Raw genomic sequence first — 41,720 nt, forward strand, 5'->3', positions numbered from 1 at the left:
GTTCCTCGCGACGCGGACGACGTCCTCACGGAACTCTTGGGGATAGGGAGCGGGCATGGCGCACATCCTTCCCTGCAACGCCGCACGGCGCCACAGATCATGTGACACCTGATCGTGCATCAGTCCCACTCGTCATGAGCTGCTGCTGAGGCGCGCCATGTCACGACGACGGAAGACACTTCCCGTGGACTTCGGCGAACAGCTGACCTCGGCCTCGCTGGACGAGCTCAAGGCCGTGTTCGATGGCTGTGCGCTCGATGCGCGGGGTGGTGATGAGAAATCCACGGCGATCGGGTTCGCGGACTGCCCCGATGAGCTCATCGTCTGGCTGGTCGAGCAAGGGCTTGATGTGGATGCGAGCGATGACCGTGGCAGGACTCCGCTCTGGAGGCGCGCGTTCCTCGGCCAGCCCCAACCGGTTGCTCAGATCCCGCTGCTGGTCGGCCTCGGTGCGGATATCGAGGCCCGGAGCGATGCGGGCAAAACACCCCTGCAGGCAGCGGTCGAACGGCAGCGGGTCGAGTCGACGCGCGTACTGCTGGAACAGGGAGCCTCGGCCGATGTGTTCGACGCTAAGGGAGCGCCGCTCCTGCTGCTCGGCCTCAGCACCACGAGGAACACCGGCATCGCGGACATGGCCGCCACTGCGAAGCTCCTGCTGGATCGTGGTGCGACCGGGACGCCCGCCATGTGCGAGCAGGTGGAGCGGATCGGCCGCGACTTCGAGTTCCACAGGGCGAAGTTCAACCCCACGCTGCTCGCTGCGGCGGAGGCCGGGCTCGCACACCTGTATCGGCTTTTCAACGTCACTCCCGAGGACCGCACCGAACCTCACGATGGCCATTCCGCTATCGCACTGCCCACTGGCGCGTGGCAGGAGCAGCACGCAGCGCTGTGGCGCTCACTCGTGCCATCGTCTGGTCCCGCCGAAACGGTGCAGGGCGAGGTCCTCCGCATCACCGGACGGATCGCCGACGAGAGCGTCCGCAACGGCGGGATGAATGGGGATGATGACTACCGAGCCATGGTCGACGCGTTGCCGGGATACCGTGCCCTCGGTAATCCCTTAGACGCAGATGACCTGCACCAAGCGCGCGAGCTTGCCGGAGCCGTGATCGGCGAAGAAGGGCCCGCCGCCCAGGTTGACCGCCTCAGTGAATTGGCCATCCGGTGGGTGGGAGGAAATCCTGTCCCGATTCCTTTGGGGTCTGTGCCGTATTCGCGCTGAATGGGGAATGCGCACCCCTCGTGGCAGGGTGGGGGAACGAAACCGCGATCGCCGCCCGCGGACCCCGCCTCACCGCGAGGCAAAGCTGGGTGCACGCAGCCACACCCCAAGGAGACGCACCACATGTCCCTGACCTTCGATGCAATCCTGCGCAGTGCCGGGATCGATCCCGCGCAGGCGCTTGTCATCCGTCATGCCTACGTGCGCGAGCACGAGGATTCCGGCATGGCGGGCATCCATGCCGACTCCACCGACGAGCAGGTGCTCGCCTACACGGGGCAGCATTCGTCGAAATCGGGCACTTTCCCCGTCTCCCCGCCCAAGATCTGGGTGGTCTTCCTCCGAGAAGGCGGTGATCGGGCGCGTCTCTGGTCGGTTGTGGAGAACCGGGGAGAGGTGTCCGACGATGGGGTGGTGCGCACGTTCGACATCACCCAGACAGGCCATCTGGCCGACCTGCGCAACCGCCTTGTCATCGGCTGGCGGGCTCCCCGCGCGTGGCGCCTCAACGGACCGACTGCCGCGCGCTATCCCGTTCTCGAAATCGCCGATGCGCCGCCGGTGCCATTCCCTGGATTCGACCAGGTGGTGCTCGATCGGCCGCAGCTCGAGGCGGCCATGCGCGAACACCGGTACGGCGCCTGGCGCACGGCGCTCGCCTCCGTCGCGGGCATCTACCTCATCACCGACACTCGCGACGGTCGTCAGTACGTCGGCAAGGCGGACGGCGCCGAGCGCATCAGCCAGCGCTGGGCCGCCTACGCGGCCAATGGCCACGGCGGCAATGTCGAACTCCGGGGCATGGACCCCGCGACCTTCCGCTACTCGATCCTCCGGGTCTTCGACCCGGCAACGCCTGCGCATGTCATCGACGCGGCGGAAGGCCACTTCAAGCAGGCACTCGATACGCGCCGCCACGGGCTCAACCGGAATTGAGCCGGAAAAGCTCGACCGCTCCTTGCAGTTCCCACGACAGCTAAGGTCACCATCATGTTCACCGGCATCGACCTGGCCGCCGACCCGCGTCGCACCGGCGTTGCGACCCTTCGGGACGACGACGCCGCCATTGTCGTCAGCGACGTCCACGTCGGGGCCAACGACGACGACGTCATCGCGCACGTCGCTGCCTCCACCAAGACCGGCGTCGATGTGCCGTTCGGGTGGCCGCGGGGCTTCACACACCTCGTCGGCGCCCACCGCGACGGCACGCTCGAACCGCCCGCGGACACCGGTCCAGACTGGCGGCGCGAGGTACTCTTCCGCGCCACCGACCGCGAGGTGCGCCGGCGCGTGGGCAAGGTCCCGCTCAGCGTCGCCTCGGACAAGATCGCCTACCCCGCCATCCGCTGGGCCGGCATCGCAGCCCGCCTGCGCGCGGACGGCACTCCGACTCCGCTCGATGGGTCCGGCCATGCCTGCGAGGTCTATCCCGGGGGAGCGCTCGCCATCTGGGGCCTGCCGCACGCCAAATACAAGGGCACACAGGCCGCCGAGGTGCGCCGCACACTCGTAGAACGCCTGGCCGAGCGCTTGCCCTCCCTCGACTGGGGAGAGCACCGCGACGCGTGCATCGCAGACGACAACGCGCTCGACGCCGTCATCGCCGCGCTCATCGCACGAGCGGTGGCGCGCGGCGAGGCCGTGCCGCCGTCACCGAAACTCAGCGAGGAGGCCGTCGCGGAGGGGTGGATCTGGCTCCCGGCCTCATAAAACGACCTGCAACTCCAGGGGTGAGGCTGGAACCGGGACGGAAGCCGAAGCCCCTCTGAAGCCGACAACCTGCAGCCATCAGGCGACACAGCACTCGCCTCAGTCCCGTCCCAGCTCCCGCCAGCTCGACTCCGAGACGTGGACGCCGAAGCGCTGCGCGGCGTCGAGGATGCGCCGCCACGCCTCGTCGCGCTCGGCATCGCTGACGCCCTCGACCTGGTCGAAGCGGGTCAGTGCATCGCGCACGTGCCGCGCGTCGATGAGCGGCTCCTTGCGCTCCCGGGGGAACGCGAAGGCGGAATCGGGCAGCTCATCGCGCTCGCGGGCACTCAACCTTGTCATGACCTCACTCCTCTCCGGATCATCGTGGCACGCGCGGCGCCACTTCTCCATAGCGGCGGCGCGGCCAGCCCCAGCCGCGCCAGCATCGACACAGCGCACCCCGCCGCCCCACTGGCCCACGGCGCACGCCACTCACTCCGCGAAGTCGATGACCACCTCGTACATGCCCTTGATCAGGCGCATCCCCGTGAACCCCAGGCGCAGGAGCCGGGGCATCCGCGACCTATCGGCCAGGTAGGAGGAGAAGTCGAACTCGACGCGGACGTTCGCGATCCGATCGCTCCAGCCGCGGACCTCGTAGGGGTCCTTGAGGCGGAACGGCATGCGGGCGTTCGGGGTGCCCGAGCGGCTGATCTGGCGCTCGCTGCCCGCCGTGACCAGCGGTGACTCCGCGTCGTAGCAGAACCGCCCGCCGGGGAAGCGCTCGCCCATGGCCCGCACGAGGTCACGGGCATCGGCGACCTCGACGTAGTACATGACCCCAGGTGCGACCGCGATGACGCCCCGGCTGGCGTCCACCCGGTCCAGCCACGCGTGGTCGGTGAGCGAGTACGGCAGGTCGACCTCCCGCTCGCTCGGCTCGACCCACTGCCGACGCATCTCCAGCACGTCGGGGAAGTCCAGGTTGTACACGGGCGAGGACTCGTCAGACACCTCGGGCGCCAGCCGATCGAGCCCGCAGCCGATGTTCACCACCGCCGCCCCGGGGTGCTCCGCGACGTACCGGTTGACCTCTGTGACGGTGAGGAGGTGGCGCAGCCCGTAGACCATCGCCGGCCCGCGGCCCAGCTACTCGGCGGAGCTGCCGGCCGCGCTGCGGATCCGCGCGGCCTGCTCGGCCCACGGGTCGGCAAACGGCTCCGGCCACCGCCGCGCGGAGTCCGCGCGGCCCATGAGCGGGAAGAACAGGGTCTCCTGGACGGGAGTAAGTGGCACGTGCTCTCCTTCTGCTGGTGGTTGTGCGGTCTGCTCGCGGTAGCGCTCTCAGGTAGCGATCGGACACTCAGGAGTCGTGCTTGTCGTGTTCGATCGCGCTGCTGCTCTCTCCCGCATCGACGCCCGCCCCCGCATCGCCGCTCGCTCCCGCATCACCGACCGCCTCCGCATTGCCGGTGGCGATGAGCCGCTCGACGTCCGCGCGCTCCACGCCGAAGCCCGTGAAGCCGGGCAGCCGGCCGATGGGGATGGACCCGAGCATCGCGAGCGCGGTCTGACTGCCCTCCTCACCGGCGCCGAGGCGCCCGGCCAGACCCGCGAGCAGCGGGCCCGCGACGGGGTGCTCGCGCACCTCGGCGACGGTGGACTCCATGCTCAGCGGCGGGCGCACCGCCTCGCCGGCAACCGCCACGTCCACGCTGCCGCGGATGTCCCGGCTCGAGGCGCCCACGTCCAGCCGGTACGTGCCCGGCTCCACGACGAAGCGCCCCACCCGCTCGTCCCAGTACGCGAGGTCCGCAGCCCGCACCATGAACCCCACCTCGCTGGCCTGCCCGGCAGGAATCTCCACGGAGGCGAACGCCCGCAGCTCGCGCGGAGGCCGCGCCACGATGGAGTCGCCGAGGTGTGCGTATACCTGGACGACCTCGCGCCCGTCGCGCTCGCCCCGGTTCTCCACGGTCACCGTGACCGCGATGTCGCCGGACTCGCACACCCGGGCGGTCGGCTGGCCGTAGGCGAACGCGGTGTAGGACAGCCCGTGGCCGAACGGATAGGCGACCTCCCACTCCCGCTTGTCGTACCAGCGATAGCCCACGAACACGCCCTCGCCGTAGCGCACGCGGCCCAGCTCCCCGGGGAAGTTCCCGAACGCCGGGGTGTCCTCGAGGCGCAGGGGAATCGTCTCGGCCAACCGCCCCGAGGGGTTCACGGCGCCCAGCAGCACATCCGCGGTGGCCGAACCGCCCGCCTGGCCCAGCAGCCACGCCTCGACGATCGCGGGCGCCCGGTGAGCGAACGGCAGCGCGACGACCGAGCCGTTGGACAGCACGACCACCGTGCGCGGGTTGGCATCGAGCACCGCGTCGAGGACCGCGAGCTGGTGGGCCGGCAGGTGGATGTGGCCGCGGTCGTAGCCCTCGGACTCCTCGTTGTCGGTCAGGCCCAGGAAGACCACCGCGGTGTCGCACGCGGCGGCCAGTGCCGCGGCCTCCTCCCGCAGCGCGACCCCGGCTTCACCGCCTCCGCCGTGACCATTGCCGTCACCCCCGCCGTTGAACGCGAACCCCGGCGCGAAGGCGACGCGCTCACCCAGAGCCTCGCGCAGCGCGTCGAGTGCCGAGTCCACCCGGGTGGGGTTGATGTGCGAGGAGCCCCCGCCCTGGAAGCGCGGGGTGCGGGCGAACTCGCCGATGACCGCCACCGAGCGCTGCGGGTCGAGCGGCAGCAGGGGAGCGGCGGGCCCGGCCAGCGCCTCGGCCTCCGTGGGCGCGCCGGCCCAGGGCGCGGGCTCGTTGCGCAGCAGCACGATGCCCCGGCCCGCGGCCTCCCGCGCGATCGCGTGGTGGGCCGCGACGTCCAGGGTGCGGGGCGCACTCGCTGCGGTCTCTGCCAGTCCGACCCCTGCCGGCTCGGTTCCCGCCGTCCCGGCCCCTCCCTGCTGAGCCTCCGCCCGCCCGGTCTCGGCCCGGCGGACCAGCTCGACGATGCGCTCGGCCGCCGCATCGAGGACGGCGGGGGAGAGGTCGCCGGACTCGACGGCCGCCTCGACCTGCGCATTCGGCTCACCGGAGCCCCCGGGCATCTGCAGGTCGAGTCCCGCCGCGAGCGCCGCCACTCGGTCGCGCACCGCACCCCAGTCGGAGACGACGAGGCCGTCGAAACCCCATTCCTCGCGCAGCACCTGGGTGAGCAGCCAGGGGTTCTCCGAGGCGAGCACGCCGTTGATGCGGTTGTACGAGCACATGACGGTCCACGGCCGCGCCTGCTGGACCACGCGTTCGAAGCCGCGCAGGTAGATCTCGCGCAGCGGGCGCTCGTCGACCTCGGCGGAGATGCGCAGACGGTCGGATTCCTGGTTGTTCACGGCGAAGTGCTTGAGCGAGGCGCCCACCCCGCACGACTGGATGCCCTCGACCATGCCGGCGGCCACGGCCCCGGTGAGCAGGGGGTCCTCGGAGAAGTACTCGAAGTTGCGGCCGCACAGGGGTGAGCGCTTGATGTTGATGCCCGGTCCCAGGACCACCGCGACGTCGGCGAGGAGCGCCTCGGTGCCGAGCGCGGCCCCCACTCGCCGGGCCAGCTCCGGGTCGAACGAGGAGCCCAGTGCCACCGCCGGCGGGAAGCACGTGGCCGGGATGCTCGCAGCGAGACCCAAGTGGTCCGCGTCGTCGCCCTGCTTGCGCAGGCCGTGCGGGCCGTCGGAGAACGCGATGGAGCCGATGCCGGCGGTCGGGATCGCGCGCGTCGTCCAGAAGTCGGCGCCGCTGGTGAGCGAGGCCTTCTCCTGGGTGGTCAGGCCGGCCAGGGCCTGGGCGATCGGTCCGGTGGGCGCCGAAGGTGCAGGGGAGGTCATGGGCGTCTCGCTTCGCGTGGAACGGTGAACGGTGTGGTGCCGAAAGGGGTGCAGCCGGATGCCTTGGCAGGGCGTCCTAGCGCTCATGCTGGCACGTTCGAGCGGCGGGCAAAACCCCTGATAAGCAGCGGTCGTCCCGCCCCGCCAAGCACCCTTGCCGGGTTCCCCTGCCGCGCGCCACCTGCCCCCCCATGACCTCCCATGACGCGCCACCGCTCCCACCGGAGCGGCCCCGCTAGGCTGACCGCACCCCGCGCCCGGCCACCGGGCGCGACCGCCCCAGGGAGGTTCCATGTCCGCACCCGCCCAGGACATCGCCGGGCCCGCGCCAGTGGGCGAGGCGACCGCCCCCACCGGCCTGCGCCGGACCATGGAGTCGCGCCACCTCGTCATGATCGCCCTCGGCGGGGTCATCGGCTCCGGGCTCTTCGTCTCTTCGGGGTACACGATCGCCCAGGCGGGCCCGCTGGGCGCCGTCATCTCCTACGGCCTGGGGGCGCTTGTGGCCTACATGGTCATGAGCTGCCTGGGTGAGCTCACCGTCGTCCACCCGGTCTCCGGCGGCTTCCACGACCACGCCACCCGCTACCTGGGCCCCGCGTGGGGCTTCGCCGTCGCGTGGCTGTACTGGATGTGCTGGGCGGTGGCGCTCGGCAGCGAGTTCACCGCGGCGGGTCTGCTCATGCAGCGCTGGTTCCCCGCGGTGCCCGTCTGGGTGTTCTGCCTGCTGTTCGCGGCCCTGCTGTTCGGCATCAACGCCACGTCCTCGCGCGTGTTCGCGGAGACGGAGTTCTGGTTCTCGCTCGTCAAGGTCGTCGCCGTCGTCGCCATGATCGTTGTGGGCGCCGGCGTCATCACCGGCATCAGCCCCGCGGGCGAGGCTCCGGCGGGCCTGGGCGGATTCGCCACCTCCGGCGGGCTGTTCCCCACCGGCGCGGGCGGCGTGCTCGTGACGATCCTCGCGGTCTTCTACGCGTTCTCCGGCACGGAGCTCATCGGCGTGGCCGCCGGCGAGGCGAAGGACCCCGCCCGCTGCATTCCGCGCGCCCTGCGCACCGCGGTCCTGCGCCTGACGATCTTCTTCGTGGGCGCCATCGCCGTTATCGCGGCCCTCGTCCCGTTCGAGACCGCCGGGGTGGACGAGAGCCCCTTCGTCACCGTGTTCGACCGGGCGGGGCTGCCCTTCGGAGCCGATGTGATGAACTTCGTCATCATCACCGCGCTGCTGTCGGCCGGCAACTCCGGGCTCTACTCGTGCACCCGCATGCTCCACTCCCTGGGCGAGCACGGTCAGGCCCCGCGCGCGCTTGCCCGCACCACCCGCCGCGGCATCCCGCTGCTGGCGCTGGGCATCTCGATGCTCGGTGGGCTGGCCTCGCTGCTGTCGAGCGTCGTGGCCTCCGAGAAGCTCTTCCTCGCGCTCGTGTCCGTTGCGGGCTTCGCCGTCGTCGCCGTGTGGATGGCGATCGTGGCCTCGCAGATCTCGTTCCGCCTGCGTCTGCGCCGGCGCGGTGGCCGGGCGGGAGACCTGGCCTACCGCTCGCCGTTCTTCCCCGTGCTGCCCATCCTCGCGCTGGTGGCGCTGACGGCCTCGCTTGTGGGCGTGGCCCTCGATCCCGCCCAGCGGGCGGCGCTGTGGTTCGGGCTGCCGTTCACCGCGGTGTGCGTGGGCTGGTACTGCCTGCGCCACGGCCGGTCCTCGCTGCGGCCCGCGCCCGAGGTGTGGGCCGCGCAAGTGCCCCCGGTGCACCATCCGCTCGGCTAGCTGCGCTGACGACCCCCGGCATGAACCGGGCGTCTCGTGAACCTGCCGAGCCTGGGCTGCGATGCCCAGCGGTGCAGGCCCAGCAGTGAGGGTCCCGCGCTCGGACCCTGTGTCGCGAGCACGGCACTGCGGGGGCACGCCTGGCGGACCGGCGCCTCGGCGGCAGGGCACCTACGGCGCCGGGCGCACGAGCGAGGCGAGCTCCGGTTCCTCCTCCACGAGGGTGCGCGCCGTGGCGAGGATCGCGCGCTCGAGGGCCTGCGCCGCGCGCGAGGGGCGGATCCCCGCCCGGGTGGCGAGGCTGACGGTGCGCGAAAGGCTCGGCTCGACGAGCGGCACGGAGGTCAGCTGCGGCCGGTCGACGAGCACCATCGCGGGCACCACGGCCACGCCCAGCCCCCGCTCGACGAAGCGCAGGACGGCGTCCATCTCCGCGCCCTCGACGACGACGGCGGGGGACAGGCCCGCCGCGGCGAACGCGGCATCGGTGGCCTCGCGCAGGTCATAGCCGTGGTGGAACTGGACCTGGGGGAGCGCGGCGAGCTGGGCCAGCGTGACGGCACCGCGCGGCAGCAGCGGGAAGTCCGCCCCGCAGACCACGACGAGGTCCTCGCCCAGCACCGCGCGCAGGTCCAGGCGCGGCATCCGCGCGGCCGGCTCCAGCGTGCGCGTGATGAGCGCCAGGTCGAGGTCGCCGGCGCCGAGCGCGCCGATGAGCTCGCGCGAGCCCTTCTCCATGAGCTCGAGCTCGATGCCCGGGTGGGCGCGGTGGAAGCGGCCCAGCGCCTCGGCGGCCAGGCTCACGCACAGCGTGGGCGTGGCGCCCAGGCGGACCCGGCCGCGGCGCAGGCCCGCGAGCTCGTCGAGGTCACGGCGCACCGCCTGCGCATCGGCGAGCATCCGGCGGGCGGTGGGCAGCAGCGCCTCGCCGGCGGCGGTGAGGGCGATGCGCCCGTGCGCGCGGTCGAAGAGCCGAGCGCCCAGCTCCCGCTCGAGGGTGGAGATCTGGCGGCTGAGCGAGGGCTGGGCCAGATGCAGGGCCGCGGCGGCCCTCGTGAAGTGGCCGGTCCGGGCGACTTCGGCAAAGCCCGCGAGCTGTTCGAGATTCACCCCCATAGCGTAGGGATATCAAGGTCAGTTGAACAATGCATTGGACGCATAGATCAGGCGTACCTAACCTGGTCGGCATGACTGCCACAGCGGGCCCTGCCCCCACCACAGAACACGTCATCGCCACCTCCGTGCTCGTCATCGGCACCGGCGGCTCCGGCCTGCGCGCCGCCATCGAGGTGGCCGAGTCCGGCGTCGACGTCGTCGCCGTGGGCAAGCGCCCCAAGGAGGACGCCCACACCTCGCTGGCCGCCGGCGGCATCAACGCCGCCCTGGCCACGATGGACCCCGATGACACATGGCAGCAGCACGCGGCGGACACGATCAAGGAGTCCTACGGGCTGGCCAACCCCCGCACCGTGGAGATCGTCACCCAGGGCGCCGCGCAGGGCATCGCCGACCTCGAGCGCTACGGGATGGCGTTCGCCAAGGAGGAGGACGGGCGGATCTCCCAGCGCTTCTTCGGCGCCCACACCTGGCGGCGCACCGCCTTCGCCGGGGACTACGCCGGCCTGGAGATCCAGCGCACCCTCATCCACCGCGCGCAGGCGCTCGACATCCCCATCCTCGACCGCGTCTACATCACGAAGCTGCTCGTGGCCGACGGCCGGATCTTCGGCGCCTACGGCTTCGACACGCTCGACGGCACCCGCTACCGGATCAACGCGGACGCCGTCATCCTGGCCGCCGGCGGCCACAACCGGATCTGGCGGCGGACCTCCTCGCGCCGCGATGAGAACACCGGCGACTCGTTCCGCCTGGCCGTCGAGGCCGGCGCCCGCCTGCGCGACGCCGAGCTCGTCCAGTTCCACCCCTCGGGCATCCTCGAGCCGGAGAACGCGGCGGGCACCCTGGTCTCCGAGGCCGCGCGCGGTGAGGGCGGCATCCTGCGCAATGCCCTGGGCGAGCGGTTCATGGAGCGCTACGACCCGGAGCGGATGGAGCTGTCCACCCGCGACCGCGTGGCGCTGGCCGCCTACACGGAGATCCAGGAGGGCCGCGGCACCGAGCACGGCGGCGTGTGGCTCGACGTCTCGCACCTGCCGCGCGAGACGATCATGAGCCGCCGGCCGCGGGTGTACCAGACGCTTATGGAGACCCAGATGCTCGACATCACCCAGAGCCCCATCGAGATCGCCCCCACCGCCCACTACTCGATGGGCGGGGTGTGGGTGGACCCCGTCGACCACAGCACCGACGTCGCGGGCCTGTGGGCGATCGGCGAGGCGTCCTCCGGGCTCCACGGCGCCAACCGCCTGGGCGGCAACTCGCTCATCGAGCTGCTCGTCTTCGGCCGGCTCGTGGGCCAGAGCGCGCTCGCCTATTCCGCGGGCCTCGAGGCGCAGGTGCGCTCCGCCGAGGCGGTGGCGCAGGCCCGCGGCGAGGTCCAGGAGCTGCTCGACTCCCAGGGCACGGAGAACGTGCGCGCCCTCCAGCGTGAGGTGCGCAACCTCATGACCGAGCACGCCGGCGTGGTGCGCGACGAGGCCGGCCTGCGGGCGGGGCTCGACAGGCTCGCCGACATCGAGGCGCGGATGGCCCAGGTGGGCATCCACCCGGACATCGCCGGCTACGCCGATCTGTCCCACGCCTTCGACCTCAAGTCCTCCGTGCTTGCCGCCCGCGCCACCCTCGAGTGCGCGCTCGAGCGGCGCGAGACCCGCGGGTGCCATAACCGCAGCGACTACCCGGAGATGGACCCGGAGCTCCAGGTCAACCTCGTGTGGTCCCCGGAGGCCGGCGTCGTGCGCGAGCGGATCCCGGAGGCCGACCCGGCCGTCGCCGCGCTCATGCACTCGGGCGAGGAGATCGACCTGCAGGGCAAGCTCGTCGAGTAGCGGGCACACCGGCCCCGGGGTGCCCGAGGCCGGGGGGGGCGTGCGTCGGGCCGGCCGGGGCTGCCCAGTGCTGGGGCTGCCCAGTGCTGGGGTTGTCCGGTGCCGGGGTTGCCCGGTGCCGGGGACCGGGGGCTAGGGTGGGCACCCCGCCACAGGGCGGATCGCCGCGAGAAGGGAACGACATGGCCCAGACATCGGACCAGCAGAACCAGCACGCTCAGGAAGCCCTGCAAGACGAGGACCGCCAGCAGGCCGAGGACCGCAGCCCCGCCCCGGATCACGCCGAGGACGGCGCCTTCTTCCCCTCGCCCTACTCGCTGTCGCAGTACACCGCGCCCACGACCGACTTCGACGGGTTCGCCACGGACGAGGCCTATGCCGGCGATCGCTGGAAGGTCCTCGTCATCGCCACCGCCGAGCGCTACATGCTCATGGACAACGGCACGTTCTTCTCCACCGGCAACCACCCGGTCGAGACCCTGCTGCCGCTGCACCACATGGCGCACGCGGGCTACGGCATCGACATCGCGACGATCGACGGCACGCCCGCCAAGTTCGAGTGGTGGGCCTACCCCTCGCAGGACGCAGCCGTAGCCCAGGCCTGGGAGGCCTCGCGCGCGGACTTCAAGGCCCCCAGGCGCCTGTCCGACGTCATCGCGGATGGGCTGGAGGACTACGCCGCGGTGTTCATCCCCGGCGGCCACGGGGCCATGAATGCCCTGCCGTTCAGCGCCGAGGTGCAGGAAGCGCTCGACTTCTTCCTGGCCGAGGACCGGCTCATCGTCTCCCTGTGCCACGGACCGGCCGCCTTCCGGGCCGCCGGGCTGGGCCGGTCATCGAACCCGTTCGCGGGCTTCGCCATCACGGCCTTCCCCGACGCCCTGGACTTCGGGGCGAACCTGGAGATCGGCTACCTGCCCGGCCCTATGCCGTGGAAGCTGGGCGAGGCGCTGCGCGCCGAGGGGCTGACGATCCTCAACGACGACATGACCGGCCAGACGACCCGCGACCGCAATGTCCTCACCGGCGACAGCCCCCTGGCCGCCAACGCCCTGGGCAAGGAGGCCGCCGCCGCGCTGCTCGAGCGCTTCGGCTCTTAAGCGTCCCCCCGGGCCCGCTCACGCGGGCCGAGTGGTGCTCTCCGAGAGCTCGCGGTGCTCGTCGGCGCTCGCCAGCACCCGCGCGGACTGCTCGCGCACGGCGTGGAGCGCATCGCGGCCCAGGTAGAGGCGCGAGGGCGGGTTCGGCAGGTCCGCGAGCTCGACGATCGCGCGCGCGACGAGGGCGGGGTCCCCGCCCTGTGCGTGGTTGAGGCCGTCGAGCTGCGCGAGTGCGCGGGAGACCTGCGTGTAGTCCTCGATCGTGTCAGCCGGGCGCCGTGAGGACGACGCGTCGAGGAAGTCCGTGCGCACGCCGCCGGGGCACACGGCCGTGGCCCGCACCCCGAACTCGGCGGCCTCCTGGGCCACCGCCTCCGTGAGCATGAGCACCGCCGCCTTCGTGGCGCTGTAGAGCCCGGTCGCCGGGCTCGTCACGGTCGCGGAGATCGAGGCCATATTCACGATCATGCCGCTCCGCTGCCGGCGCATGGCGCCCAGCGCCGCGCGGGTGACCCGCAGCAGGCCGAAGACGTCCACCTCGAAGTTCGCGGCGACCTCCGCATCAGAGAACTCCTCCACGGCCCCCAGCAGGGAATAGCCCGCATTGTTGACGACCACGTCGAGGCGGCCGAACTCGGCGACGACCGCATCGACCGTGGCCTGCGCGCTCTCGGCGCTGCCCAGGTCCATGGCGACGGCGCGGAAGCGGTCCGCACCCGCCTCGACCTGCGCCCGCAGCCGCTCCGGCGAGCGCGAGGTGCCCACCACCGTGTGGCCGGCGGCCAGTGCCGCCCGGACGATCTCCAGCCCCATGCCCTTCGAGGCTCCCGTGACGAGCCAGACGCCTGTGGCCATGCTTCCTCCTGGTGCCGCGCGGATGTGGGCCGATCCTACCGCGCGCTCAGTCGAACGCGCGCTCCTCGCGCAGGCGCGGCTCGACCGTGAGCTGCGGGCGGATTCCGACCTTGCCCGAGTAGAACGCGCGGATGCGGTCCATGTCTGCGGCCACATCGCCGGTGAGGTCGATGGTGGGGCCGAGTCCCGTGGTCTTCGTGGCGCTGTCGACGAAGCCCAGCGTCACGGGCATGCCGGCCTCGGTGGCGATGCGGTAGAAGCCGGACTTCCAGTGCTCGTGAGCACCGCGGGTGCCGTCGGGGGTGACGACGATGCCGAACGACTCCCCGGCGTGCACCCGCGCCACGACCTGCGCGACGATCCGGCTGGGGTCCGAGCGGTCCACCGGGATCCCGCCGAGCGCGCGCATGATGGGCCCCCGCCAGCCCGCGAACAAACTGTGCTTGCCCAGCCAGCGCACGTGGATGCCCAGGCGCCACGCGATCGCCAGCATGAGCGGAAAGTCCCAGTTCGAGGTGTGCGGGGCGCCCAGCAGCACGGTGGGCCGGCTGGGGGCGGGCTCGGTGGCCAGCGTGTACGGGCTCAGGCGCCAGAAGCCGCGCGCGATCAGGCGTCGAATCATGGCGCCCACCCTAGGCGACGCGCCGCCAGCGGCCTATTCGCGTCCGGGGCGGCTGGCCTAGGGTGGGCGCCATGGCGAAGCCCCCCGCCCGCATCGCGGGCGACCTCCTGGACGAGCACGGCACGACGTATGCCCAGCAGGCGGGGATCCGCCTGGCCGATCGTCCGGCGCCCCTCTTCCAGCTGCTCGTGCTCGCCAACCTCCTGTCCGCCCGGATCGGGGCGGACATCGCGGTCGCCGCGGCGCGCGAGCTCTGGGCCGCCGGCCTCACCACTCCCGCGCGCATGCGCGACTCGGGGCGCGCTGAGCGCGTGGCGGCTCTGGGCCGCGCGGGCTACCGGCGCTACGACGAGAGCACTGCCACACGGCTGCGCGCCATGTCCGAGCAGCTGCTCGCGGACTACCGCGGTGACCTGCGCCGGCTCCGCGCCGACGGGGGCGCAGACCTCGCAGCCCTCGGCCGGCTGCTGCAGGCGTTCCCCGGCATCGGACCCGCGGGCGCGCAGATCTTCCTGCGCGAGGCCCAGGGGGTCTGGTCGCTGGAACCGGTCTTCGACGCCAAGGCCCTCGAGGGCGCCCGCCGGGCGGGGCTGCCGGCCGACCCCGAGGCGCTGGCCGGCCTCGTCGCCCCTGCCGACCGGGCGCAGTTCGCCGCCGCGCTCGTGCGCCGCGCGCTGCAGAAGTAGGACCCGCGACCGCGCAGGGCACGAACTGCTGGGCCCGGACTGGGGATCCGGTCCTGCTCGGCCCACAGTCCCGGACGCGTCCAGCCGGGCCCGATTGTGACGTGTGCCCTTGCCGCGCGGATAAAAATGAGTACGCTCAAAAATGAGCGCATGGAGCATGCGCGGCCGCCGCGGCGGCTGAGCGAGGAGGGACACCATGAGTCAGATCGCACACGTCACCGTGCTGGGAGCCGGAGTGCTCGGCACGCAGATCGCCTACCAGACCGCCTACCGCGGCTTCGACGTTACCGTCTACGACATCGGCGATGAGGCCCTGACCGCCGGCCGCAAGCGGCTGGACGCGCTCGTCGCCGCCTACCGCGCCGAGGTCGAGGGCGCCACCGAGGCGAGCACGCAGGCCGCGCTCGACCGCCTGACGATGACGACGGACCTCGCGCAGGCCGCGGGGAATGCCGACCTCATCATCGAGGCCGTCCCCGAGCGCCTCGACATCAAGCGCGAGACCTACGAGAAGCTCGCGGCGCTCGCCCCCGAGCGCACGATCTTCGCGACGAACTCCTCGACGCTGCTGCCCAGCGACATCAAGGACTTCACCGGGCGCCCCGACCGGTTCCTCGCCCTGCACTTCGCCAACCAGATCTGGAAGTTCAACACCGCGGAGGTCATGGGCACCGCGGACACGAGCCCCGCCGTCTTCGACACGGTCGTGGAGTTCGCCCGGGAGATCGGCATGGTGCCCATTCCCGTGCTCAAGGAGCGCCCGGGCTACGTGCTCAACTCGCTGCTCGTGCCCTTCCTCAACGCGGCCCTCGACCTGGCCGCGGGCGGCTATGCGCAGCCCCAGGACGTCGACAACGTCTGGCGGATCGCCACGGGCGCTCCCATGGGACCGTTCCAGATCTACGATGTCGTGGGGCTGGGCACGGCCTACAACATCCTGGCCAGCGGCGATGAGCACAGCCAGCGCCTCGCCGCGTGGCTCAAGGAGCACTACATCGATCGCGGCCGCCTGGGCGTCGGCGCGGGCGGCGGGTTCTACGACGACCCGCAGGCCTGAGCCGCCCGCCTCCCAGTGGTGACGGCGCACGCGCGTCGGTAGGCTTCAGGTGCCGCGCCACCCGTGCGGTGGGCACGCCGCCGGGCGGGCCGCAGACAGGGAGGTCCGTGTGGGCGCAGCGCCGAGGGGCGAGGGCCGGGAGGCCGCCCAGACCCGCCGGGAGACCGCGGCCGACCGCCGCGAGTGGGCCGCGATGTGCAGGCACGTGCGCGTGCCCACGATGTGGGGCATTCCGCTCCGCCTCTTCCTCGCGGCCCTCGCGCTGGGCCTCCTGCTGCCCCTGGCCGATCGCGTCCTGGCCCCGCTGACGGCCTACCCGCCCCTCGACGCCGGCGCCGTGGGCTCGCTGCTCGGCATCATCTCCGGGGCCATGGTCACGCTCGCCGGCCTGGTCTTCAGCGCGCTGACGGCGGCCATGAGCCTGGGAGTGACCGCCCTGTCGGTGCGCATCTCCCCGGTCTTCCAGGGCGATCGCGTCATCCAGTGGGGGCTGGGCTGCTTCGTGGGCGCGTTCGCGTATGCGCTGCTCATCGCGCTCTCGATCGCCGTGGGCGGTCAGGCGTACCGGCCCTGGGCCTCGACCATCGTGGCGGTCATCATCACGACGGGCTGCGGCATCATGTTCATCGCCGTGGTTGTGCGCGTGTGCCGCCTGCTCAACCCCGGCGGCCTGCTGCGCCGCCTCGCCGCCGAGGGGCGCGAGGCCTCGCGCTACGACCCCGCCCGCTTCCACACCCGCGCCGCGGAGCTGGCCACGGGCACCGCGGCCGGCGGCGATGCGGTGCGGCGGCGCAGGCGCACGCCGCGCGGGGACGTGGTGCTGGCCGTCAACATCCCGCGCCTGCTCGACTGCGAGGACGCCTGGGGCGTGCGCATCGAGCTCGTCCCGAGCCTGGGCACCCCCGTGCCGGTGGGGGGCCTGCTGTTCCGCACGAGCGCGCCGGCCAGCCGCGCGCAGTGCCGCACCCTCGAGTCCGTCCTGGCGTTCGGCGACGTGCTCTCGCCCGCGAGCGGCCCCTTCGGCGCGATCCGCGCCATGGTCGACATCGCACTCAAGGCGCTCTCGCCCGCGGTCAACGACCCGAGCCGGGCCGTCCAGGCACTCGATGAGATCGAGGACATCCTCGCCGAGCTCGCCCCGGACATCGCCGCCCGCGAGGCGCTGCTCGCCGCCCACCCCGACGCCTCCGTCCTGCGCGACTGGACCCGCAGCTGGGACGACTACGTGGCCGCGGCCACGGACGAGATCCGCCAGTACGGCACCGGCAGCGTGCAGATCCAGCGCCGCCTGCGGGCGCTCTTCGACACGTTGGCCGCGCAGTGCGAGCCCGGGCAGCGGGGGGCGCTGGCCGAGCGCCGCGCCGTCCTCGACCGCGGGCTCGAGCGGTGGTGGGCCGATCCGCTCGATCGCAGGCTCGCCGGGTGCGCCGACCCGCAGGGGCTGGGCCGTGCCGCCGGGACCGCCGAGGCCCCGCCGGCCTGAGCGCTGCCGCTCAGCCCCGCCCCGACTCGGGTGCACCGCCCGTGGCCGCCCACACCTCGCGCCACTTCGCCGCCAGCGTGTCGGCGGTCTCGTGGGCGTTGAGGCCGCTGGGGTTCGGCAGCGCCCACAGCGGCACATCGTGCGGCCAGCCGGGCACCCAGGGCGCACCGTCGTCGGCTGCGGCCGGCTGCCGGCCGAGCACCGCCGCGGGCCGGTCGAAGGCCGTGCGGAAGGCGGTGATGCCCACGATCGCCACGGCGCCGGGCCGCAGCACGGCCGTCCGCCGGGCCAGCCGCTGCCCGCCCGCGCGCAGCTCCGCGGGCTTCAGCTGGGCGGCGCGGGCCGTGGTGCGGCCCACGAGGTTGGCGATGCCGATGCCGCGCTCGGCGAGCAGGCGCTCGTCGGCCGGGCTCAGCCCGCGCGAGGCATCGACGGTGCACGGCAGGATGCCCGCCGCCGCGAGCGAGGGCCAGAAGCGGTTGCCGGGCCGGGCGAAGGGCGCGTTCACCGCGGTCGTCCACGGGCTCGGGTTGATGCCCACGATGAGCAGGCGGACCCGGCCCGCGGACTGCGCGTCGTCCGGCAGCGGGAGCACATCGTCGCGGACCGGCCCCTCGGCCGCCGCGGCGAGCTGCGCGGGAGTGGGCCGCGCGCCGCCCAGCGGCGAGGGCCGCCGCCAGGGCCGCCAGCGCGCGGGGAGACCGGATTCGGGGCCGAGGGGAGCGGGAGGCGACATGCCCACCAGCCTAGGCGCGCCTCGGGAGCGGTCTCAGATGAGGCCGTGCTCCTCGAGGAGCTGGCCGATCTCCCCGTGCTCGAGCCTGCCGCGCAGGTAGCCGCGCAGCGCCGCCGGCCCGGGCATCTCGACCTTCTTGCCGTCGCGCATCCGGGCCGAGGCCTCGAGCAGCGCGCGCACGTCGTACGTGGAGGCCCAGGTCTCCGGCACGCCGCGCTCCACGTCGAGGAGCTCGTAGACGGCCTCCATGCCCGTGCGCACCGAGTACTCGGTCGTGAAGATCGTGTCCCGGCCGGTCTCCGCGAATTGGCCGAGGAACGCGAAGTTCTGCGCGCCCTCCGGCACCACCTGCGGGCGATCGCCGGCGCGACGGGGCATGAAGAAGCTCGTGACGTAGGGCATCATGACCGGCACGCACCGGGCGCCGGTCGCCGCGAGCTCCGGGATCTCCTCGACGGGCACGCCCAGGTGGTAGAGCCACTCCTGGGTGATCTCCTCGCCGGTGCACTGCGCCAGCGGCTTCTTCACGTAGTCGCCCTCGACATCGACGAACAGGCCGTAGACCCACACGACGATCTGGTCGGCCGGCTGCTTCTTGAAGTGCGGCTGGCGGTTGACCGTCCAGCTCAGCAGCCACTTCGAGTCCTCCGCGGTGACGATGCCGCCGGTGACCACGCGGCCGCTGAACGGGTCGCGCTGGGCGATCCGCTCGATGTAGGCGGGGATGCGCTCATCAAGCGTCGTGACGGTGGCCGACTCCCACTTCGTCTCCTCGATCGAGGAGCAGAACACCTCGGGCCGGCCGAAGGCGGGGTCCTTCTTCGCGATGCGCTTCCACAGGTCCCAGGCCGGTGCCGGGCCCTCGTTGAGGGCTGCGGGCGTGTGGTGGTCGCCGTCATCGGAGTTGTCCACGAGCGAGCCGATCGTGAGGAGCGCGAGGTCGTGCTCGCCCAGCTCGATCGTCTCCTCGGCGCCGGCGCGGCGGCAGTGGATCGCGGTGGCGCGGATCTCGCCGTTGCGGTGGGCGAAGTCCACATCGAGGACCTCGGTGCCGGAGCGGAAGACGACGCCGTGCTCGGTGAGGTAGTGCATGAGCGGCAGCACGAAGGACTCGTACTGGTTGTACTTCGTGAACTTCAGCGCCGTGAAGTCCGGCAGCCCGCCGATGTGGTGGATGAAGCGGTGGAGGTAGAGCTTGAATTCGAGCGCCGAGTGCCACTCCTCGAAGGCGAACATCGTCCGCCAGTACATCCAGAACGGGGAGTCGAGGAACTCGCGGCCCATCGCCTCGTCGATGCGCTTGCCCTCCATCTCGGAGCGCTCGGCGAGAAAGATCTTCAGCAGGTCCTTCTGCGCCCGCTTGGGCAGGTCGAAGCGGCCCTCGTGGCCCGCGTCCTCGCCCTGGCGCACGGTGGCCCGGCGCAGCGAGTAGTTGGGGTCGTCCTTGTTGAGCCAGTAGAACTCGTCGAGCACGGAGGCGCCGTCGATCTCGAGTGAGGGGATGGAGCGCATCATGTCCCACAGGCACTCCATGTGGTTCTCCAGCTCGCGGCCGCCGCGGATGACGAAGCCCTTCTCCGGGACGTCCAGGCCGTCGAGCGCGCCACCGGCGATGTCGCCCTTCTCGAGGATCGTGACGTTGGCGCCGGGGACCCCGGCGTCGCGGATGAGGAAGACGGCCGCCGCGAGCCCGGCCAGGCCGCTGCCGACGATGTACGCCTTCGTCTCCTGCGCGTGGCGTGCGGGGCGGGGGCGCGCGAATGCCTCGTAGTTGCCTGCCGTGTGCTCCATGGTCCGTCCTTCCCGATGCGTGCCGAACGGGGCTCATCCGGCCTCAATATTGAGTGTACTCAATTTTGAGTGGACTACAATCGCAGAATGACGACGATTGAGGGGGCCGCGGCGGCAGGGACATCGCCCACGACGGGGCGGGAGCCGCCGGCACCGGGCAGGCGCGAGCGGGCCAAGGCGGACAAGCGCGCGCGGATCCTCGCCGCGGCGCGCGCGCTCTTCGAGGAGCGCGGCTTCGAGGCCACCTTGATGAGCGAGGTGGCCCAGGCCGCGGACGTGGCCCAGGGGACCGTCTTCCAGCACGCGGCGACGAAGGCGGAGCTGCTCATGATGGTCACGGCGGCGCTCTGGGGCGGGCACGAGGAGGCGCAGGCCGCGGCACCGCGACCTGGGCGCGGCGTACCCGGCGCATCCGGCACCCGTCTGGCGGCGGGGGAGACCGCGGGGCAGATCGCGGACCTTATCTCGCCGTTCGTCGCCGCCATGCGCCGCTGGCCCGAGCCCACGACGTGGGTCGCCCGCGAGATCCTCTTCGGCGCGGACATGCCGCACCGTCAGCAGGTGCTCGCCCACGTGGAGGCGCTCGAGGACCAGATCGCCGCCCGGCTGCGGGGGGCGGAGGAAGCAGATCGGGAAGACAGGCAAGCGGCCCAGCCCGACTCCCGCACCGATGCCGCGGCGACCGGTGCCCGCCTCATCGTCACCGGCGTGCTCGTCGAGCTCAACCGCTCCCGGCAGGGGCGCATCGACGGCGCGGACATCGATGTGGTCCTGCGCCGGCTCATCGACCTCGTGGTGGCCGGGGCGTCAGCCGCTCGGTGACCCGGAAGCCGCCGCCGGCCGGTAACGGCTCGATGCCCCACCGCACGGCCGGCAGGCGCGTGCCCGCCAGCGCAGGCGCGCCCCGCGGAAGAGGTGCGAATGCGAGGCCCGCAGCACCGGCCCGGCCTCAACCGCGGGGTCCTCGCTGGCCCCGGTGCTGCGCGCCATCGCCTCAGTCGCGCCGCTCGGCCCGGTGCACCGCGCGCTCGAGTTCGGCCTTGTCCATCGAAGGCCTGCCCTCGATGCCGTGGCGCTTGGCGTCGGCGTACAGCTGGTCGCGGGTGCGGCCCTGGGGGCCCTCGTGCGAGTGCTGGCCCCCGCGCTTCGACGGGGACATGTCCTGCGTCGAGGTGCGCGAGGCGTCCTTCGCCTCGCCCTCCTGGGCGCGCTCCTTGTTCACGGTGCGCGCGGCGATCTCCTCCGCGGTGTCCTCGGAGCGGCCGCGCTGCTCGAGGCTGTCGCGGATGTGCTCGTACTGCCGCTCGCGCTTGTCACTCCACGGCTGCTGGGGCATGGCCGCTCCCTTCCCGCTGGCCGGCGCGCTCAGCGCCCGGCGAGCTCCTGGGCCTTCTTCTCGATCTCCGGCTCGCCGGCGGCGCTCAGGTCGATGTCGCCCACCGCGACGACGTGCGCGTGGAGCGGGTGGCTGCCCTTCTCCAGGTACTCCGCGAACGCCTGCGCGGCATTGGACTTGCCGGTGCCGTGGCCCAGCAGCACGAAGTCGCGGCCCGCGGCGTCCCTATTGAGGTCCGCGACGAGGTCGTCGAAGAAGCGCTTGAGGTCGTTCTCGTCGTCCCGGCCGGTCTTCTTCTCCACCGTGCGCATATGGTGGCCGCGCGAGTCCGGGTTCTTCTCGTGCTCGTGCGCGTCGACCTCCACGTCGTGGGCGCTGAGGTCGAAGTCGTAGAACCGCGCGTCCTCCTCCGTCAGCGTGACGACGAACAGGCGGCCGGTGCCCTCGGTCGACTCGTGCTTCGCGAAGAGGTGGCGGGCGTGCTCGATGTCCTCGATGCCCACGAGGCCGTCGTGCTGGCGGCGGAAGACCTGGCGGTGGCCGTTCATGTCGACGGCCAGGCGGTCCCCGGACTCCTGCTCGACACGGTCCGCGTAGTTCTCCCACATCGTGATGAAGTGGGTCCACTCGATATCGCGCGGGGCGGGGCTTGCGAGGATGCGCTCCTTGGTCTTCTCCGCGTGATCGCTCATGGGTTCCTCCTTGGGTGTGCGGGCCCGTGGGCCCGTGGGTGGCCGGTGTTCGTCTCCGACCCTAGTCCGCGCCGGCGGCGGCGTCACTCCCGCACGTCGGCGGGCTCGTGGGTGAGGGGCAGGCCCGCGGCGGCCCAGGCCTCGAAGCCGCCGTCGATGTCCGCGGCCCGGTGCAGGCCCATCTGGCGCAGGCTGAAGGCCGCCAGTGCGGAGGAGTAGCCGTGGCGGCACACGATGATCCAGCGCTGATCGAGGCTGCGCGCCTCCGGGATGCGCCACGCGAACGCGGGGTCCAGGCGCCATGGCAGCACGGTGAGGTCGATGACGAGGGCGCCGGGGATGTGGGCGGCGCTGCGGCGGTGGGCCTCCGTGCGGACGTCGACGATGAGGGCGCCTGCACCCTGCTCCGCCAGGGCCTCCTGCGGGCTGAGCCGCTCGATGCCGGCCCGCGCCCGCGCGAGCAGGGCCATGGCACCCGGGGCGGTGGGCTCGGAGGTGCCCGCCGCGGGCGATGCGGGCGGTGAGTCGTTCGCTGCCATCCCGGCACCGTACACCCCGCCCCCGCCCGCGGTGCTCCCACTCCTTCCGAAAAGCGCGGGGTGCCCACCGGCCCCCGTAGCCTTGCCCCATGTCCGAGAAGCCCCCGAGCGCGGTGATCCGCCGGCGCCGCCTCATCGCCGCCTGCGCCGCGGTCTGCGCGCTCCTCCTCGTGGCCGCCGGAGTGCTGTGGGCCGCGGTCGCCCGCGGAGCCGGGCCCGGGGATGCGGAGGCCGAGCCGGAACAGCTCGCGGCGCCGAGCGCCTCGGCGCCCACCGGGCTGTCCACCCACGCGGCCGACGGGGTGCCGGAGAAGGGCAGCGGCCGGTGGGCCGCGCTGGGGGAGACGAAGCGGGCCAATGCGCAGGGCCGCGCTTTCCCCGTCTTCATCCGCGTCGAGGACGGCCTGCCGATCGACGCACAGGAGGCCGCGTCGTTCATCATGACGACGCTGCAGGACCGCCGCGGCTGGCAGCGCCTCGACCACGTGGCGTTCGCGCAGGTCAGCAGCCAGTCCAAGGCCAAGGTCACGATCAACATCGCCGCGCCGTCGACCGTCGACAGGCTGTGCGCGCCCGCCACCACCGACGGGGAGCTGTCCTGCCGCAACGGCGACAACGTCGTGTTCAACGCCCGACGCTGGCTCGCCGCGACCCCCGAGTTCGACAGCCTGGCCCAGTATCGGACCTACCTCGTCAGCCACGAGGTGGGCCACGCCCTGGGGCACGGCCACGAGAAGTGCCCGGGCCGGGGCAGGCTCGCCCCGGTCATGCAGCAGCAGTCGATCTCGCTCCAGGGATGCCGCGCGAACGGGTGGCCCGCGCAGCGCTGAGGTGCCTACAGTGAGCGGATGGACATCCGCATCGAGCCAGGCGACATCACGCAGATCGACACGGACGCGGTCGTCAACGCCGCGAATTCCACGCTGCTGGGCGGCGGCGGCGTGGACGGCGCCATCCACCGCCGCGGTGGCCCGGAGATCCTCACCGCCTGCAAGGAGCTGCGGGCCACGGCCTACCCGGACGGCCTGCCCACCGGCCAGGCCGTCGCCACGACGGCGGGGAAGCTGCCGGCCCGCTGGGTCATCCACACGGTGGGCCCGGTCTTCGCCAAGAAGGAGGACCGCTCGCACCTCCTCGCCGCCTGCTACCGCAATGCGCTGTTGGCCGCCGCGGAGGTGGGGGCGGAGTCGATCGCCTTCCCCGCCATCTCCGCGGGCATCTACGGCTGGCCGATGGACGACGCCGCGCGGATCGCCGTGGAGACCGTCCTCGCCACCGCGCCGCAGGTGGAGGGCACGGTCCGCGAGGTCGTCTTCGTGCCGTTCGGCGCCTCCGCCGAGGCCGCCTTCCGGGCTCAGCTCGACGCGTAGCCGCCCGCGCGTGTGGGATGATTGCACCATGGCTGACAAGGACATCCAGACGACCATCAACGAACTCGTCGAGCGCGAGCAGGAGCTGCGCCAGGCGGTGCAGGACGGCACGCTCTCGCCGGAGCAGGAGACCTCCGAGCTCAAGGGCATCGAGGTCCAGCTCGACCGCTGCTGGGACCTGCTGCGCCAGCGCCGGGCCCGCCGCGAGTTCGGCGAGAACCCGGACGGGGCCCGTGAGCGCTCGGCGGCCGAGGTCGAGGACTACCGCAGCTGAGCGCCCCGAGCGCCCGCAGCCGCACGCGCGGAATACTGCGCGCCCAGCGGTGTTGTGCCAGGCAGCCCATGCATGCGAGCACAGGAGGTTGCCATGGCTGAGAAGAAGGCCGTCATCGTCGGCGGACACGGCAAGATCGCGCTGCTGAGCGCGCCCAAGCTGGCCGAGGCCGGCTGGAGCGTCGACTCGCTCATCCGCAAGCCCGAGCAGTCGGCCGATGTCGAGGCGGCCCAGGCCACCCCCGTCGTGCTCGACATCGAGACCGCCACAGTCGAGGACCTGCAGGCCGCCTTCGCGGGCGCCGCCGCGGTCGTCTTCTCCGCGGGCGCCGGCGGTGGGTCGCCCGAGCGCACCCACGCCGTCGACTACGAGGGCGCCGTGCGCTCGATGGACGCCGCACGCGCCGCGGGCGTCGAGCGGTTCGTCATCGTCTCCTACTCCCGAGCAGGCGTCGACGTCGACTCCCTGAGCGAGGACGACTCGTTCTACCCCTACGCCAAGGCCAAGCACGACGCGGACGCGCGCCTGAAGGAGACCGAGCTCGACTACACGATCCTGGGCCCGGGGATGCTCACGCTCGAGCCCGGCACCGGCCGGATCGCACTGGCCGATGCCCAGGGCGAGCCGGAGCAGGACGTGAAGAAGGAGACGTCGCGCGACAACGTCGCCGCCGTCATCGCCTACGTCCTCGATTCGGGGGCCGCCAGTCGTCGGACCGTGAACTTCTACGACGGAGACACGCCCATCGCCGAGGCGCTGGCCGAGTGAGGCACCGGGCGCAGCGCCAGGCCGCGGTGCGCCGCACGCAGTGCTGAGCCGCTTCCGGTTCTCCACCCGCTGGCACTTCGCCGCCGCCCCCGCCGAGGTGTGGGCGGCACTCGCGGACCTGGCCGCCTGGCCGCAGTGGTGGCCGGGCATCGCCGTGTCCCAGCCGCTGGCCGCGGGCGATGCCCGCGGCCTCGGCCGCACGGCCGCGCTCACCGTGCGCACCCCATTGGGCGCCGACCTGCGCTTCGAGCTCACCGCCTCCGCGGTGCGAGCGCCGGAGGCGGCCGTGCTGCGCGCCGTCGGCGACCTGAGCGGCACCGCCCGGGTGCGCCTGCGCGCGGTGCCGGCCACCGCCTCGGGCTCCGTGTGCGCGACCCGCGTCGACCTGCGCTGGGACGTGGAGTCCGACCGGGTCCTCCTGGCGCTGGCCCGGCCGGCGGCACGGCTGTCCCACGGCCGGGTGATGGCCGCCGGGCAGCGGGGACTGGCCGGGCTGCTCAGCGCTCGGTGAGGCCGCGCAGCTCCACCTTGCGGACCTTGCCGGAGGCGTTGCGCGGCAGCGCGTCGACGATGTGGAGCTCGCGGGGGATCTTGAAGTGCGCCAGGCGCCCCTCGAGCCAGGCGCGCAGCTCCTCGATGCCCAGCGAGTGCCCCTCGCGCAGCACGACGCCGGCCGCCGGCACCTCGCCCCAGCGCTCATCGGGCCGGCCCCAGACGGCGGCCTCGAGCACGGCCGGGTGGGCGAAGAGCTCGTTCTCCACCTCCGTGCAGTAGATGTTCTCCCCACCGGAGATGATCATGTCCTTGACCCGGTCGACGACCCAGACATAGCCGTCGGCGTCCTGGCGCACGAGGTCGCCGGAGTGGAACCAGCCCCCAGCGAACGCCTCCGCTGTTGCGTCCGGGCGCCGCCAGTAGCCGCGCATGAGCGTGGGCCCGCGGTAGACGATCTCGCCCACCTCGCCCGGCGCCACGTCCTCCATCGCGGGATCCACCACGCGCGCGGCGATCCACGGGACGGGCCGGCCCACCGAGCCGATCCGCTCGAGCGCCTCCTCCCCGCGCAGCACGCAGGTCACCGGCGACATCTCCGTCTGCCCGAAGGCCGCGACGATGAGCGCCTGGGGAAACGTCTCGGCCATGAGCCGCAGCAGGGTGGGGGAGGCGGGTGCGGCGCCCCAGCTGATGGTGCGCAGCCGCAGGCGGCGCTCGCGCACGCCGGGCACGGCGCAGATCGCCTGCCACTGCTGCGGCACGTTGAACGCGGTCGTCGCACCCTCCCGCTCGTACGCCTCGACCACCGCGACGGGGTCGAACGTGCCCAGCGGGTGGAGGACCACCCGCACGCGGTTGACGATCGCCGCGATGAGGTTCGCGGTCCCGGCGATGTGGAACAGCGGCGCGGAGAGGTACATGACATCGTCGGCGCTCGGCGGCTCGGAGGTCAGCTGCGAGGTGCGCACCTGGGCGAGCATGTTGAGGTGGTCGAGCATCGCGCCCTTGGGGCGGCCGGTGGTGCCCGAGGTGTACATGATGAGCGCGGTGGCGTCCTCGGCCACGTCCGGCGCGGCGAATCCCTCGGTGCCCTGGGCGACGAGGGCGGGCCACGCGGCGTCCTCGCCTCCGCCGGCCGCCGCCTCCGGCGCGGCGTCGAGCCACACGACCTCGCGCAGCCGGCCGGTGAGCCCGCGCACCGCGTCGACGGCGGGCGCGAAGACGGCATCGGCCAGCAGCAGGTCCGCATCCGCATCGTCGACGATGTAGGCGATCTCCGGCGGCGCGAGGCGCACGTTGATGGGCACCGCGATGGCCCCGAGCGCGTGGATGGCCAGCAGCGCCTCCACGTACTCCGGCCGGTTGAGCCCGAGCAGGAGGACGCGGTCGCCGGGGCCCACCCCGCGCCTGCTCAGCGCGGCCGCTCCTGCCTCCATCGCCGCCGCCAGGCCGCTCCAGGTCGTGTCCGCGCCCTCGAACCGCACGGCCACGCCATCCGGTTCCACCGCGGCGTGGAGGCGCAGGAGGTTCATCCAGTGCCCGCGGCGCAGGGCGGCGGGAATCGTGCCGTCGGCCGCGAGGCCTGCCTCGGCGGGGTCGTGGGTCGGGGCGGGGGAGGCGACCATGCGAGCTCCTTTGCTCTGCTGGGAGTGCTGTGCTGCTGGGAGTGCTGTATCGCCGGGATCGTGCGGCCGGCTGTGCGCCGGCCCGGTCAGGAGCCCTTGGGCCAATCCTCGGGGGCATCGGCACCGCCAAGGACCACGTGCTCCGAGGCGCCCGGCAGGTCCGTCCACGAGTCCTGCGGGCGGTAGCCCAGCTCGAGCATCGTGTCGGTCATGTCCCAGCGCCGATTCGGGTTGTCGGAGATCGCGTAGAACGCACCGCACGACGCATCCGCCTCGAGGGCTGCGCGGAAGACGCGCACCATGTCCGCGGGCGAGAGCCACATGGCGCGCAGCACGTCCACGTCGGTGGCCAGCGGGTTCTCCGACATCCAGCCGATCCGCAGCGCGATGAACTCGAGCCCGTAGGCGTCGTGGTAGTACCGCCCGAGCGCCTCGCCGAAGATCTTCGAGACGCCGTAGAGCGAATCGCCGCGCGGCACCTGGCTGGCGTAGACCGGCCACTGCTCGAACCGGTCGTACATCCCCATCGCGTGATTGGACGAGGCGTAGACGATCCGCGGCACACCGGAGCGCCGGGCGGCTTCGAAGACGTTGCGCGAGCCCACGATGTTCGCGTCGAGCACGGCCTCCCACTCGGACTCCGGGGAGGCGGCACCGGCGAGGTGGACGACGGCGTCGACGCCGTCCATGATCCTGCACAGCGCCTCGAGGTCGGCCAGGTCGGCCACCCGCAGGTCCTCGCGGCCCTCCTGGTGTGAGTGCGCGTGGCGGATGACGCGGTAGTCCGCGTCGAGGGCCGCGGCGAGCACGGAGCCCACGCCGCCCGTGGCGCCGGTGATGAGGACGGTCTTCGCAGCGGTCATCGCCCCATTGTGGCACCCGGGGCGGGCTGCGCGCTCAGAGTTCTGCGGAGGCTCCCATGACGATCGTGCGCGAACCCGGCAGGTGCAGCGCCTGGGTCCGGTTCGTCGAGGCCTTCTCCAGGACCCGGAAGAGGAACTTCTGCCAGCGCGGCATGCACGTGTCCTCGCCCGGCTCGATGCGGAAGACGGAGAGCACGTAGCGCGCATCCGAGGCGTCGAAGTCGAGCTCGGCGCTGCGGCCCACCGCCTGTCGCAGGGCGCGGGGGACGTCCTGGGAGTCGTTGAAGCCCACCCGGTAGTACACGTGGACGATGCCGTCGCCGGGCCGGCCCAGGTCGGTGATGACGACGCGGCTCTCGCGGCGCACGTGCGGCACGCCCAGGTGCTTGATCGTGAGGATGACGACGTGCTCGTGGAGGACGTGGTTGAACTCCACGTTGCGGCGCAGGGCCAGCGGCGCGGTCGTCGGATCGCCGTGCGGGTAGACCGCGACGCCCGGGACGCGGGAGATGCCGCGCTCGTGGACCTCCTCGACGAAGTCGTCGATGGGCCCCTCCATGTCCGCACGGCGGCCGAACATGATCCGCGAGCCGCGCAGCCAGGTGGTCATGACGACGATGATGACGCTGGCGATGAGCAGGGGCAGCCAGCCGCCGGAGGCCACCTTGACGACGTTGGCCGCGAAGAGGGAGAGCTCGACCCCGCCGATCACGGCGCCCACCGCGATGACGGCGGCGAGGTTCCACTTCCACACCGCCTGCGCGAGCAGCAGGAAGAGCGAGAGCTCGAGGATGAGCGTGCCGGTGACGGACAGGCCGTAGGCCGAGGCAAGGGCCTCCGAGGACTTGAACGACAGGATGAGTGCGAGGACGCCCAGGAACAGGCCCGCGTTGACGGCGGGCATGTAGATCTGCCCGCCCTCGCGCCTGGAGGTCTGGATGACCTTGAGGCGCGGGAGCAGGGAGAGCCGGGTGGCCTGGCGGGAGACGGAGAAGGCCCCGGAGATGACCGCCTGGGAGGCGATGACGGTGGCGCACGTGGCCAGCACCACGAGCGGGATGCGCGCCCAGTCCGGGGCGAGGTGGAAGAACGGGTTGTCGATCGCATCCGGGTGCCGCAGGATCATGGCCCCCTGGCCGAAGTAGTTGAGCAGCAGCGCCGGGCAGATGAGGCAGAACCAGGCGAGCATGATGGGGCGGCGGCCGAAGTGGCCCATGTCCGCGTACAGCGCCTCGACGCCGGTGACGGAGAGCACCACCGCGCCGATCGCGATGAACGCGACGAACGGGCGGTCGATGGCGAAGGCGAGCGCGTACGTGGGCGAGACCGCGCGCAGGATCGAGGGGTTGGCCACGATCTGGGGCACGCCGAGTGCCGCGATGACGACGAACCAGGCGATCATGATGGGCCCGAACGCCCGGCCGATGAACCCGGTGCCCCAGCGCTGGACGGCGAAGAGCGCGGTGAGGACGACGATGGCGGCCGGGACGACGTACTCGGCGAAGGCGGGGTTGGCCACCTCGAGGCCCTCGATCGAGCTCATGACGGAGATCGCGGGGGTGATGAGCGAGTCGCCGTAGAACAGGGAGGCGCCGATGACGGCGAGGATGAGCGCCGCGGAGGCCCGGCTCGAGCGCTTGCCGAGCTTGCGGCCGATGAGCGCGGCCAGCGAGAGGATGCCGCCCTCGCCCTGGTTGTCGGCGCGCAGGATGAGGCCCACGTAGGTGAACGAGACGATGAGCATGATGCACCACAGCACCATCGAGATGACGCCCAGGACGTCCTGCTCGCTGGGGTCGACGGAGTTGTGGTGGACGCTGAAGACCGTCTGCAGCGAGTACAGCGGGGACGTGCCGATGTCGCCGAAGACCACGCCCATGGCCCCGATGATGAGGACGAGGAGCGGCGAGGTGTGCCGGGGGTGGTCCTCCGGAGCGCCCACGGCGTCGAGGCCGGCGGTGCTGCAGCCCGCGCGGGCGGGCGGGGCCTGTGCTGCGCCTGCCGCCGAGGTCTCCGTGGGCGGGGCCTGTGCCGCCTGGGCCGCCGGGGTCGCCTGCGCTGGGTCCGGTGCGGGCGGCTGGTCGGCCGCCGCCGGTTCGGCGGGGGCGGTGTTCGCTCCCGAGGCATCCATCGGGTCGGTGCCCGAATCAGTACTCACGATGCGTGATCATGTCACCGCGGGGGGCCATTTTCAATTGCGGGCGTCGATGGGGGTCCGCGGGACCTGTGGTGCTCGCCCGCGCGGCGGCGGCGTCCAGAGCGCGGTGTTCGGAGCGCGGCGCTCAGAGTGCGGTGCCCAGGGACAGGCCCGCCGCCGCCGCGGCCGTGCCCGCCACCAGGACGCCCAGGCCGTTCGCGGCGCTCGCGCGCCAGCGCCCCTCCTGCAGGAGGCGCACCGTCTCGACGCACGCGGTGGAGAACGTCGTGAAGCCGCCCAGGAAGCCTGTGCCCAGCACGGCCGTGAGCGCGGGTGCGTGCCACGCGGCGGCCGCGCCGGAGGCGGCGAGGCCCGCGAGCGCGCCCAGGGCGAATGAGCCGGACACGTTGATGAGGACGGTGCCCCAGGGCAGCGCGCCAGCCAGCCGCGAGCGGCCCTCGCTCGTCAGGCGGGCGCGGATCGCACCGTCGAGGGCGAAGCGCGCCACCGCCCCGCAGCCGCCCGCCAGCGCGGTGAGCGCGAACAGCAGGGTGGTCACGGCTGCCCCCCGCCCGGGCCGCCGGCGCCCCCTGTTCGTTCCGTGGCGTCGGTGCGGCGGCGGTGCAGGGCGGCGGCGCAGGCGATGCCCGCGAACGCGGCCGCGAGGCCGGCCAGGACGCTGCCGAGGCCGTAGGCCAGGCCCGCGAGCACCTCGGCGGGGCTGGCAGCGCCCAACAGGGCCGCGGTGTCTGCGCTCAGGGCGCTGTAGGTGGTGAAGCTGCCGATGAGGCCGGTGCCCAGCCCCAGGCGCGCCGCGCGGCGGGGCCCCTCGTCGGGGCCGCGCAGCGCCAGCGCCTCGAGCAGCCAGCCGAGCGCGAAGGCGCCCACGAGGTTGGCGGTGAGGATCGCGAGCGGGACGCGGCCCAGGTGGGGCACGGCCAGGGTGAGCCCGGCGCGCAGCGCGGTGCCAGCAGCGCCCCCCGCGCAGACGAGTGCGAGGAAGCGCAGCCGCAGGTGGGGTGGGCGCACGGACCCGCTCACGGCGCGCCCCACTGCCCGTCGCCCCACTGCCCGCCGCCCCACTGGTCACCGGCGAGGGCCCGCGCCAGGTGCCGGGCCGTCGGCGCGGCCTGCGCTCCGGCTCCCACGGCGGCGAGCTCGGCCGGGGTGCCCTCGAAGACCACCCGGCCGCCGGCGGCCCCGGCGCCGGGGCCCAGGTCGATGACCCAGTCCGCGTGGGCGATGACGGCCTGGTGGTGCTCGACGACGATGACGGAGCGGCCCGCGTCGACGAGGTCGTCGAGGAGGGCGAGCAGGCCCCCGATATCGGCCAGGTGGAGCCCGCTCGTGGGCTCGTCGAGGATGAGGACGGCGGCGTCGGAGGCCAGCTGGACGGCGAGCCTGAGGCGCTGGCGCTCGCCGCCGGACAGGGAGTTCAGCGGCTGGCCCACCCGCACGTAGCCCAGCCCCACCCGCACGAGGCGCTCGAGGATGCGCACAGCGGCCGGCACCCCCGGTGCGAGGTCGCGGGCCCAGGCCAGCGCCTCGGCGGCGGGCAGCGCGAGCACCTGGGCGATGCTGAGGCCGCCCAGCTCGTAGGCGAGGACCTCGGGCCGGTAGCGCAGCCCCTCGCACTCCTCGCAGACGGTGGCCACCTGGGACATGAGCGCGAGGTCCGTGACGACGACCCCGGCGCCCCCGCACACGGGGCAGGCGCCCTCGGAATTGGCGCTGAAGAGCGCGGCCTTCACGCCGTTGGCCTTGGCGAACGCCTTGCGCAGGGGCTCGAGCAGGCCCGTGTACGTGGCGGGATTGGACCGCCGCGAGCCCGTGAGGGGGCTCTGGTCGAGCAGTTCGGCGCGCCCGCGGGCGGGCCCGGCGAGCGCCTCGGCGATGAGCGAGCTCTTGCCGGAGCCCGCGACGCCGGTGACGGCGACGAGCGCGCCCAGGGGGAGGTCGACGTCGACGTCGGCGAGGTTGTGCGCGCGGGCGGCGCGCACCTCGATGGCGCCCTGCGGCGTCCGGACCCGGTCCTTGAGCCGGACTGCGGTGTGGAGGCTGCGCCCGGTGGGGGTGTCCGAGGCCGCGAGCCGTTCGGGGGTGCCCTCGAAGCAGATCCGGCCGCCGTCCGGCCCGGCGCCCGGCCCCAGCTCGACGCAGTGGTCCGCGGCGGCGATGATCTCCGGCCGGTGCTCGACGACGAGCACGGTGCTGCCGTGGTCGCGCAGGCGCAGCAGCAGGGCGCTCAGCGCCTCGATGTCGGCCGGGTGCAGGCCCGCGGTGGGCTCGTCGAAGACGTACGTGACATCGGTGAGGGCCGAGCCCAGGTGGCGGACCATCTTCGTGCGCTGGGCCTCGCCGCCGGAGAGCGTCGCGGTGGGGCGGTCGAGCGAGAGGTAGCCCAGCCCGATCTCGCGGAACGCCGCGAGCAGCTCGCCGAGCGCGGCCAGCAGGGGGGCGGCCTGCGGCGCGTCGAGCGCGGCGATCCAGTCGGCCAGATCGGTCAGCTGCATGGCCGCGAGGTCGCCGATGCTGCGCCCGGCGATGAGCGAGGTGCGGGCCGCCTCGGCCAGGCGCGTGCCGTGGCAGTCCGGGCAGGTGCGGTAGGTGACCGCGCGGTCGACGAACGCGCGGATGTGGGGCTGCATGGCCGCTCGGTCCTTGGCGAGCATCGAGCCTCGCAGGCGGGGGATGAGGCCCTCGTAGGTCATGTTGATGCCCGCGATCTTCATCCGCGTGGCCTCCTTGTACAGGAGGTCGTGGCGCTGGCGGTCCGTGTAGTCGCGGATGGGGCGGTCCGGGTCGACGAGGCCCGATTCGGCGTAGGGCGGTGGTTCCAGCCGCCCGCGGTGTAGCCGGGGACGGTGAGTGCGCCGTCGTTGAGCGAGCGGGTCTCGTCGAAGAGCTCCGCGAGGTCGAGGTCGGTCACCGAGCCCATGCCCTCGCAGCGCGGGCACATGCCGCCGGTGCGGGTGTACGTCGTCTTCGTGGCCCGCGGGGCGTCCCCGCGCTTGACGGTCATGGCGCCCGCGGCGCTGACGGAGGCGACGTTGAACGAGTAGGCGCCGGGCCCGCCGATGTGGGGCTTCGCCAGGCGGGAGTAGAGCACGCGCAGATAGGCCAGCGCGTCCGTGGCCGTGCCGACGGTGGAGCGGGGGTTGGCGCCCATGGGCTCCTGGTCGACCGCGATGGCGGTGGTGAGCCCGCCCAGCGCGTCGACGTCCGGGCGGTCGAGGTTGGGCATGAGCCCCTGCAGGAACGCGCTGTAGGTCTCGTTGATGAGCCGCTGCGATTCGGCCGCGATCGTGCCGAAGACCAGCGAGCTCTTGCCGGAGCCGGAGACCCCCGTGACGACCGTGAGCCTGCGCTTGGGCAGCGACAGGCTCACGGAGTCGAGGTTGTTCACCCGGGCCCCGGACACCGTGATGGCGTCATGGGAATCGGCGGGGTGCATGGGGCCATGGTAGCGGGGGCGCCGAGGCCGCCCGCGGTGTGCGTCAGTTGGGCGCGTGCACCCCCGAGCCCTTGGAGCCGTAGTCGGTGGAGAAGCCGTAGGCGCGCCGCTCGAGCTCCGGCAGCCCGGTGTTCGAGGTGGCGGAGACGTACTGCTTGACCGAGCCGGCGAACGGCTTGTCGCTCGCATTGTTGCCGTAGGCGTCCGTGTACCACGTGGTGGGCCCGCCCGCGTTGGCCACGGTCGTGTTGTGGACGTAGACGTCGCGCTGGGCGCCGTTGAAGGGGCTCGCGGGGTCCTGCTGCTCGAGCGGCCCGTCCATCGTCGACCACGGGTAGGCGTTGGTCGCCGAGGTGTAGAGGCTGGCCGTGGGCACGCCGTCCGAGCCGCTGCCGACCCGGGAGGGGTTGCGCACGCCGAACCACGGGTCGAAGCTCGCCTTCGCCTTCCCATCGGGCCCGGTGATGGTGCTCTCCGCCTGCCAGTTCTCGTAGACGCCCCACACGTCGGAGGAGGCCTTGGGGCCGGACTGCACGTACTTCTGCACGCAGTCCGTGTTCGGGATGAGACGCTTGCCGGCCTTCGAGGCCGGCAGCTGGGAGCCGGTGGTCTTCACGATCGTGTCCGAGCAGTTCTCCTGGAACTGATTGGGCTGGCCGAAGAGGGCGAGGGTGTCGACCATGAGCTCGGTGCCGTCGGAGCAGCGCGCGGCGTAGAGGAGCTCGTGGGCGTTGTTCTTCAGCGCATCCGATGAGTGCGAGCCCTGGTGCATCTTCATGAGGTAGCTGCACACGATCGGCTTGCCGTCGGCGCCCTTCGCGTATCCCGTGCGGTCGGCGCGCAGCTGCTTGACGTCGTTGCGCACGATGACCTTCTGGCCGGGGTCGTCCTCGTGCCGGTGGGGGAGCGCCCCGCCTGTGGCGAGGTCCGTCTGGGCTGCCGCGTAGCCGAAGGGGATGCCGTTCGTCTCGCCGCCGAGCTTGCCGATGACCCACTGGTAGATCTTCGAGGTCTTCGGGTCGTCTCCGTGCTCGTGGCCGAAGGTGCAGCGCTTGCCCGTGGCCGGGTCGGTCACGCTGCTGGGGTGCCAGCCCTCGTACTTCATGCCGTCGGGCGCGATGACCTGGTAGGAGTCGTGGAGCTTGGCCGAGCACGTGTCGTATTGCGTGGGCTTCCAGGAGCCCGCGTGGGGCGAGGTGGGGTGCTCGCCGGCGGGTGCGTTCGTGGTCGCCGTGGCCGCGGTCGGCCCGGCGGTGGCGGCGGTCGCGTCGGCTGCTGGCGCGGTTGGGGTGGCTGTGCTGGCGGCGGGGTGGGTATGGCCCGTGCTCGCCGAGGCCGGCGCGGCCAGGCCCGCCAGGGCCAGCGCGAGCGCCGCGGCCGCCGCCGTGCGCCGCGGGCGGTTGCGCGATGTCATGCGGTTCACTTCTCATTCCTCCTGCGCGTGGCGCCGATGATGACGGCGACGCCGCCTGCGATGAGGGCCGCCGCGGCCGCGAGCATGCCCGCGAGTTGCGCGCCCGTGCGGGGCAGGGGGCCGTTGCCGTTGTCGCTGCCGTTGCCGTTGTCGCCGGGGTTGTCTCCGCCGTCGCCGTTGTCGTTGCCCGGGTTGTTGTCACCGGGGCTGCCCGGGTGCCCGGGATTGTCTGAGTGTCCGGGATCGTCGGGACCGCCCGGGTTGCTCGGGCTGCTGGGATCTGCTGGCCCGCCCGAGGCCGACTGCGAGGGGCTGGCGGATGCACTCGGACCAGCAGACTCACTGGGGTTCGCGGAGTCAGTCGGAGCAGCGGAGTCGGTGGGCCCTGCGGTGTCCGAGTCCTCCGGGGCGGGCTCCGTGGTCGTGGTGCACGGATCCGGGACCGGTGTGCTCGCACGGGGTTTGGGGCTGACGGTGCCGGGTGCGGGTGCCGGGGCGAGAGTGGCGTAGCCGGGGGTGGTGCCGGTGGCGTGGTCTGCCCCGACGACGAGCTGCGGGCCAGAGGTGCCGTCGAAGGAGTCGACGAAGCCGACGCCACGGCCCAGCCGGGAGCTCGAATCCGCACCGGAGACGCGGGTGACGAGCGCGGAGTTGACCTCGGCGATGTGCACGACGGGCTGTGTGAGCGCCCAAGTGTCGAGCGCCCACGCGGTGTCCTGGGCCCACGCGCCGATCGCCAGGGTGCCGGAGGTCTGCGCGCTGGCGGGCCGTGCGGCCACGGCGTAGCCCCCGTGGCCGCCGTTCGTGTCCCCGGTGATCCACCAGCCGCGGTCCGTGCGCTCGCCCGCCTCTGCCGACGGGCCGGAGGCGGTGAAGACGGAGGCGGGCGCGGTGCTCGGCGATGTCGTCGGTGCTGTTGGGGTGGCGCTCCCGGTCTCGCAGACTGCGGGCGAGGCGGTGACCGAGCCGGCCCGCGCCTCGGCGGCGGATGCCGCGGAGCTGGTGGAGGCGCTGGGCGTCGCCGCGGGGACGTCGGCATCCGGGTCGGTGTAGACGGTCGCGGTGCTGGCGGACCCGCGCACCACGGCCGCACCGCCGGCGCGGCTGTACTTCAGCTCGCCGTCGACGACGGCGGCCACGTTGTCCGCGCCGATGAGGACGTCGCCCTTGCCGTCGCCGTCGATGTCGCCGGCACCGGCCACGGACATGCCGAGGCGATCGCGCCCGCGCGCCGGGCCGTTGACGGTGAAGCCGTCGAAGCCCTTGCCCAGGTCGACGGTGCCCAGCTTGCCGTCCTCCTTGCCGAAGACGGCCCAGGCCATGCCGTGGGCCTTCCGCTCGTCCTTGTCGTAGCCGTCGGGCACGGCGACGTAGCCGCCCAGGATGTAGTCCTGTGCGCCGTCGCCGTTGACGTCTTCGGCGGGTGCGATCGCGGAGATGCCCTGCGTGGGGCCGCCACCGTTGATGCGACCGAGAATGCGGTCATCGCCGGTGAGGTCGACGGTCGCGATGTCGTCCGCGCCGGCGACGATCGTGGCGCGCCCGGCGCGCTTCTCGGCGGTGAGGGCGATGACAGCGACATCGTCGAAGCCGTCGCCGTTGACGTCGCCCACGCCGGTGAGCTGGTAGCCCGTCCGGTCGTTGTCTTCGTTGTCGCCCTGGAGGACGAAGCCGCGCTCACCCAGGTAGGGCAGGGAGACGGTGGAGCGGTCATCGGAGCCGTAGACGACGTAGCCGCGGTTGTTGACGTATTCGGAGATGAGATGAGGACGTCGTCGTAGCCGTCGTTGTTGACGTCGCCGGCGCAGCTGACGTTGAAGCCGGTGAGCGTGTCCTCCTCCTGCGGTCCCTCGATGCGGATGATGCCGGAGTTCGGATCATCGAGGTCGGCGGACTTCGTGCCGTTCGGGATGACGTAGGTGGCGCCGATGCTGCCGTACTGGCCGCGGTCCCACATCCAGCTGCTCGTCACGATGTCCTGCTTGCCGTCGCCGGTGAAGTCGCACGAGCGCTGCGAGACGGACGCGCCGGTGGCTCCGCGGATCGTGCCGGTCCACGTGTGGTCGGGGTCGGCCGTGGCCTCGAGGGCCGAGGCCGGTCCGGTCAGGCCGACGATGCCGGTGCCGGCGGCCACGGCGGCCAGGGCGGCGGCACCCGCGGCGAGGGCCAGGGGGCCGCGGGCCGCGGTGCGCAGCCGCCCGGTCGACTGGGAGCTCTGCTGCGGGTTCGGCGGCTGCGGCGAGTTCTGAGGCGGGACGGGGGTGGTGCCTGTGTCATGGGGAGCCTTCTTCTGGGGCCCGGGTGCGGGCCTGTTCGCGGCCGCGGGAGCGGGGGAAGCGCGGCCCTCTGAAGGCTAGCCTACGCTGTGTACTTGCTGGAAGTCGCTGAGCAAAACCTGAGACGAAGCGCTGCGGTTTTCGCACTATAAGCCCAGGTCGGGAGGGTTAGAAACGCGGTTCTGCGCGGAATTTCGGGACCGTGGAGCGTCTGAAGTCACCGGGTTGCGATCTTGCATTGTGAGACGTGGTCAGTGGTTTCACATGACCGAGTCACGGGCAGCTGAATGCGGCGCGGGTGGGTGTCATGTGTCGGGAACTCACCGCACCCAGCTGCCCACCCCGGTTCGGGGCCCAGGGCCCGTGCACCCGAGAGATCGGGCACGGGGGCAGAGCGGCGACCGGGCGTGCGGTGGCACGCCGCTGAACCGCTCCGCCTCGCGCACTGCTAGCGGGGCTCCCACCGGCTGACGGTCACGGCCGCGGTCACGGCTGCGGGCAGTGCCCCCTCGGCGGCCAGGCGCTCGGAGCGGTCTGCTGCGGACACGTGCCGGGCCGAGGGGGTCATTCCGATCAGATCAGCGGCTCGGTCCGGCGTGAGCGCGACCTCGAAGGCGAGCTCCTGCCGGTGGTCCTCGGTGAAGAGCGGATCGAGCGCCGCGTGCAGGCGGCGCTCCTTTTCGGGATCAATGCCGACCATGTCCGGCACCGCGGCCCGCAGCTCGGCGAGGTGGTCTGCGCGCGGATGCGCCACGACCAGCCGACCACCCGGTGCCAGGATGCGCGCGAACTCGGCTGGGTTCCGTGGGGAGAAGATGTCGAGGACGATGTCGGCGCACCGATCGGCGAGCGGGAAGGGTCGGAAGGCGTCCCACGTCGCTGCCACCGCGCGCGGGTGGCACTTGGCCGTGAGGCGGGCGCCGCGCACGGCGGAGTCGAAGCCGAATCCCCAGCCCGCGGTCTCGGCTTCCTCGTTCACCGCGAGAACGCCTGCCAGGTAGTAGCCACTGCCGCTGCCGGCGTCGACGATGTGCGCACCATCGGCCCCGTGCGGCTGTGGGGCTCCCGATTCGCCCAGCGCCGCTTGCACGACGGCATCGCGCAGCGGGACGTAGGCACCCGAGCCGAGGAAGCGGTCGCGGGCGAGCATCATCGCGTCGTCATCGCCGCTGCGGGCCTTCGCATCGGCGAGGAGGCTGAGGTAGCCCTGGCGTGCGATGTTGAAGGTGTGCCGCTGCGGGCAGCGCAGTGCGCTGCCGGAGAGTGCCAGCTCGCGCCCGCACAGAGGACAGCGAAGTGCCGACAGGACGGCGGGAAGCGAACGGGGGACGGCCATGGCGGTGGATCAGCCCTCGTAGCCGAACCAGGCGCGGGCGGCGGCGCGCTTGTCGTCGGACAGCACGCTGAACGAGACGGCACCGCTGAACGGGACGGCACCGCTGAACTGGACTGCACCGCTGTGCGGGGCGGCCCCACTGTCCGGACTGGCCCCGCCGTTCGGGGAGGCTCCCGTTTCGCCCAACGCGCCCGCGATGGCATCGCGCAGCCGCCAGACGTCGAGCGGATCGGCATCGTCCACAGCGAGAGCGGCGCTGACGCGCGCCTCACTCAGGCCGGCGCGGTCGCTGATCTGCTTGGTGGAAAGCCCCGTGGCCGCGAGGTTGGTACGGAGTTCCCAAGCCGTCTGCTGGCGTTGGCGGGCGTTCAGTGACATCGGGGCATCTCCGGTCGTGCGGGGGCAGTAGCAGGTGGCAGGCGTCCGGCGATGGCGGGCACTCGGCGCCGCTGGGGCCGGCGCTGACGTGCGCGGTCATGTCTGCGTACGTTGGCGGTCATGTGAGCGGGACAGCCCGGTCTGCGGAGAACAACAAGCTCGCGCAAATCCTCGCCCAGCATTCCGTTTTGTCCGGCATCGCTCGGTCATCGGCGCTTTCCACCATGGCGACCGATTCTACGCGGTGGGCCTTGTCGGCCGTGCTGTGCTGCCCATGCGTTGCCGCACGCCCGCTTGCGTCGTCTCTGCGCGATGGGTCCTTAAGCGCGGTCAGCATCGCGTGCGTGGGGAACCGTGCGTGGGGAACCATGGGGGAGTGGGCGTCACGGCGGAGGTGCCGCAAACGGGTGGGTGATGGCTCGGGGGCGGCGACGCGGTTGCCGACTCGGGCTTGTGGGCGCGGTACCCGGCGTATGAGGTGTGGGCGCTGGGCTCGCTGCACGAGGTGGGGGAGCAGTGTCCGGTGCAGTGGCGGTGGAGCGAGTGCCTTGGGCGGCAACGCTGGCATCCGCCGGCGGGGTAGTGGTGTCCACAGGAGTGTTCGGAGCAGTGGGACCAACAGGACTGCCCAGTGCGGTGGGGACAGCGGAAGCAGCCGAAACAGTGGGGGTTGGTACGGCGGTGTGCAAAACCGCAGCACGAGGTGCGCTTGCCCGGGCCGCGGGGACGTCGGGCGGGTGGGGTGTCGGCACAGCGGTGCGCTGTTCACCGGGAGGGCAATGCGCGGGACCCCAGGCGTGAGGACAGGGGGCGCTCGTTCGGTTCGCCGCCGGACCCTCATGCTCCGGTGGTTCGTGTACTTCTTCCGTCCTAGTGCGCGCTGCCGCCCAGCTCTCCGTTGCCGAATCGTCTGCCGCCGCATCGGCGTCGGTGCGATCCCACAGGCACAGGAGGGCGCGGAGCTGATCGGCGTGCACGATGTCCGCCTCCGAACCCGGTGGGCGCAGGACAGCTGCGGCAGCGGAGGGGAACGTCCAGACGAAGGAGTCGCCCCGGCGCTCCACCCCCAGCGCTCCTTCGGTCTTGAGGCGGTGATGGCGCCGGCAGAGCGGGTGCAGGTTGTCAAGCTGGGTGGGCCCTCCGCGGGCCGGATTCTCATGGTCGAACGGTGCGACATGATCCATGTCGCAGCTGCGCGCCATCCGACTGCAGCCGGGGACTGTGCACCACACCCATTCCTGGATGAGTGTGGTGCGCAAAGACATGGGGATCGGGTAGGAACGCGCGACGGCTTCGGCTACCCGTCCGGTGATGGGATCGGTGAGGATGCGCCGCATCGAGGGGGCGCAGGAGGCTATGCGACGCGCCTCGGCCGCAGACAGCGGAGATTCGCCGTCGAGCCGCGCTGGAAGGTCGCTTTCCCCCAGCAGACTCAGCAACGGGATGGTGACGGCCACCCCTGCCTGCTTCCGCAGCCACGCCGTTTCCGTGGGCATCGTCAGCGTGATGAGCTCTTCGGAGCCATCTGCGTGCGCGACGGTGAGGGGGACCTCGGGAACGCCCAGCAGACCGATGTCGAAGCGGAGCTCGTCGAAGAGCCTCGCATCGGCAAGCCGATCACCGGGTGCGAGGTGATCGCGCGCCTCGGCGGCGTTGAAGAGCGCCGTCTCCGCGCGGATGACGCCCTTCGACCATGCAGTGAGTCTGCGGTCGGCCGCCACGATGGTGCTCAGCGGCCCCCGGAACTGCAGGCAGCCCGTGCCGTCGTGGTTGTTCCAGCAGCTGACGCCGCGATCGCGCCGCGCGGTCCCGTCCTCCCGCGGAGGCAGGAGCGCCAAGTAGATCTCCGAGACGGCGCGCCGATAGCGCTTCCATTCGAGGCCAGGGTCGATTCGGCTGACGGCATGGTCGAACGTCGCGCGCCGCTCCTCGTCGAGTTTGACGCCGAGTGATGCGGCGAACTCGAGTCGTCCGAAGCGCAGGTGAGACGCCGTAGTCTCGCGCAGTGTGTCCGGCATGCCGTGGATTGCGCAGAGTGCGAGTGCCCCCTGGCGCTTGGCGCGGAAGATCGAGACGTCGAGCTCGAGGGCGAGGGCAATCCAGCTCGCCTCCGGGATCGCGCGCACATAGCCTTCCAGCTCCGCGCAGGGGGAGGGGTGCGCGTCAGAAGCGCCACAGGGGCACGTGTGGGCAGGCGTGGGGCCGGGGTGGGCTGCGATGAGGAATGCGCAAATCGCGACGAAGCGGGCACGCGACGCTGCGTCTGCCGCACGTTCGGAATCGTGCAGCGAGGAGCGAATGCCCGAGCCGAGGGCGAATCGGAATGACTCCTCCGGGGGAGGGGCGCCGCCATTCGGGCGAGTGGCGGCGCCATCGCAGCCCCCACCCGTGAACGCGGGCGAGGCGTTGGGTAACCCGGGATCGGGTTGCGACAGTCGCCGGTCTGCAGTCTCGGGATTCGCTTGCACCGCCATCACCTCCTCGTTGAGGGTCTCGCTCTCGTATATACGAATAATAATCGAACTAACGGCCCCGCGCAAGAGTTTTCCCGAAGCTTCGTTGCGCAGGGCTTGGTGGGCTCGTGGCCGCAGGTGCCGCAGTGGCCTGTTCTCCACGGTGGTCGGTGCGGCGCGAAGGCATGGGCTGCACGGCGGCCCGCGTCTTTCGGCGGGTTGCGCTGCAAGGCGCGTTCCCCAGCGCGGTGAACGTCGAGGCCAGGCACCCGCAAACCCAACGGGCCGGAAACCCAACGGGCCGCAAACCCAGGGGGGCCGCGAACCCAGGCACCCGCAAACCGGGGTGTGAAGCGCCCTGGGTTTCGTTCCGAGTCTCAGCAAGGAGAATCGGAGCATGCCCAAGAAGTTCAGTCCAGAGCTGCGTGACCGTGCCGTGCGTATGGTCTACGACCGTCAGGCCCGCGAGGGTGGTC

The 41,720-nt window shown here is 72.3% G+C and carries 37 protein-coding genes and 2 pseudogenes; 15 read left to right on the forward strand and 24 right to left on the reverse strand.

Annotated features, from left to right (window positions below; translation table 11 throughout):
• Positions 1 to 184 precede the first annotated feature (184 nt).
• The 3 genes from GSY69_RS07300 (at position 185) to GSY69_RS07310 (ending at position 2,938) form a co-directional block, all read left to right on the forward strand.
• Positions 185 to 1,228 carry an ankyrin repeat domain-containing protein gene (locus tag GSY69_RS07300; protein ID WP_328698796.1) on the forward strand — a complete coding sequence of 348 codons (1,044 nt, stop codon included), beginning with the start codon at positions 185 to 187 and terminating at the stop codon, positions 1,226 to 1,228.
• A gap of 123 nt (positions 1,229 to 1,351) precedes the next feature.
• Entirely contained in the window at positions 1,352 to 2,164 is an 813-nt protein-coding gene (locus tag GSY69_RS07305; protein WP_160953216.1) for a GIY-YIG nuclease family protein, read from the forward strand.
• A gap of 54 nt (positions 2,165 to 2,218) precedes the next feature.
• Positions 2,219 to 2,938 carry a DUF429 domain-containing protein gene (locus tag GSY69_RS07310; protein WP_160953217.1) on the forward strand — a complete coding sequence of 240 codons (720 nt, stop codon included), beginning with the start codon at positions 2,219 to 2,221 and terminating at the stop codon, positions 2,936 to 2,938.
• A 99-nt stretch (positions 2,939 to 3,037) separates the two neighbouring features.
• Here the strand turns inward: GSY69_RS07310 and GSY69_RS07315 are convergent, their stop codons facing one another.
• The 4 genes from GSY69_RS07315 to GSY69_RS07325 all read right to left on the reverse strand — a co-directional run bounded on the left by GSY69_RS07315 (position 3,038) and on the right by GSY69_RS07325 (position 6,791).
• Complete coding sequence (locus tag GSY69_RS07315) at positions 3,038 to 3,280, reverse strand: DUF6582 domain-containing protein (RefSeq protein ID WP_160953218.1); 243 nt, start codon at positions 3,278 to 3,280, stop codon at positions 3,038 to 3,040.
• Positions 3,281 to 3,412: 132 nt separating this feature from the next.
• Positions 3,413 to 4,051, reverse strand: coding sequence for a class I SAM-dependent methyltransferase (locus GSY69_RS07320; protein WP_202410919.1), 639 nt, complete (start codon positions 4,049 to 4,051; stop codon positions 3,413 to 3,415).
• A gap of 18 nt (positions 4,052 to 4,069) precedes the next feature.
• Entirely contained in the window at positions 4,070 to 4,216 is a 147-nt protein-coding gene (locus GSY69_RS14185) for a hypothetical protein (protein ID WP_202410920.1), read from the reverse strand.
• 67 nt (positions 4,217 to 4,283) lie between these two features.
• A complete protein-coding gene (locus GSY69_RS07325) occupies positions 4,284 to 6,791 on the reverse strand; it encodes a glycoside hydrolase family 3 C-terminal domain-containing protein (protein ID WP_160953219.1) in 2,508 nt (835 codons plus the stop codon).
• A 292-nt stretch (positions 6,792 to 7,083) separates the two neighbouring features.
• Here GSY69_RS07325 and GSY69_RS07330 point away from each other — a divergent pair, with 292 nt between their 5' ends.
• The gene (locus GSY69_RS07330) at positions 7,084 to 8,556 is read left to right on the forward strand and encodes an amino acid permease (RefSeq protein WP_160953220.1); all 1,473 of its coding nucleotides are present in this window, start codon (positions 7,084 to 7,086) and stop codon (positions 8,554 to 8,556) included.
• A 171-nt stretch (positions 8,557 to 8,727) separates the two neighbouring features.
• On the opposite strand, the gene GSY69_RS07335 is transcribed toward GSY69_RS07330, so the two are convergent.
• Positions 8,728 to 9,672: a LysR family transcriptional regulator gene (locus tag GSY69_RS07335; protein ID WP_160953221.1), complete on the reverse strand. Its 945-nt coding sequence runs from the start codon at positions 9,670 to 9,672 to the stop codon at positions 8,728 to 8,730.
• Positions 9,673 to 9,743: 71 nt separating this feature from the next.
• Between GSY69_RS07335 and GSY69_RS07340 the strand changes: the two genes are divergently transcribed.
• Both GSY69_RS07340 and hchA read left to right on the forward strand, forming a co-directional pair.
• Positions 9,744 to 11,504, forward strand: a complete 1,761-nt coding sequence (locus GSY69_RS07340) for an L-aspartate oxidase (RefSeq protein WP_160953222.1) — start codon at positions 9,744 to 9,746, stop codon at positions 11,502 to 11,504.
• Between the two features lie 182 nt (positions 11,505 to 11,686).
• A complete protein-coding gene (gene hchA, locus GSY69_RS07345) occupies positions 11,687 to 12,604 on the forward strand; it encodes a glyoxalase III HchA (RefSeq protein ID WP_160953223.1) in 918 nt (305 codons plus the stop codon).
• Positions 12,605 to 12,622: 18 nt separating this feature from the next.
• On the opposite strand, the gene GSY69_RS07350 is transcribed toward hchA, so the two are convergent.
• Positions 12,623 to 13,459: an SDR family oxidoreductase gene (locus GSY69_RS07350; RefSeq protein ID WP_160953224.1), complete on the reverse strand. Its 837-nt coding sequence runs from the start codon at positions 13,457 to 13,459 to the stop codon at positions 12,623 to 12,625.
• Positions 13,460 to 13,505: 46 nt separating this feature from the next.
• Positions 13,506 to 14,081, reverse strand: a complete 576-nt coding sequence (locus GSY69_RS07355; RefSeq protein ID WP_160953225.1) for a 1-acyl-sn-glycerol-3-phosphate acyltransferase — start codon at positions 14,079 to 14,081, stop codon at positions 13,506 to 13,508.
• Positions 14,082 to 14,152: 71 nt separating this feature from the next.
• Between GSY69_RS07355 and GSY69_RS07360 the strand changes: the two genes are divergently transcribed.
• The 3 genes from GSY69_RS07360 to GSY69_RS07370 all read left to right on the forward strand — a co-directional run bounded on the left by GSY69_RS07360 (position 14,153) and on the right by GSY69_RS07370 (position 17,307).
• Positions 14,153 to 14,767: an HhH-GDP family DNA glycosylase gene (locus tag GSY69_RS07360; RefSeq protein WP_160953226.1), complete on the forward strand. Its 615-nt coding sequence runs from the start codon at positions 14,153 to 14,155 to the stop codon at positions 14,765 to 14,767.
• Positions 14,768 to 14,963: 196 nt separating this feature from the next.
• Positions 14,964 to 15,824 carry a 3-hydroxyacyl-CoA dehydrogenase gene (locus GSY69_RS07365; RefSeq protein ID WP_160953227.1) on the forward strand — a complete coding sequence of 287 codons (861 nt, stop codon included), beginning with the start codon at positions 14,964 to 14,966 and terminating at the stop codon, positions 15,822 to 15,824.
• A 109-nt stretch (positions 15,825 to 15,933) separates the two neighbouring features.
• A complete protein-coding gene (locus GSY69_RS07370) occupies positions 15,934 to 17,307 on the forward strand; it encodes a DUF2254 family protein (protein ID WP_328698797.1) in 1,374 nt (457 codons plus the stop codon).
• Between the two features lie 10 nt (positions 17,308 to 17,317).
• Here GSY69_RS07370 and GSY69_RS07375 read toward each other — a convergent pair whose 3' ends face one another.
• Together GSY69_RS07375 and GSY69_RS07380 are read right to left on the reverse strand one after the other, a co-directional pair.
• Positions 17,318 to 18,043, reverse strand: coding sequence for a mismatch-specific DNA-glycosylase (locus GSY69_RS07375; protein ID WP_160953228.1), 726 nt, complete (start codon positions 18,041 to 18,043; stop codon positions 17,318 to 17,320).
• Between the two features lie 33 nt (positions 18,044 to 18,076).
• On the reverse strand, positions 18,077 to 19,834 hold the full coding sequence (locus GSY69_RS07380) for an oleate hydratase (RefSeq protein ID WP_160953229.1): 1,758 nt from the start codon (positions 19,832 to 19,834) through the stop codon (positions 18,077 to 18,079).
• 87 nt (positions 19,835 to 19,921) lie between these two features.
• On the opposite strand from GSY69_RS07380, the gene GSY69_RS07385 reads away from it, so the two are divergent.
• The gene (locus tag GSY69_RS07385) at positions 19,922 to 20,656 is read left to right on the forward strand and encodes a TetR/AcrR family transcriptional regulator (protein WP_160953230.1); all 735 of its coding nucleotides are present in this window, start codon (positions 19,922 to 19,924) and stop codon (positions 20,654 to 20,656) included.
• A gap of 172 nt (positions 20,657 to 20,828) precedes the next feature.
• Here GSY69_RS07385 and GSY69_RS07390 read toward each other — a convergent pair whose 3' ends face one another.
• From GSY69_RS07390 to GSY69_RS07400, 3 genes are all read right to left on the reverse strand, one after another.
• Positions 20,829 to 21,170: a plasmid stabilization protein gene (locus tag GSY69_RS07390; protein ID WP_160953231.1), complete on the reverse strand. Its 342-nt coding sequence runs from the start codon at positions 21,168 to 21,170 to the stop codon at positions 20,829 to 20,831.
• A gap of 29 nt (positions 21,171 to 21,199) precedes the next feature.
• The gene (locus GSY69_RS07395) at positions 21,200 to 21,862 is read right to left on the reverse strand and encodes a hypothetical protein (RefSeq protein ID WP_160953232.1); all 663 of its coding nucleotides are present in this window, start codon (positions 21,860 to 21,862) and stop codon (positions 21,200 to 21,202) included.
• Positions 21,863 to 21,945: 83 nt separating this feature from the next.
• The gene (locus GSY69_RS07400) at positions 21,946 to 22,401 is read right to left on the reverse strand and encodes a rhodanese-like domain-containing protein (protein WP_160953233.1); all 456 of its coding nucleotides are present in this window, start codon (positions 22,399 to 22,401) and stop codon (positions 21,946 to 21,948) included.
• Positions 22,402 to 22,490: 89 nt separating this feature from the next.
• Between GSY69_RS07400 and GSY69_RS07405 the strand changes: the two genes are divergently transcribed.
• The 5 genes from GSY69_RS07405 to GSY69_RS07425 all read left to right on the forward strand — a co-directional run bounded on the left by GSY69_RS07405 (position 22,491) and on the right by GSY69_RS07425 (position 25,324).
• Positions 22,491 to 23,231, forward strand: a complete 741-nt coding sequence (locus tag GSY69_RS07405) for a DUF3152 domain-containing protein (RefSeq protein WP_160953234.1) — start codon at positions 22,491 to 22,493, stop codon at positions 23,229 to 23,231.
• A gap of 18 nt (positions 23,232 to 23,249) precedes the next feature.
• Positions 23,250 to 23,771 carry an O-acetyl-ADP-ribose deacetylase gene (locus GSY69_RS07410; RefSeq protein WP_160953235.1) on the forward strand — a complete coding sequence of 174 codons (522 nt, stop codon included), beginning with the start codon at positions 23,250 to 23,252 and terminating at the stop codon, positions 23,769 to 23,771.
• A 28-nt stretch (positions 23,772 to 23,799) separates the two neighbouring features.
• Positions 23,800 to 24,045 (forward strand): DUF2630 family protein, encoded by a 246-nt coding sequence (locus GSY69_RS07415; protein ID WP_160953236.1) that lies wholly within the window; start codon positions 23,800 to 23,802, stop codon positions 24,043 to 24,045.
• A gap of 93 nt (positions 24,046 to 24,138) precedes the next feature.
• On the forward strand, positions 24,139 to 24,813 hold the full coding sequence (locus GSY69_RS07420) for an NAD(P)H-binding protein (protein WP_160953237.1): 675 nt from the start codon (positions 24,139 to 24,141) through the stop codon (positions 24,811 to 24,813).
• A 40-nt stretch (positions 24,814 to 24,853) separates the two neighbouring features.
• Entirely contained in the window at positions 24,854 to 25,324 is a 471-nt protein-coding gene (locus GSY69_RS07425) for an SRPBCC family protein (protein WP_160953238.1), read from the forward strand.
• Here GSY69_RS07425 and GSY69_RS07430 read toward each other — a convergent pair.
• The 12 genes and pseudogenes from GSY69_RS07430 to GSY69_RS07480 all read right to left on the reverse strand — a co-directional run bounded on the left by GSY69_RS07430 (position 25,311) and on the right by GSY69_RS07480 (position 40,917).
• The gene (locus GSY69_RS07430) at positions 25,311 to 26,933 is read right to left on the reverse strand and encodes a long-chain-fatty-acid--CoA ligase (RefSeq protein WP_160953239.1); all 1,623 of its coding nucleotides are present in this window, start codon (positions 26,931 to 26,933) and stop codon (positions 25,311 to 25,313) included. The genes GSY69_RS07425 and GSY69_RS07430 overlap by 14 nt on opposite strands.
• A gap of 86 nt (positions 26,934 to 27,019) precedes the next feature.
• Positions 27,020 to 27,796, reverse strand: a complete 777-nt coding sequence (locus GSY69_RS07435) for an NAD-dependent epimerase/dehydratase family protein (RefSeq protein WP_160953240.1) — start codon at positions 27,794 to 27,796, stop codon at positions 27,020 to 27,022.
• A gap of 34 nt (positions 27,797 to 27,830) precedes the next feature.
• Entirely contained in the window at positions 27,831 to 29,954 is a 2,124-nt protein-coding gene (locus GSY69_RS07440) for a potassium transporter Kup (protein WP_268527111.1), read from the reverse strand.
• 124 nt (positions 29,955 to 30,078) lie between these two features.
• A complete protein-coding gene (locus GSY69_RS07445; RefSeq protein WP_268527114.1) occupies positions 30,079 to 30,492 on the reverse strand; it encodes a fluoride efflux transporter FluC in 414 nt (137 codons plus the stop codon).
• Positions 30,489 to 30,974 (reverse strand): fluoride efflux transporter FluC, encoded by a 486-nt coding sequence (locus tag GSY69_RS07450; protein ID WP_328698798.1) that lies wholly within the window; start codon positions 30,972 to 30,974, stop codon positions 30,489 to 30,491. Before GSY69_RS07450 ends, GSY69_RS07445 begins: the two co-directional genes overlap by 4 nt.
• A pseudogene (locus GSY69_RS07455) lies at positions 30,971 to 33,387 on the reverse strand (ATP-binding cassette domain-containing protein). Before GSY69_RS07455 ends, GSY69_RS07450 begins: the two are co-directional and overlap by 4 nt.
• 43 nt (positions 33,388 to 33,430) lie before the next feature.
• On the reverse strand, positions 33,431 to 34,801 hold the full coding sequence (locus GSY69_RS07460) for a hypothetical protein (protein WP_160953241.1): 1,371 nt from the start codon (positions 34,799 to 34,801) through the stop codon (positions 33,431 to 33,433).
• Between the two features lie 5 nt (positions 34,802 to 34,806).
• Positions 34,807 to 36,414 carry a hypothetical protein gene (locus tag GSY69_RS14600; RefSeq protein WP_328698799.1) on the reverse strand — a complete coding sequence of 536 codons (1,608 nt, stop codon included), beginning with the start codon at positions 36,412 to 36,414 and terminating at the stop codon, positions 34,807 to 34,809.
• 137 nt (positions 36,415 to 36,551) lie between these two features.
• A pseudogene (locus GSY69_RS15370) lies at positions 36,552 to 36,758 on the reverse strand (integrin alpha); the annotation flags it as partial.
• A 767-nt stretch (positions 36,759 to 37,525) separates the two neighbouring features.
• Complete coding sequence (locus tag GSY69_RS07470) at positions 37,526 to 38,413, reverse strand: putative RNA methyltransferase (RefSeq protein ID WP_160953243.1); 888 nt, start codon at positions 38,411 to 38,413, stop codon at positions 37,526 to 37,528.
• Between the two features lie 9 nt (positions 38,414 to 38,422).
• Positions 38,423 to 38,791 carry a DUF2316 family protein gene (locus GSY69_RS07475; protein ID WP_235936376.1) on the reverse strand — a complete coding sequence of 123 codons (369 nt, stop codon included), beginning with the start codon at positions 38,789 to 38,791 and terminating at the stop codon, positions 38,423 to 38,425.
• A 383-nt stretch (positions 38,792 to 39,174) separates the two neighbouring features.
• Positions 39,175 to 40,917 carry an HNH endonuclease signature motif containing protein gene (locus tag GSY69_RS07480; protein WP_160953244.1) on the reverse strand — a complete coding sequence of 581 codons (1,743 nt, stop codon included), beginning with the start codon at positions 40,915 to 40,917 and terminating at the stop codon, positions 39,175 to 39,177.
• Positions 40,918 to 41,720: the final 803 nt, after the last annotated feature.

The organism is Brevibacterium rongguiense, from assembly GCF_009857845.1.
Classification (GTDB): Bacteria; Actinomycetota; Actinomycetes; order Actinomycetales; family Brevibacteriaceae; genus Brevibacterium; species Brevibacterium rongguiense.

Bases quoted from the DNA above. Each gene is read 5' to 3' on its own strand.
- GSY69_RS07305 (WP_160953216.1), top strand. From the start codon at position 1,352: ATGTCCCTGACCTTCGATGCAATCCTGCGCAGTGCCGGGATCGATCCC.
- GSY69_RS07310 (WP_160953217.1), top strand. From the start codon at position 2,219: ATGTTCACCGGCATCGACCTGGCCGCCGACCCGCGTCGCACCGGCGTT.
- GSY69_RS07315 (WP_160953218.1), bottom strand. From the start codon at position 3,280: ATGACAAGGTTGAGTGCCCGCGAGCGCGATGAGCTGCCCGATTCCGCC.
- GSY69_RS07320 (WP_202410919.1), bottom strand. From the start codon at position 4,051: ATGGTCTACGGGCTGCGCCACCTCCTCACCGTCACAGAGGTCAACCGG.
- GSY69_RS07325 (WP_160953219.1), bottom strand. From the start codon at position 6,791: ATGACCTCCCCTGCACCTTCGGCGCCCACCGGACCGATCGCCCAGGCC.
- GSY69_RS07330 (WP_160953220.1), top strand. From the start codon at position 7,084: ATGTCCGCACCCGCCCAGGACATCGCCGGGCCCGCGCCAGTGGGCGAG.
- GSY69_RS07335 (WP_160953221.1), bottom strand. From the start codon at position 9,672: ATGGGGGTGAATCTCGAACAGCTCGCGGGCTTTGCCGAAGTCGCCCGG.
- GSY69_RS07340 (WP_160953222.1), top strand. From the start codon at position 9,744: ATGACTGCCACAGCGGGCCCTGCCCCCACCACAGAACACGTCATCGCC.
- hchA (WP_160953223.1), top strand. From the start codon at position 11,687: ATGGCCCAGACATCGGACCAGCAGAACCAGCACGCTCAGGAAGCCCTG.
- GSY69_RS07350 (WP_160953224.1), bottom strand. From the start codon at position 13,459: ATGGCCACAGGCGTCTGGCTCGTCACGGGAGCCTCGAAGGGCATGGGG.
- GSY69_RS07355 (WP_160953225.1), bottom strand. From the start codon at position 14,081: ATGATTCGACGCCTGATCGCGCGCGGCTTCTGGCGCCTGAGCCCGTAC.
- GSY69_RS07360 (WP_160953226.1), top strand. From the start codon at position 14,153: ATGGCGAAGCCCCCCGCCCGCATCGCGGGCGACCTCCTGGACGAGCAC.
- GSY69_RS07365 (WP_160953227.1), top strand. From the start codon at position 14,964: ATGAGTCAGATCGCACACGTCACCGTGCTGGGAGCCGGAGTGCTCGGC.
- GSY69_RS07375 (WP_160953228.1), bottom strand. From the start codon at position 18,043: ATGTCGCCTCCCGCTCCCCTCGGCCCCGAATCCGGTCTCCCCGCGCGC.
- GSY69_RS07380 (WP_160953229.1), bottom strand. From the start codon at position 19,834: ATGGAGCACACGGCAGGCAACTACGAGGCATTCGCGCGCCCCCGCCCC.
- GSY69_RS07385 (WP_160953230.1), top strand. From the start codon at position 19,922: ATGACGACGATTGAGGGGGCCGCGGCGGCAGGGACATCGCCCACGACG.
- GSY69_RS07390 (WP_160953231.1), bottom strand. From the start codon at position 21,170: ATGCCCCAGCAGCCGTGGAGTGACAAGCGCGAGCGGCAGTACGAGCAC.
- GSY69_RS07395 (WP_160953232.1), bottom strand. From the start codon at position 21,862: ATGAGCGATCACGCGGAGAAGACCAAGGAGCGCATCCTCGCAAGCCCC.
- GSY69_RS07400 (WP_160953233.1), bottom strand. From the start codon at position 22,401: ATGGCAGCGAACGACTCACCGCCCGCATCGCCCGCGGCGGGCACCTCC.
- GSY69_RS07405 (WP_160953234.1), top strand. From the start codon at position 22,491: ATGTCCGAGAAGCCCCCGAGCGCGGTGATCCGCCGGCGCCGCCTCATC.
- GSY69_RS07410 (WP_160953235.1), top strand. From the start codon at position 23,250: ATGGACATCCGCATCGAGCCAGGCGACATCACGCAGATCGACACGGAC.
- GSY69_RS07415 (WP_160953236.1), top strand. From the start codon at position 23,800: ATGGCTGACAAGGACATCCAGACGACCATCAACGAACTCGTCGAGCGC.
- GSY69_RS07420 (WP_160953237.1), top strand. From the start codon at position 24,139: ATGGCTGAGAAGAAGGCCGTCATCGTCGGCGGACACGGCAAGATCGCG.
- GSY69_RS07430 (WP_160953239.1), bottom strand. From the start codon at position 26,933: ATGGTCGCCTCCCCCGCCCCGACCCACGACCCCGCCGAGGCAGGCCTC.
- GSY69_RS07435 (WP_160953240.1), bottom strand. From the start codon at position 27,796: ATGACCGCTGCGAAGACCGTCCTCATCACCGGCGCCACGGGCGGCGTG.
- GSY69_RS07460 (WP_160953241.1), bottom strand. From the start codon at position 34,801: ATGACATCGCGCAACCGCCCGCGGCGCACGGCGGCGGCCGCGGCGCTC.
- GSY69_RS07470 (WP_160953243.1), bottom strand. From the start codon at position 38,413: ATGGCCGTCCCCCGTTCGCTTCCCGCCGTCCTGTCGGCACTTCGCTGT.
- GSY69_RS07475 (WP_235936376.1), bottom strand. From the start codon at position 38,791: ATGTCACTGAACGCCCGCCAACGCCAGCAGACGGCTTGGGAACTCCGT.